Source organism: Streptomyces flavotricini, from assembly GCF_020639365.1.
In the GTDB taxonomy this organism is placed as follows: domain Bacteria; phylum Actinomycetota; class Actinomycetes; order Streptomycetales; family Streptomycetaceae; genus Streptomyces; species Streptomyces flavotricini.
The window spans coordinates 3,995,309-4,051,820 of sequence record NZ_JAINUL010000001.1; the positions used below are offsets into that span (position 1 = coordinate 3,995,309).

Below are 56,512 nucleotides of genomic sequence, written 5' to 3' on the forward strand. Positions count from 1 at the left end.
GAGGCCACCTTCGTGGCCCGGACCGTCGACTCCGACCGCAAGCACCTCACCGAGGTGCTCCGCGCGGCCGCCGACCACCAGGGCACGGCGCTGGTCGAGATCTACCAGAACTGCAACATCTTCAACGACGGCGCCTTCGAGGTCCTCAAGGACAGCACCCAGGCGCAGGAGGCGGTGATCCGGCTGGAGCACGGGCAGCCGATCCGCTTCGGCGCCGACGGCCACAAGGGCGTCGTACGCGACCAGGCCACCGGGGAGCTGGAGGCCGTCACGGTGACCCCCGAGAACGAGTCCCGGATCCTGGTCCACGACGCGCACGCCGCCGGCCCGACCACCGCCTTCGCCCTGTCCCGGCTGGCCGACCCGCACACCCTGCACCAGACGCCCATCGGGGTCTTCCGCAGCGTGGAGCGGCCGGTCTACGACACGCTGATGGCCGAGCAGCTGGAGAGGGCCGTCGACGCCAAGGGGAAGGGCGACCTCAGCACCCTCCTCGCCGGCACCGACACCTGGACGGTCGTCGGCTGACCCGCGCCCGCCGAACGGTCGACGAGGCCCGGAGCCCCTGCCTCAGGAGCTCCGGGCCTCGTCGTACGCGGCCCGCGCCGCCTGCACGTCGGCGGTGCGCCGCTCGGTCCAGCGGGCGAGCGCCCACACCTGCTCGGCGGCCTCGCGCCCCAGCCCGGTCAGGGAGTAGTCCACGCGCGGCGGGATCACGGGCTTGGCGTCGCGCAGCAGGAATCCGTCGCGCTCCAGCGTCTGCAGGGTCTGGGCCAGCATCTTCTCGCTGACGCCGCCCACCTCCCGGCGCAGCTCGCTGAAGCGGTACGGGCGCTCGACGAGCGCGGCCAGCACCAGGACGCCCCAGCGGCTGGTGACGTGCTCCAGCACTCCGCGGGAGGGGCACATCGGGGCCTTCACGCTGACCGAGGGCTGCTCACTTACCTTCATACCAGTACCTTACTTTGAAGTGGGTACTTACGAAAGGTTAGCGCTCTCTCTAGGGTGGTGTCAGACCGCGGAACAGAACACGGTCCCCACGCAAGGAGCGCACCCCATGAGCATCGTCGTCACCGGAGCCACCGGAGCCCTCGGCCGCCTCGTCGTCGAGGAGCTGCTGAAGCAGGTACCCGCCGAGCGCGTCGCCGTCGTCGTCCGCAGCGAGGAGAAGGCCGCCGACCTGGCCGCGCGCGGGGTCGAGGTGCGCGTCGCGGACTACGACCTCCCCGAGACCCTGGCCGGCGCCTTCCACTCCGGCGACCGCGTCCTGCTGATCTCCGGCAACGAGGTCGGCCGCCGGGTTCCGCAGCACCTCGCCGTGATCGCGGCCGCGCAGACCGCCGGCGTCGCCCAGCTCGCGTACACCGGGATCCTCGGCGGCCCCGAGGCCGACTTCGACCTGGCCGCCGAGCACAAGGTCACCGAGCAGGCCATCCTCGACTCCGGCCTGCCCCACACCTTCCTGCGCAACGGCTGGTACCACGAGAACTACACCGGGCACCTGGGCACCGTCCTGGAGCACGGCGCGGTCGTGGGCAGCGCGGGCGCGGGCAGGATCGCCTCCGCCGCACGGGCGGACTACGCCGCCGCCGCGGCCGCCGTACTGACCGGCGAGGGCCACCTGAACCGGGTGTACGAGCTGTCGGGCGACTCCGCGTGGAGCCTGGCGGAGTACGCGGCCGAGGTCGCGGCACAGACCGGCCGGCAGGTCGCGTACAGCGAGGTCCCGGCCGAGGCGCACCTGTCGATCCTCACCGGCGCCGGGGTGCCCGAGGGCTTCGCGGCGATCCTCGTCGACGTGGACGCGGCGATCTCCCGCGGCCGGCTGGCCCACACCGGCGGGGACCTGTCCCGGCTCATCGGCCGCCCGACGACCCCGGTGGCCCACGCGATCGCCTCCGCGCTGGCCTGAGTCCGCCCCGCCGCGGCCGCGCAAGACCCAGGACGTGTCATGAGTATCTCCCGTGAACGGGCATGACATCCGGTTCCCGCGGCGCTACCTTCGTGAAGTTGGCCGAATCACGACTGGAGGGCCCCGTGAAGGCGGAGAACGAGCAACGCACGGGCTTGCTCTACGGATTCGGCGCATACGGGATGTGGGGGCTGGTCCCCCTGTTCTGGCCGCTGCTCAAGCCGTCCGGGGCCATCGAGATCCTCGCCCACCGCATGGTGTGGTCGCTGGGCGTGGTCGGGATCATGCTGCTGGCCATGGGCCGCTGGGCCTGGATACGGGACCTGTTCCGCCGGCCCCGCAAGCTGGCCCTGACGGCGCTGGCCGCCTCGGTGATCTCCGTGAACTGGGGCCTGTACATCTGGGCGGTCAACAACGGCGCGGTCGTCGAGGCCAGCCTCGGCTACTTCATCAACCCGCTCGTCACCATCGCGATCGGCGTGCTGCTCCTCGGCGAGCGGCTGCGCCGGGCGCAGTGGGCGGCGGTCGCCATCGGCGTGGCCGCCGTGCTGGTGCTCGCCGTCGGGTACGGGCGGCCGCCGTGGATCTCGCTGGTCCTGGCCTTCTCCTTCGCCACGTACGGGCTGATCAAGAAGAAGCTCAACATGGGCGGGGTCGAGTCGCTCGCCGCCGAGACCGCGCTGCTGTTCCCGCCCGCCCTCGGCTACCTGCTGTGGCTGGGCGCCCAGGGACGGTCGAGCTTCGCCGCGGAGGGCCTCGGACACGCCTCGCTGCTCGCCGCGACCGGGCTGGTCACCGCGATCCCGCTGGTCTTCTTCGGGGCGGCCGCGATCCGGGTCCCGCTGTCCACGCTCGGGCTGCTGCAGTACCTGGCCCCGGTGTTCCAGTTCGGGCTCGGCGTCGTCTACTTCCACGAGGCGATGCCGCCGGAGCGCTGGGCCGGGTTCTCCCTGGTCTGGGTCGCGCTGGCGCTGCTGACCTGGGACGCGCTGCGCACGGCGCGCAAGAACCGGGCGCGGCTCGAAGCGGCCCGCGCCGCGGCCGGGCCGGTGCCGGCCCCGGCGACCGAGCCGGCGTGACACGCAGGCGCCCCAATACCCCCACGATCCCCGCCACGGAACTTCCGTGGCGGGGATCGTCCGTTTTCCGAACCACCCTGACCGAATCTCGGTCTTGACGGGCAGTCACCCTTCCACTGAACATCAGGCTCGCACTGACGCACGATCGCTCAATTGCGCCACCCCGCACGTTCCGTTCAATCCCCAACGGAATCCCGGAGTCCCCCACATGAGCCTGTCCGTCTCCCGGCGTCTCGCCGCCGTGACCGCGATCGCGGTCGCCGGCCTGTTCGCCTCCACCGCTCCCGCCGCTCTCGCCGCCCCCACGGCGGCGACCGCTGCGCCGACCCCGCCCGACATCCCGGTCGCCAACGTCAAGGCGCACCTGGCGCAGCTGCAGTCCATAGCCACCGCCAACGGCGGCAACCGCGCCCACGGCCGGGCCGGCTACAAGGCCTCGGTCGACTACGTGAAGGCCAAGCTGGACGCGGCCGGTTTCACCACCACCCTGCAGACCTTCACCAGCAGCGGTGCGACCGGCTACAACCTGATCGCCGACTGGCCGGGCGGTGACCCGAACTCGGTGCTGATGGCCGGCTCGCACCTGGACTCGGTGACCGCCGGTCCGGGCATCAACGACAACGGATCCGGCTCGGCCGCCATCCTGGAGACGGCGCTCGCCGTCTCGCGCGCACAGCTCCAGCCCACCAAGCACCTGCGGTTCGGCTGGTGGGGCGCGGAGGAGCTCGGCATGATCGGCTCGAAGTATTACGTGAACAACCTGCCGGCCGCCGAGAAGTCGAAGATCTCCGGCTATCTGAACTTCGACATGATCGGCTCGCCGAACCCGGGCTACTTCGTCTACGACGACGACCCGACCATCGAGCAGACCTTCAAGAACTACTACGCGGGCGTCGGCATCCCGACGGAGATCGAGACCGAGGGCGACGGCCGTTCCGACCACGCCCCGTTCAAGAGCGCGGGCATCCCCGTCGGCGGTCTGTTCTCCGGCGCCGACTACACCAAGACGGCGGCGCAGGCGCAGAAGTGGGGCGGCACCTCCGGGCAGGCCTTCGACCGCTGCTACCACGCCTCGTGCGACACCTCGGCGAACATCAACGACACCGCCCTGGACCGCAACTCGGACGCCATCGCGTACGCGATCTGGAACCTGGGCGCGGCCACCCCGGTCCCGCCGGGCCAGTCCTTCGAGAACACGGCGGACGTGAACATCCCGGACTCCCCCGGCGCCGCGGTGAACTCGCCGATCACGGTCTCCGGCGTCACGGGCAATGCCCCGGCCACCACCAAGGTGGACGTGAACATCGTCCACACCTACCGCGGTGACCTGGTGGTCGACCTGGTGGCCCCCGACGGCACCGTCTACAACCTGCACAACCGCAGTGGCGGCAGTGCCGACAACCTCGTCCAGACGTACACGGTCAACGCGTCGGGCGAGGTGGCCAACGGAGTCTGGAACCTCCGGGTGAAGGACGGGGCGGCGCAGGACACCGGCTACATCAACAGCTGGAAGATCACCTTCTGAGGCGGGAACGGCCTAGGACGGGGCCGTCTGCGGTTCCTGTATGAGGGACCGGAGTTCCTCGGCGACCGCGGCGATGTCGGCGCGGCCCAGCTTGGCCGCCTCGACCAGGTCGCCGAGGTCCTCCGGTGAGGGCAGCTGCTTGGCTCCCGCCACGCGCAGGTACGAGCGCGTGGCGGCGGCCGCGTAGAACTCGTTCATCGGCGATTCCAGCGCCGGGCACACCGCGAGGGTGTGCAGAAACGCGGCGGCCCGCCACGCGGTGTCCGGGGCGGGCTGTTCGGGCACCAGGACGAGGTCGTTCTGGTGCCGGGCGACCGCGGCGGCCACCCCGGAGGGATCCCACACGGCGGGATCTGACGGGAGATGGTGGGCCAGAGCGGTCCAGGCCCACTCCATGGTGATCTTCAATTGCCGAACCGCTCCTGGAAGTAGCTCCAGTGGTCGGCGAATTCCTCGATCCCGGACAGGAAGTTCTTCCGGTCCTCGTCGAGCTCGCGTTCCGTCACCTCGGTGATCAGCGCGGTGACCGTCGTCCCCAGTGCCGCCGCGCGCGCTTTGAGGCGCTCGTGGAACTCTTCGTCCAGGCGGATGGTGACGTGTCTCGACATGCTTTTCACGGTACAGCGGGCCCGCTGTACACAGGGCCGGAACGGCCGAAGGGTGGGCAGGGACACAGTCCCCGCCCACCCTTCGCACAGCTCTACGGCTCCACGGCCCTACCGGGCTTGCGGCCCTACTTGTTGGCGTCGGCCGCCTGCACCAGCGCGTCCTTGGTGACCGCGCCGACGTACACCTTGCCGTCGTCCGTGATCAGGGCGTTGACCAGGCGGGTCTTGAAGACCCGGCCCTCGCCGAACTTGCCGGTGACCTTGCCTCCGAGGGAGTCGAAGAACTGCTTGGCCTCCTTCGGGGCGTCCTTGCCGTTCGCGGACTTCTCAAGGTCCTGCAGGCCCTTGCCGGCACCCGTGTCGATGCGGGCGATGGTCGCCCAGCCCTCGCCGAGCACCTTCGTCTCGCCGCCCTTGCCCGCGCCGCCCATGCCGCCGGTCAGCGCGTCGAGGCCGGGGAAGGAGTCCAGGCCCTTGAACTCCTTGCCGTGGCCGTCCTTGCCGTGGCCCTCCTTGCCGGCCTCGGCAGCGTCCTCGGTCACCTTGGCGCCCTTGGGCGCGGTGAACGCGAACGTGTCGGCGGACGGCTTGGCGAAGTCCACCTTGGTGAACCCGGCGTCGACGATGGGCTTGCCGCCCTCGGCCGCCAGCAGCTGCACCCGCAGCGGCACGCCGTTCTTGGCGTCCACCGCGATCTTGACCGAGCCGACGGTGGATCCGCTCTGCTTCGGCTTCAGCACCAGCTGGTACGCGTCCCGGCCGGCCACCTGCGCGGTCTCGCCCACGCTGACGTCCGTGGTCGGGCCGGCGGCCTTCAGCACGTCCTGGGCCAGCTGCTGCGGTGAGGCGCCGCCGAGTCGCTCGGCCGTCTTCTTCTGGTCCTTGCCGGCTGCCGCCCCGGGGTTCTTCTCGTGCCAGACCTCGTTGGCCTTGCTGTCGTACCCCCAGACGTCGGCGCCGTTGTGGATGAGGCTGTACTCGTCCTTGCCGTCCACGAACGTGAGTTTCTGGCGGTCCGGGCCGTCGGCCGCGACGCGCACGGTGTGCGAGCCGTTGGCCAGCTGCGCGATCTTGTCCTCGGGGTTGGCCGAGCCGCCCGCGACGCCCCCGCCGCCGAGGAGGCCGCTCGCCAGCTTCGGCAGACCCAGGTCGGTGCTGATCTTCGCGCTGCCGGACAGCTGCTGCACATCGGAGGCCGCGACCTTCTCGATGAGCTGCTGCGCGGTCATCTTCGGCAGGTCGGGGCCGCCGGAGTTCGCGAAGGCCGGGACCATCGCCACGGTCGCGGCGGCCACACCCGCCACCGCTACCGGTACGGCGTACCGGGCGGCCTTGCGGGTCTTTGCGTTCGTTGCCATGTCTGCCCTACCTCTGTGTCACCCGTTCTGGTGTGTCTCCATGGGACCAAAGGAGAGGGGGTCGGGGCGTCACTCCCCGGGGCCAACTCGGCGTACGCCCCAGGGATGACACGGCGAGGGCCCGGCATCCCCCACCCGTAGGGGATGCCGGGCCCTCGCCCGGGTCGGACGGCCGTCAGCCGGCGCGGTGCACCACCGCGTCGCACAGCTCCTCGAGCGCCGACTTCGCGAAGCCCTCCGGCAGCGGCGCCAGCGCGGCCCGCGCCTCCTGCGCGTACCGGACGGTGTCGCGGCGGGCCTGCTCGAGCGCGGGGTGCACCCGCAGCCGGGCGAGCACCTGCGCGTGCAGGGCGTCGTCGGTCAGGTCCCCGTCGAGGAGGCGCACGAGCTCCAGGTCGTCGGGGTCGCCGCCCTGGGCGGCCATCTCGCGCAGCCGCAGCACGGGCAGCGTCGGGATGCCCTCGCGCAGGTCCGTCCCCGGGGTCTTCCCGGATTCGTGCGCGTCGGAGGCGATGTCCAGGACGTCGTCGGCGAGCTGGAAGGCGATGCCGAGGCGCTCGCCGTACTGGGTCAGGATGTCGACGACCGACTCGTCGGCGCCGGACATCAGCGCGCCGAACCGGCCGGAGACCGCGATCAGCGAGCCGGTCTTGCCGGCCATGACGTCGAGGTAGTGGGCGACCGGGTCGCGGCCGTCTCGCGGGCCGGCCGTCTCCAGGATCTGGCCGGTGACCAGCCGCTCGAAGGCCTCGGCCTGGATGCGTACGGCCTCCGGCCCGAGGTCGGCCAGGATGTGCGAGGCGCGGGCGAACAGGAAGTCACCCGTCAGGACGGCCACCGAGTTGCCCCAGCGGGCGTTGGCGCTGGCCACGCCCCGGCGCTCGTCCGCCTCGTCCATGATGTCGTCGTGGTAGAGCGTCGCCAGGTGGGTGAGCTCGACGACCACCGCGGCGGGCACGATGCCGGGCGCGTAGGGGTCGCCGAATCGGGAGGCGAGCATCACCAGCAGCGGCCGGAACCGCTTGCCCCCGGCGCGCAGCAGGTGCTGCGCGGCATCGGTGATGAAGGGGACTTCGCTCTTGGTGGCCTCCAGCAGACCCGCCTCGACGGCGGCCAGTCCGGCCTGGACATCGGTCTCAAGAGCCTGGTCCCGCACGCTCAGTCCGAACGGCCCGACGACGGTCACGAGGGGTACTCCTGTCTGCTGACGATCACGGTGACGATCACCTGGATTGTCGATGTGTCGCTGCCATCACTCAAGCCAGCGTATCCGGTCTGTTTTCGATCACCGAGAGCGGCCGTCATGTCGCCACCCGCGCACCGCCCGATGCGCACCGGTATGTTCGTGAGGAGCCGAAACAACCGGAGAATACGTTTTGTCCAGAACTGTCACCGCAACAGAGGAACCGGCGGAGCCGGTGGACCCGGAGGCGGACCAGCCGCCGCCCGGAGACGACCACGCTTTCCTCGGGCACCCCCGGGGCCTCGCCACGCTCTCCGGACTGGAGGTCTGGGAGCGCTTCTCGTTCCTCGGCATGCAGGCCATCCTCGTCCTCTACTTCGCGGACACGGTGGCCAACGGCGGCCTGGGGATGAACCCGGGCACCGCGGCCTCCGTCGCGGCGGCCTACGGGACCATGGTCTACCTCGTCTCCGTCGCCGGCGGGTGGCTCGCCGACAGGATCCTCGGTTCGTACCGCGCCGTGCTCTGGGGCGGCATCCTGATCGCCTGCGGCCACTACGCCATGGCGGTGCCGACGGCCGCCATGACCTGGACGGGCCTCGGCCTGATCAGCGCGGGCACCGGCCTCCTCAAGCCCAACGTGGCCAGCATGGTCGGCAAGCTGTACCGGACGAGCGACGACCGGCGCGACGCCGGCTTCGCCCTCTACTACACGTCCATCAACATCGGCGCCTTCGCCGGACCCCTGATCACCGGCTGGCTCGGCGAGCACCAGGGCTGGCACTGGGGCTTCTCCGCCGCCGCCGTCGGCATGACCGCGGGCCTGGTGCAGTACGTCCTGGGCCGCCGCCATCTGGCCGGGCGAAAGCACTCGGCCGAGTACGCCCTCGCGCCCGACGCGATGCGCCGCGCCGTGCGGTGGATCGTCGCCGGACTCCTCGCCGCGGGCGCGCTCGCCACCCTTCTGGCGGGCCTCGGCGTGCTCACCATGGACCGCTTCGTCGACCTGCTCACGCTCGTCTCGGTGATCGCGCCCGCCGTCTACTTCGCGGTGATGTTCCGCAGCCCGCGGGTGACGCGCGAGGAGCGCGGGCGGCTGCGCCCGTACGTGGTGCTCTTCCTGGCCTCGGTCGCCTTCAACTTCATCCTCTTCCAGGCGTACTCGACGATGATGCTGCTCGCGTCGACGAGCGCCCGGACCGAGATCCTGGGCTTCCACTTCCCCGCGAGCTGGTACGCCTCCGCGCTCGGCGCGTTCGAGGTGGCGCTCGCCCCGGTCGTGGCCGCGCTGTGGGTCCGGATGGGCCGCCGCCAGCCGCACGCCTCGAACAAGATCGCCATCGGCGTGATCCTGGGCGGCCTGTCCTTCCTGCTGATGGTCATCCCCACCTCGGGGCACGGCGGGGAGGCGTACCAGATGGCCGCCTGGTGGATCGTCGGCTCGTACCTGCTGCTCGGACTCGGCGACGTCCTGCTGGAGACCTCCGGCATGTCGGCCACCACGAAGCTCGCCCCGAAGGCCTTCGCCAGCCAGACCATGGCGCTGTGGTTCCTCTCGCTGGCCCTGGCCAACGGCATCCAGGCGCAGGTCGTCAAGGTCTACGGCCAGGTGTCCGCCCCCGCGTACTTCGGCGTCAACGGCGCGATCGCGGTGGTGGCCGGCCTGGCCGTGATCGCGCTCGCGCCGTGGCTGCGGCGCACGATGCACCCCGTCCACTGAGGTGGTTGCCGAATGATCATCCGTACCGAGTTCCCGTACGAGACGGCGCACGAGGACGTCCGGATCCCGATGCCCGACGGTGTCGAGCTGTACGCCCGGATCTGGCGCCCGCTGACCGACGAGCCGGTCCCGGCCCTGCTGGAGTACCTGCCGTACCGGCTGACCGACTGGACCGCGCCCCGCGACTGGCAGCGCCACCCCTGGTACGCGGGCCACGGCTACGCCTCGGTCCGGGTGGACGTACGGGGCCACGGCTGCAGCGGCGGGAACCCGGGCGACGAGTACGACGCGCGGGAACTGGCCGACGGGACGGCGGTGGTGCAGTGGCTGGCGGAGCAGCCGTGGTGCACGGGGTCCGTGGGGATGTTCGGGATCTCGTGGGGCGGGTTCAACTCCCTCCAGATCGCGGCGCTGGCCCCCGAGGCCCTGAAGGCGGTCGTCACGGTCTGCTCGACGGACGACCGGTTCGACAACGACGTCCACTACATGGGCGGCTCGGTGCTGGCCGTGGACATGCACGCCTGGGCCGCGACCATGCTGGCCTTCGCGGCGCGGCCGCCGGACCCGCTCTTCGCCGGGGACGGCTGGCGGGAGCAGTGGCTGGCGCGGCTGGAATCCGTCGAACCCCTGATCCACACCTGGCTCGCCCACCAGACGCGGGACGACTACTGGCGCCACGGCAGCGTCTGCGAGGACTACCCGGCGATCGGCGCCGCCGTGCTGGCGGTGGGCGGCTGGCACGACCCGTACCGGGACACCGTGCTGCGGCTGGTCTCGCACCTGCCCGCCGACCGGGTGCGGGGGCTGATCGGCCCGTGGTCGCACCAGTACCCGGACCGGGGGCTGCCGCCCGGACCGGCGATCGGGTTCCTGCAGGAGACCCTGCGGTGGTGGGACCACTGGCTGAAGGGCGCGGAGAACGGGGTGATGGACGAGCCGCTGCTGCGGTCCTGGATCTCGGAGTCCCACCCTCCGGCGACCACGTACGAGGTGCTGCCGGGGCGCTGGGTCGGGGACGCCGAGTGGCCGTCCCCGGCCGTCACCCCGGTCACGTACGCACTCCAGGGCGCACCGGTGACCGTGGCCTCGCCGCAGCACACGGGGCTGGACGCGGGGCGGTTCTTCCCCTTCGGCAACGAGGCGGACCTGCCGCCGGACCAGCGGGAGGAGGACGCGAAGTCGGCCTGCTTCGAGTTCCCGGTGGGGCGCGAGCCGGTGGAGGTCCTGGGCCGCGCGCAGGTGACGGCCCGGCTGCGGATGGACGTCCCGTACGGGCAGGTGGTGGCGCGGCTGTGCGATGTGGCGCCCGACGGGTCCTCGACTCTGGTGACGCGGGGCGCGCTGAACCTCTCGGCGCGGCTGGGGCGGGACAAGGCGGTCCCGTGGCCGGTGGGCGCGTACGAGGACGTGGTGTTCGAGCTGAACGGCATCGGGCACCGGTTCGCGGCGGGGCACCGGATCCGGCTCGCGCTGTCGTCGGCGTACTGGCCGTGGATCTGGCCGCGGGCCGGCTCGGAGGCGGGGTGGACGCTGGATCCGGCGGGGAGTGCGGTGGTCCTGCCGGTCCGCTCCGCGGGGCCGGAGCCGGAGGTCGGCTTCGAGCCGCCGGAGCAGGCGGAGCCGCTGGGGGTGTCGTACCCGGCCACGCTGGACGAGCCGCGGCCGGAGCGGCTGGTCGTACGGGACGTGGCGCGCGGACGGTGGCGGCTGGAGGTGGACCCCCGGTACGGGGGGACGCGGGTGTATCCGGACGGGCTGGAGTACGGGGAGGACGCGGAGGAGGTCTACGAGATCGACTCGGCGGACGCGCTGTCGGCGCGGACGCGCTCGCGGTGGCGGATCCGGTTGCACCGGCCGGAGTCGGGGTGGGACGTGCGGGTGGAGACCCGGTCGGAGATCTCGTGTGACGCGGGCGGGTTCCTGACCTCGAACGAGGTGGTGTGCCGGGAGGGGGAGGAGATCCTCTTCCACCGGACGTGGGAGAGGCGGCTGCCGAGGGCGGCGGGCTGAGGGCGGCGGGCCGAGGGCCCCGCGGGGCCGGTCCCCCACCCGCCTCCCCCTTTCCCCGGGGCCGCGCCCGGACCCGGGAAGGGCCGGACGCGGGAAGGGCCGGCCCTTCCCGGGTCCGGGCGCGGCCCCGGGGCGGATCAGCCGCGGTAGAGGCGTTCCAGGACCACCGCGATGCCGTCCTCCTCGTTGGAGAGGGTCAGCTCGTCGGCCACCGCCGTCAGTTCGCGGTGGGCGTTGGCCATGGCCACTCCGTGGGCCGCCCACGCGAACATCGGGATGTCGTTCGGCATGTCGCCGAAGGCGATCGTCGAGGACGGGCCGACGCCCAGCTCCTGCGCCGCCAGTTCCAGGCCGCTCGCCTTGCTGACGCCCGGCGGCTGGAGCTCCACCGTGTGCTCCCCCGCCATCGTCACGTTCACCAGGTCCCCGACCACCCCGCGCGCCACCCGCGTCAGCTCGTCGTCGTCGAGCTCCGGGTGCTGGAGCAGCACCTTGTTGATCGGCGCGGCCCACAGGTCGGCGCGCCTGCGCACCCGGACCGTCGGCAGGTGCGGATGCCACATCCGGTAGCCCGGCCCTATCAGCATCTCGGCGTCCAACCCCTCCTGGTTGACCGCCGCGTACACCTCGCCGATCTCCGCCTCGATCTTCCCGAGCGCCACCTCGGCCAGTTCCCGGTCCAGCGCGACGGAGTGCAGCAGGCGCGCGGCCGCCGTGTCGTACACCTGCGCGCCCTGCCCGCACACCGCGAGCCCCGTGTACCCGAGGTCGTCGAGTACGTGACGGACCTGCGGGACGGGGCGTCCGGTGACGATGATGTGCTGGGCGCCCGCGGCGCGCGCCGTCGCGAGCGCCGCGTACGAGCGGGCGGAGACGGTGTCTCCGGCGCGCAGCAGGGTCCCGTCCAGGTCAGTGGCGATCAAGGCGAACGGGAGGGCCGAAAGCGGAGCGGAAGTCACGGCGCAAGGATACGGACCCCTTTGGACAAGTCCTACAAATAGAACCCCAATCCGGCCTCCCACCGGCCCCACTGGCCACGTAACGTATCAACCAGCCCCCGGGACACCCCCCGGTCCGCATCGAAAGCGAGGCAGTACCCCATGCCCCAGCAGAGCCCCCTCGATGTCCCCGAGGGCGACCCGTTCGGGCCGCACAACCTCCCGTACGGCGTCTTCTCGACCGCCGCGGAGCCCGCCCGCCGTCGCATCGGCGTGCGCATCGGCGGACACGTGCTCGACGCGGGGGCGGCCGCGGCCGCGCTCGGTTCCCCGTACGCCGCGCTGCTCGGGCAGGCCTCGCTCAACCCGCTGCTCGCCGCCGGCCGCACCGCCTGGCGCGACGTGCGCCGCGCGCTGACCGCGTGGGTGACCGATCCCGGCCACCGCGGGACGGTCGAGCCGCACCTCCTGCCGCTCGACGCCGTCACCCTGCACCTGCCGTACGAGGTCGCCGACTACGTCGACTTCTACGCGAGCGAGCACCACGCCACCAACGTGGGCCACATCTTCCGCCCGGACGGCGAGGCGCTGACCCCCAACTGGAAGCACCTGCCGATCGGTTACCACGGCCGCTCCGGCACGATCGTGGTCTCGGGGACGGACGTCGTACGGCCCTCCGGGCAGCGCAAGACCCCGGCCGACGCCGCGCCCGTCTTCGGGCCGTCCGTCAAGCTCGACATCGAGGCGGAGGTCGGCTTCGTCGTCGGCACCCCGTCCGAGCAGGGCCGTCCGGTTCCGCTGGCCGACTTCGAGGACCACGTCTTCGGGCTGTTCCTGCTCAACGACTGGTCGGCGCGCGACATCCAGGCCTGGGAGTACGTGCCCCTCGGCCCCTTCCTCGGCAAGTCCTTCGCCACCTCCGTCTCCGCCTGGGTCACCCCGCTGGAGGCCCTGGAGACGGCCCGGGTGGCCCCGCCCGCCCGCGACTTCCCCCTCCTGCCGTACCTCGACGACGCCGAGGCCGACCGGCCCGGCGGCTTCGACCTGCACATCACCGTCTCCATCAACGGGCAGGAGGTGGCGCGGCCGCCGTTCGCGACCATGTACTGGACCGCCGCCCAGCAGCTCGCGCACATGACGGTCAACGGCGCCTCCCTGCGCACCGGCGACGTCTACGGCTCGGGCACCGTCAGCGGCCCCGAGGTCGGGCAGCGCGGCTCGCTGCTGGAGCTGACGTGGAACGGCCGCGACGCCATCGAGCTCGCCGACGGCAAGCGCACGTTCCTCGAGGACGGCGACACCGTCACCCTCACCGCCTGGGCCCCGGGCCCCGAGGGCACCCGCGTCGGTCTCGGCGAGGTCACCGGCCGCATTGTGGGATCCCGCTAGTCCGCCCTGCGGGACGAATGACGGCACCGGGGTGGCGGAACTTTCCGCCACCCCGGCGTCGTAGCCGGTCGCAGACCTGCCGCTGAGCCTCGCGGATCCCCGGCGACACGCTGGAGCGACTCGCGGGACGCCAGTTCGTGGGAGCACTGGTGAACCCGGAAGAGAGCTGGCCGGAGCCACCCGAGGGCGGCTGGAACGCGGACGACCTGGACGCATTTCCCCTCGCCCTCGACCTCACCGAGATCACCTCGAAGCATCGACAGCCCGAGTAGCCGCGCGGGCACGGCGAAGGGCCCGGCCCCCGAGAGGACCGGGCCCGTACCGCGGCGTCAGCGGACGAACGTGCTCGCCTGGCCCGCCAGGTCCAGGAAGTACTGGGGTGCCACACCCAGGACCAGGGTCACCGCCACGCCCACCGCGATCGTCGTCATCGTCAGCGGCGACGGGACGGCCACCGTCGGACCGTCCGCCTTCGGCTCGCTGAAGAACATCAGGACGATCACCCGGATGTAGAAGAACGCGGCGATCGCGGACGAGATCACACCGACCACGACCAGTACCCCGGCGCCGCCCTCCGCCGCCGCCTTGAACACGGCGAACTTCCCGGCGAAGCCGGAGGTCAGCGGGATGCCGGCGAACGCCAGCAGGAACACCGCGAAGACCGCCGCCGTCAGCGGCGAACGGCGGCCCAGACCGGCCCACTTCGACAGGTGCGTCGCCTCGCCGCCGGCGTCGCGCACCAGCGTGACCACCGCGAACGCGCCGATCGTCACGAAGGAGTACGCGCCCAGGTAGAAGAGGACGGACTGGACCCCCTGCGCCGACGTCGCGATCACACCGGCCAGGATGAAGCCCGCGTGCGCGATCGAGGAGTAGGCCAGCAGCCGCTTGACGTCGGTCTGGGTCACCGCGATCACGGCGCCGGCCAGCATCGTCAGGATCGCCACGCCCCACATCACCGGCCGCCAGTCCCACCGCAGTCCGGGCAGGACCACGTACAGCAGGCGGAGCAGCGCGCCGAACGCCGCCACCTTCGTCGCGGCCGCCATGAAGCCGGTGACCGGGGTCGGGGCGCCCTGGTAGACGTCCGGGGTCCACATGTGGAACGGGACCGCGCCGACCTTGAAGAGCAGGCCCGTCAGGATCAGCGCTCCGCCGATCAGCAGCAGCGCGTCGTTGCCCATGGTGTCGGCGAGCGCCGGGTCGATCTTGGTGACGGTGCCGTCGACCACGTCGGCGATCGCCGCGTACGAGACCGAGCCCGCGTACCCGTAGACCAGGGCGATGCCGAAGAGGAGGAAGGCCGAGGAGAAGGCGCCGAGCAGGAAGTACTTGACCGCGGCCTCCTGCGACATCAGCCGCTGGCGGCGGGCGACGGCGCAGAGCAGGTACAGCGGGAGGGAGAAGACCTCCAGGGCCACGAACAGCGTCAGCAGGTCGTCGGCCGCCGGGAAGATCAGCATGCCGGCGACCGCGAACAGGGCCAGCGGGAAGACCTCGGTGGTGGTGAAGCCCGCCTTGACGGCGGCCTTCTCGCTCTCGCTGCCCGGTACGGACGCCGCCTGCGCGGCGAAGGAGTCCACCCGGTTGCCGTGGGCGGCCGGGTCCAGCCGCCGCTCGGCGAAGGTGAAGACGGCGACGATCGCGGACAGCAGGATGATCCCCTGGAGGAACAGCGCCGGGCCGTCCACGGCCACGGCGCCCATCGCCGCGATGTGCGCCTTGTCGCCGCCGTACCCGCCGGCGGCGAGGCCGACGACCGCCGCGAAGGCCGAGGCCAGAGCGGCGACGGCGAGGAACACCTGCACGTAGTAGCGGGACCTGCGCGGTACGAAGGCCTCGACGAGGACTCCGAGGACCGCCGCGCCCACCACGATCAGGGTCGGCGCGAGCTGCGCGTACTCGATGTGCGGGGCCGGGATCCGGTCGATCGGCTCCCCGGCCGCCAGCGTCAGCAGCCCATGGGCCGCAGCCGTGGTGCTCACTTCGCCGCCTCCCCGTTCTTGGCCTCGACGGCCACCTGTGGCTTCGGATCCTTCTCGTGTACGTCGGACAAGGTGTGCTCCACCGCCGGGTTGATGATCTGGGTGAGCGGCTTCGGGTACACGCCCAGCCCGATCAGCAGCACGATCAGCGGGGCGACCACCAGCACCTCGCGCAGGCGCAGGTCCTGCATGGTGCGGACCTCCTCCTTCACGGGGCCGGTCATCGTGCGCTGGTAGAGCACCAGGGTGTAGAGCGCGGCCAGCACGATGCCGATGGTGGCGATGATGCCGATGACGGGGTACCGGGCGAACGTGCCGACCAGGACCAGGAATTCGCTGACGAAGGGCGCGAGCCCCGGCAGCGACAGGGTGGCGAGGCCGCCGATCAGGAAGGTGCCGGCCAGCACCGGGGCCACCTTCTGCACACCGCCGTAGTCGGCGATGAGCCGGGAGCCGCGGCGCGAGATCAGGAAGCCGGCGACCAGCATCAGGGCGGCCGTCGAGATCCCGTGGTTGACCATGTAGAGCGTCGCGCCCGACTGCCCCTGGGAGGTCATCGCGAAGATGCCCATGATGATGAACCCGAAGTGGGAGATCGAGGCGTACGCGACCAGGCGCTTGATGTCCCGCTGTCCGACCGCGACCAGCGCGCCGTAGACGATGCTGATCAGCGCCAGGACGAGGATCGCCGGCGTGGCCCACTTGCTGGCGTCGGGGAACAGCCCGAGGCAGAAGCGGAGCATCGCGAAGGTGCCGACCTTGTCGACGACCGCGGTGATCAGGACGGCGACCGGGGCGGTCGCCTCGCCCATCGCGTTCGGCAGCCAGGTGTGCAGCGGCCACAGCGGGGCCTTCACCGCGAAGGCGAAGAAGAAGCCGAGGAACAGCAGCCGCTCGGTGTTGGTCGCCATGTCGAGCGTGCCCGCGGCGCGGGCGGCGGTGATCTCCTGGAGCGAGAAGTTCCCGGCGACCACGTACAGGCCGATCACGGCGGCCAGCATGATGAGGCCGCCGACCAGGTTGTAGAGGAGGAACTTGACCGCCGCGTACGAGCGCTGCGCGGCCGCGTTCTCGTCGGTGCCCCCCGCCGCGGCAGCGGCTGATCGGGAGGAAGTGGCCCGGTCCCCGAAGCCGCCGATGAGGAAGTACATCGGGATGAGCATGGCTTCGAAGAAGATGTAGAAGAGGAAGACGTCGGTGGCCTCGAAGGAGATGATCACCATCGCCTCGACCATCAGGATCAGGGCGAAGAAGCCCTGGGTGGGACGCCAGCGCTGACTCTTGTTCTCCAACGGGTCGGCATCGTGCCACCCAGCCAGGATGATGAACGGGATCAGCAGCGCGGTGAGCGCGATCAGCGCCACCCCGATGCCGTCGACGCCCAGTTCGTAGCGGACGCCGAAGTCGGCGATCCAGGCGCGCGATTCGGTGAGCTGGTAGCGGGCTCCACCGGGCTCGAAGCGGACCGCGACGAGCACGGCCAACGCCAGTGTCGCCAGCGAGAAGAGCAGCGCCAGCCACTTGGCGGCGGTCCTGCGGGCGGCCGGGACGGCCGCCGTCAGGACGGCGCCGACCGCGGGGAGCGCGGCCGTCACCGTAAGAAGCGGGAAACTCATCTCACACCGCCCTCATCAGCAGGGTCGCGGCGATGAGGATCGCCGTGCCCCCGAACATCGAGACCGCGTAGCTGCGGGCGTAGCCGTTCTGCAGCTTGCGCAGCCGGCCCGAGGCCCCGCCGACCGCGGCGGCCGTCCCGTTGACCGCCCCGTCGACCAGGCTGTGGTCGACGTACACGAGCGAGCGGGTCAGGTGCTCCCCGCCGCGCACCAGCACGACGTGGTTGAAGTCGTCCTGGAGCAGGTCCCGCCGGGCCGCCCGGGTGAGGAGCGAGCCGCGCGGGGCGACCACCGGAACGGGCCGCCGGCCGTACATCGACCAGGCGATGCCGACGCCGACGACCAGGACGACCATGGTGGACGCGGTCACCGTCATGGCGCTGACCGGCGAGTTGCCGTGCTCGTAGCCGGTGACGGGCTCCAGCCACTTCAGGAAGCGCTCGCCGATCTCGAAGAACGCGCCGGCGAACACCGACCCGAACGCCAGGATGACCATCGGGATGGTCATGGACTTCGGGGACTCGTGCGGGTGCGGCTCGTGCCCCGCCGCGTCCGGCTGCCAGCGCTTCTCGCCGAAGAAGGTGAGGAGCATGACCCGAGTCATGTAGAAGGCGGTGATGCCGGCGCCCAGCAGGGCGACCCCGCCGAGGATCCAGCCCTGGGTACCGCCCTTGGCGAAGGCCGCCTCGATGATCATGTCCTTGGAGAAGAAGCCGGACAGACCCGGGAAGCCGATGATCGCCAGGTAGCCGAGGCCGAAGGTGACGAAGGTGACCGGCATGAACTTCCGCAGGGCGCCGTACTTGCGCATGTCCACCTCGTCGTTCATCCCGTGCATCACGGAACCCGCGCCGAGGAAGAGGCCGGCCTTGAAGAAGCCGTGCGTCACCAGGTGCATGATCGCGAAGACGTATCCGACGGGGCCGAGGCCCGCGGCCAGGATCATGTACCCGATCTGCGACATCGTCGACCCGGCGAGGGCCTTCTTGATGTCGTCCTTCGCGCAACCGACGATCGCACCGAAGATGAGCGTGACCGCGCCCACGATGGTGACCACCAGCTGGGCGTCCGGCGCCCCGTTGAAGACGGCGGCCGAGCGGACGATCAGGTACACGCCCGCCGTCACCATCGTCGCCGCGTGGATCAGGGCCGAGACCGGGGTCGGGCCCTCCATCGCGTCCCCGAGCCAGGACTGGAGCGGTACCTGGGCCGACTTGCCGCAGGCGGCGAGCAGCAGCATCAGGGCGATCGCCGTCAGCTTGCCCTCGGTCGCGTTCCCCACGGAGGCGAACACCGGGCCGAAGGCGAAGGTCCCGAAGGTGGTGAACAGCAGCATGATCGCGATCGACAGGCCCATGTCGCCGACCCGGTTGACCAGGAAGGCCTTCTTCGCGGCGGTCGCCGCGCTGGGCTTGTGCTGCCAGAAGCCGATGAGCAGGTACGAGGCGAGGCCGACGCCCTCCCACCCGACGTACAGCAGCAGGTAGTTGTCGGCGAGGACCAGCAGCAGCATCGCCGCGAGGAACAGGTTGAGGTAGCCGAAGAAGCGGCGGCGGCGCTCGTCGTGCTCCATGTACCCGATGGAGTAGATGTGGATGAGCGTGCCGACCCCGGTGATCAGCAGGACGAAGGTCATCGACAGCTGGTCGAGCTGGAAGGCCACGTCCGCCTGGAAGCCCTCGACGGGGATCCAGGTGTACAGCTTCTCGTACAGGGTCCGGTCCTCGGCGCCGCGCCCGAGCAGGTCGGCGAACAGGACCACGCCGATCCCGAAGGAGGCGGCGGCGAACAGGGTGCCGAGCCAGTGCCCGGCCTTGTCGAGGCGCCGGCCGCCGAGAAGCAGCACCACCGCTCCGAGCAGGGGCGCCGCGATCAGCAGCCCAATCAGATTCTCCACTGTGAGCGCCCCTTACAGCTTCATCAGGCTGGCGTCGTCGACCGAGGCCGAGTGTCGGGTCCGGAACAGCGACACGATGATCGCGAGGCCCACCACGACCTCCGCGGCGGCGACGACCATCGTGAAGAAGGCGATGATCTGGCCGTCGAGGTTGCCGTGCATCCGGGAGAAGGCGACGAACGCGAGGTTGCAGGCGTTGAGCATCAGCTCGACGCACATGAACAGCACGATCGCGTTCTTCCGGATGAGCACGCCGGCCGCGCCGATGGTGAACAGCAGAGCGGCCAGGTAGAGGTAGTTGACCGGATTCACTTCGATGCCTCCTCGCGGCCGAGGCGCTCCGCCGACGCCTGCTCCAGCGCCTTCAGGTCGTTCAGCGCCTCGCTCGACACGTCCCGGATCTGGCCGCGGGCGCGCAGCGTCTTGTTGACGGTCAGCTCGGACGGGGTGCCGTCCGGCAGCAGGCCGGCGACGTCCACCGCGTTGTGCCGGGCGTAGACGCCGGGCGCGGGCAGCGGCGGGAGCTGGACGCCCTCGCGCACGCGCCGCTCGGCGAGCTCGCGCTGGGTGGCGGCCCGCTCGGTGCGTTCGCGGTGGGTGAGGACCATCGCGCCGACGGCGGCCGTGATCAGCAGCGCGCCGGTGATCTCGAAGGCGAACACGTACTTGGTGAAGATCAGCGTGGCCAGCCCCTCCACGTGCCCGGCGGAGTTGACCCGGCCGAGCCCGTTGAAGTGGGTGAGCTTGGCGTTGGCGATGCCGGCGATCAGCAGGACGCCGAAGCCGAGCCCGCACAGGACGGCCAGCCAGCGCTGTCCCTTGAGGGTCTCCTTCAGCGAGTCGGCGGCGGTGACGCCGACGAGCATGACCACGAAGAGGAAGAGCATCATGATCGCGCCGGTGTAGACGATGACCTGGACCACGCCCAGGAAGTACGCCCCGTTGGCGAGGTAGAAGACCGCCAGGATGATCATCGTCCCGGCCAGGCTCAGCGCGCTGTGCACGGCCTTCTTCATCAGGATCGTGGACAGCGCGCCGATGACGGCGACGGTGCCGAGGACCCAGAACTGGACCGCCTCGCCGGTGGAGGTCGAGGTGGCCGCTGCGAGGGCGCTCATGCCTGCACCTCCTCGGCATCGGCCGCGGTCTCGCCCTTGGAGACGGCCACCTGCCGCACCGTCCCGGGGGCCGCCCCCGTCACCAGCCCGCGGTAGTAGTCCTGCTCGTCAGTGCCCGGGAAGATCGAGTGCGGAGACTCCACCATTCCCTCGGTCAGACCCGCGAGCAGCTGCTCCTTGGTGTAGATGAGCGATTCGCGGCTCGCGTCGGCCAGTTCGAACTCGTTCGTCATCGTCAGCGCCCGCGTCGGGCAGGCCTCGATGCACAGCCCGCACAGGATGCAGCGGGCGTAGTTGATCTGGTAGACCCGCCCGTACCGCTCACCCGGGGAGTAGCGCTCCTCCTCGGTGTTGTCCGCGCCCTCCACGTAGATGGCGTCGGCGGGGCAGGCCCAGGCGCACAGCTCGCAGCCGATGCACTTCTCCAGGCCGTCCGGGTGCCGGTTCAGCTGGTGCCGTCCGTGGAAGCGCGGAGCGGTGGTCTTCTGCTGCTCCGGGTACTGCTCGGTGAGGCGCTTCTTGAACATGGCCTTGAAGGTCACGCCGAAGCCGGCCACCGGGTTCTGCCACTTCTCGCCCTGCTCGGCATCAGACTTGTCAGACATTCTCAGCACCCTCCTCTCGGTCACTGTCCGTATTCGTCCCGCCACTGGCAATCAGCTCCCGCTCACTGCGAGGCCGCCTGCGCGGTACGGGTGCCAGGTGCTGGCCGGGCTTGGGCGGTACGGGGAACCCGCCCGCCAGCGGGTCGAAGGGCTCGGCCCCGGCGGCCTCGTCGGCCCGCCCGGCGGAGGCCTTCTCCTTCCGGTCGCGGAAGAGGTCCGCGACGAAGGACAGCAGCAGGATCGCGACGACCGCGCCACCGACGTACAGGACGATCTCCGAGAAGTCGTAGCTCTCGTTGCGCAGCGCCCGGACGGTCGCGACCAGCATCAGCCAGACCACGGAGACCGGGATCAGGACCTTCCAGCCGAGCTTCATCAGCTGGTCGTAGCGGACGCGCGGCAGCGTGCCGCGCAGCCAGATGAAGAAGAACAGCAGCAGCTGGACCTTGATGACGAACCAGAGCATCGGCCACCAGCCGTGGTTCGCGCCCTCCCAGAAGTGGCTGATCGGGTACGGGGCGCGCCAGCCGCCCAGGAAGAGGGTGACCGAGACCGCCGAGACGGTGACCATGTTGACGTACTCGGCCAGCATGAACAGCGCGAACTTGATGGAGGAGTACTCGGTGTTGAAACCGCCGACGAGGTCGCCCTCGGACTCCGGCATGTCGAACGGCGCGCGGTTCGTCTCGCCGACCATCGTGATGACGTAGATGATGAACGAGACGGGCAGCAGCACGATGTACCAGCGGTCCGCCTGCGCCTCCACGATCGCCGAGGTCGACATCGATCCGGAGTAGAGGAAGACGGAGGCGAAGGCCGCGCCCATCGCGATCTCGTACGAGATCATCTGCGCGCAGGAGCGCAGGCCGCCGAGCAGCGGGTACGTGGAGCCCGAGGACCAGCCGGCCAGGACGATGCCGTAGATGCCGACCGAGGCGACCGCGAGGATGTAGAGCATCGCGATCGGCAGGTCGGTCAGCTGCATCGTGGTGCGCTGGCCGAAGATCGAGACCTCGTCGTCCGCCGGGCCGAACGGGATCACCGCGATGGCCATGAAGGCCGGGATCGCCGCGATGATCGGGGCCAGGACGTACACCACCTTGTCGGCCCGCTTGACGATGATGTCTTCCTTGAGCATCAGCTTCACGCCGTCGGCGAGCGACTGGAGCATGCCCCAGGGACCGTGCCGGTTGGGGCCGATGCGCAGCTGCATCCAGGCGACGACCTTGCGCTCCCACACGATGGAGAAGAGCACGGTCACCATCAGGAAGGCGAAGCAGAACACCGCCTTGACGACGACCAGCCACCAGACGTCCCTGCCGAACAGGGAGAGGTCCTCGGCCGCGAGCTGTACCGCGTTCACGCGCCCACCTCCGCGGGGGTGCCGCTGCCGTCGGCCGGGGTCGCCGGGCCGATCCGTACGAGGGTGCCCGGGTGGGCCCCGGTGTCGGCGAGGACGCCGTGCCCGGTGGAGTTCAGCGGGAGCCAGACCACCCGGTCGGGCATCTCGGTGATCCGCAGGGGGAGTTCCACGGAGCCGGCCGGGCCGGTCACCGCGAGGACGTCGCCGTCCTTGACGCCGGTCTCGGCGGCCGTGGCGGCCGAGAGCCGGGCGCTCGCCTCGTGCCGGGTGCCGGCCAGGGCGTCGTCGCCCTCCTGGAGCCGGCCCAGGTCGAGCAGGAGCCGGTGGCCCGCGAGGACCGCCTCGCCCGCTGCGGGGCGGGGCAGCGGCGCGGTGTCCGCGGAGTGCTCGGCGGCACGCCCTCCGGACCACGGGCCGAGCGCGTCGAGCTCGCGGCGTACGGCGTGTACGTCGGGCAACGCGATCGGCCGGTCGGCCGCGTCGGCCAGCATGTGCAGCACGCGGGCGTCGGCGGGGGCGAGCCGACGGGTCATCTGGTCGGGCTTGAGCGCGGCCTCGAACGGCCGGACCCTGCCCTCCCAGTTGATGAACGCGCCGGCCTTCTCGGCGACGGCGGCTACGGGCAGGACCACGTCCGCGTGGTCCGTGACCTGGCCGGGCCGCAGTTCCAGCGAGACCACGAAGGCCTCCTGGAGGGCGACCAGCGCCCGCTCCGGGTCCGGCAGGTCGGCGATCTCGACGCCCGCGATCAGCAGGGCGGAGAGCTCGCGCCCGGCGGCGGCCTCGACGATCTGGCCGGTGTCGCGGCCGTAGCGGTGCGGGAGTTCGTCCAGCCCCCAGGCGGTGGCGACCTCGTCGCGGGCCCGCGGGTCGGTGGCCGGACGGGCCCCCGGCAGCAGCGAGGGCAGCGCGCCCGCCTCGACGGCGGCCCGCTCCCCGGCCCGGCGCGGGATCCACACGAGCTGCGCGCCGGTCGCGGCGGCGGCCCGCACGGCGGCGGTCAGCGCGCCGGGCACGCCGGCCAGCCGCTCGCCGACGACGATCACCGCGCCGGAGCGGCGCAGCGCCTCGCCGGCCTCGGCCCCGCCGGCCTCCAGGCCGGTACCGGTGGCCAGCGCGGCCAGCCACTCGGGCTCGGTTCCGGGGGCGGCGGCCAGCAGGGTGCCGCCCGCCTTCTCCAGGCCGCGGGTGGCGAACGGGGCGAGGGCGAAGGTCCGCTGCCCCCGCTTGCGGTGGGCCTTGCGCAGCCGCAGGAAGACGCCGGGGGCCTCCTCCTCGGACTCGATGCCGACGAGCAGGACGGCGGGGGCCGCCTCCAGCTTCGCGTACGTGACACCGCTGCCGTCGAGGTCCTTGCCGGTGCCGGCCACGGTGGCGGCCAGGAACTCGGCCTCCTCCGCGCTGTGGATCCGGGCCCGGAAGTCGATGTCGTTGGTGTCGAGGACGACCCGGGCGAACTTGGCGTACGCGTACGCGTCCTCCACCGTGAGCCGTCCGCCGGTCAGGACGCCGGCCCGGCCGCGCGCGGCGGCGAGCCCGGCGGCCGCGGCCTCCAGGGCCTCGGGCCAGCTCGCCGGGGCGAGGACCCCGTCCGCGCCGCGCACCAGCGGGGTGGTGAGCCGGTCGGGGCGCTGCGCGTAGCGGAACCCGAAGCGGCCCTTGTCGCAGATCCACTCCTCGTTGACCTCGGGGTCCTCCGCGGCCATCCGGCGCAGCACCTTGCCGCGGCGGTGGTCGGTCCGGGTCGCGCAGCCGCCCGCGCAGTGCTCGCACACGCTCGGGGAGGAGACGAGGTCGAACGGGCGGGAGCGGAACCGGTAGGCGGCCGAGGTGAGGGCGCCGACGGGGCAGATCTGGATGGTGTTGCCGGAGAAGTACGACTCGAAGGGGTCGCCCTCTCCGATGCCGACCTGCTGGAGCGCGCCGCGCTCCAGGAGCTCGATCATCGGGTCGCCCGCGACCTGCGTGGAGAAGCGGGTGCAGCGCGCGCACAGCACGCACCGCTCGCGGTCCAGCAGCACCTGCGTGGAGATCGGGACGGGCTTCTCGTACGTGCGCTTCCTGCCCTCGAAACGCGAGTCGCTCTGCCCGTGGGACATCGCCTGGTTCTGCAGCGGGCACTCGCCGCCCTTGTCGCAGACCGGGCAGTCCAGCGGGTGGTTGATGAGCAGCAGCTCCATCACCCCGCGCTGGGACTTCTCGGCGACCGGGGAGGTCAGCTGCGTCTTGACGACCATGCCGTCGGTGCAGGTGATGGTGCAGGAGGCCATCGGCTTGCGCTGGCCCTCGACCTCGACGATGCACTGGCGGCAGGCACCGACCGGGTCGAGGAGGGGGTGGTCGCAGAACCGGGGGATCTCGATGCCGATCTGCTCGGCGGCCCGGATGACCAGGGTCCCCTTGGGCACCGACAGTTCGACGCCGTCGATGGTCAGGGAGATCAGGTCTTCGGGCGGTACGGCGGCCTCTCCGCCACCGGTCGGAGCATTAGTGGTGACGGTCATGCGTTCACCTCCGTGTCAGCCCAGAGGGTCGACTTCTTGGGGTCGAAGGGGCAGCCCCTGCCCGTGATGTGCTGCTCGTACTCCTCGCGGAAGTACTTGAGCGAGGAGAAGATCGGGCTGGCGGCGCCGTCGCCGAGCGCGCAGAACGACTTGCCGTTGATGTTGTCGGCGATGTCGTTCAGCTTGTCGAGGTCCGACATGACCCCCTTGCCCGCCTCGATGTCGCGCAGCAACTGGACCAGCCAATAAGTGCCTTCGCGGCAGGGGGTGCACTTGCCGCAGGACTCGTGGGCGTAGAACTCGGTCCAGCGGGTGACGGCGCGCACCACGCAGGTCGTCTCGTCGAAGCACTGCAGCGCCTTGGTGCCGAGCATGGAGCCGGCCGCGCCGACGCCCTCGTAGTCCAGCGGCACGTCCAGGTGTTCGGCCGTGAACATGGGGGTGGAGGAGCCGCCCGGGGTCCAGAACTTCAGCCGGTGCCCGGGGCGCATCCCGCCGCTCATGTCGAGGAGCTGGCGCAGGGTGATGCCGAGCGGGGCCTCGTACTGGCCGGGTCCGGCGACGTGCCCGGAGAGCGAGTACAGGGTGAATCCGGGGGACTTCTCCGTGCCCATCGACTTGAACCAGTCCTTGCCCCGGTTCAGGATCGCGGGAACCGAGGCGATCGACTCCACGTTGTTGACGACGGTGGGGCACGCGTAGAGCCCCTCGACGGCGGGGAAGGGGGGACGCAGCCGGGGCTGACCGCGCCGGCCTTCGAGGGAGTCGAGGAGTGCCGTCTCCTCGCCGCAGATGTAGGCGCCCGCGCCCGCGTGCACCGTGATGTCGAGCTTCAGTCCGCTCCCGAGGACGTCCTCCCCGAGGTATCCGGCCTCGTACGCCTCGCGCACCGCCTCGTGCAGGCGCCGCAGTACCGGCACGACCTCGCCGCGCAGGTAGATGAAGGCGTGCTCCGACCGGATCGCGTAGCAGGCGATGATCATTCCCTCGATGAGGGAGTGCGGGTTGGCGAAGAGGAGGGGGATGTCCTTGCAGGTTCCCGGCTCCGACTCGTCCGCGTTCACGACGAGGTAGTGCGGCTTTCCGTCGCCCTGCGGAATGAACTGCCACTTCATTCCGGTGGGGAAGCCCGCGCCTCCGCGGCCGCGCAGACCGGAGTCCTTCACGTATGCGATGAGGTCGTCCGGGGTCATCGCGAGCGCCTTGCGCAGGCCCTCGTAGCCCTCGTGGCGCCGGTAGGTCTCCAGCGTCCACGACTGCGGCTCGTCCCAGAAGGCCGACAGCACGGGCGCCAGCAGCTTCTCCGGGGCGCCGTTCTCATGCATTTCGGCAGTCACCGTCATCACTCCCCCTCCTCTGTGGCAGCAGAAGCCTCACCACGCGGGTGCACGACCTTGCCGAGCTGCGGGGTCTCGCCGCGCGCGATGCGCAGCCCGATCAGGGAGGCGGGACCGGCGCCGCCGCTCGCCTCGACCGCGCCCTCGCGCTCGTCCGGGAAGCCGGCCAGGATCCGGGCCGTCTCCTTGTACGTGCACAGCGGCGCGCCCCGGGTCGGCGCGACGGGCCGGCCGGCGATCAGGTCGTCGACCATGGCCTTGGCGGACTCGGGGGTCTGGTTGTCGAAGAACTCCCAGTTGACCATCACCACGGGGGCGTAGTCGCAGGCCGCGTTGCACTCGATGTGCTCCAGCGTGACCTTGCCGTCGGGGGTGGTCTCGTTGTTGCCGACCCCGAGGTGCTCCTTGAGCTCGTCGAAGATCGCGTCGCCGCCCATGACCGCGCACAGGGTGTTCGTGCAGACCCCGACCTGGTAGTCGCCGGAGGCCTTGCGCCGGTACATCGTGTAGAAGGTGGCCACGGCGGTGACCTCGGCCGTGGTGAGGCCCAGCACCTCGGCGCAGAACCGGATGCCGGTGCGCGAGACGTGGCCCTCCTCGGCCTGGGTCAGGTGCAGCAGCGGCAGCAGCGCGGACCGGCTGTCGGGGTAGCGGGCGATGACCTCCTTCGCGTCCGCTTCGAGCCGGGCGCGTACGTCGGCCGGGAAATCGGGGGCCGGAAGCCGGGGCATGCCCAGACTCACCCCTTGACCGGTCGGATTGGCTGTCATCGGTCGACGCCTCCCATCACGGGGTCGATGGAGGCGACGGCGACGATGACGTCGGCGACCTGGCCGCCCTCGCACATCGCGGCCATGGCCTGCAGGTTGGTGAAGGACGGGTCGCGGAAGTGGACCCGGTAGGGGCGGGTGCCGCCGTCGGAGACGACGTGGACCCCGAGCTCGCCCTTGGGCGACTCGACGGCCGCGTAGGCCTGCCCGGCCGGCACCCGGAAGCCCTCGGTCACCAGCTTGAAGTGGTGGATGAGGGCCTCCATGGAGGTGCCCATGATGTTCTTGATGTGGTCGAGCGAGTTGCCGAGGCCGTCCGGGCCCATCGCGAGCTGCGCGGGCCAGGCGATCTTCTTGTCGGCGACCATGACCGGGCCCGGCTCCAGCCGTTCGAGGCACTGCTCGACGATCCGCAGGGACTGGCGCATCTCCTCCAGGCGGATCAGGAACCGCCCGTACGAGTCGCAGCTCTCGGTGGTCGGCACGTCGAACTCGTACGTCTCGTACCCGCAGTACGGGTCCGACTTGCGCAGGTCGTGCGGCAGGCCGGCCGAGCGCAGGATCGGGCCGGTGGCGCCGAGCGCCATGCAGCCGGTGAGGTCGAGGTAGCCGACGTCCTGCATGCGGGCCTTGAAGATGGGGTTGCCGGTGGCGAGCTTGTCGTACTCGGGCAGGTTCTTCTTCATGGTCTTGAGGAAGTCGCGCAGCTGGTCCACGGCGCCCGGGGGCAGGTCCTGGGCGAGCCCGCCGGGGCGGACGAACGCGTGGTTCATGCGCAGGCCCGTGATGAGCTCGAAGATGTCGAGGATCAGCTCGCGGTCCCGGAACCCGTAGATCATGATCGTGGTCGCGCCCAGCTCCATGCCGCCGGTGGCGATGCACACCAGGTGGGAGGAGAGCCGGTTGAGCTCCATCAGCAGGACGCGGATGACGGTGGCGCGGTCCGGGATCTGGTCGGTGATGCCGAGGAGCTTCTCGACGCCGAGGCAGTAGGCCGTCTCGTTGAAGAACGGCGTCAGGTAGTCCATGCGCGTCACGAAGGTGGTGCCCTGGGTCCAGTTCCGGAATTCGAGGTTCTTCTCGATGCCGGTGTGCAGGTAGCCGATGCCGCAGCGGGCCTCGGTGACGGTCTCGCCGTCGATCTCCAGGATCAGCCGGAGCACGCCGTGGGTGGACGGGTGCTGCGGGCCCATGTTGACGACGATCCGCTCGTCGTCGGCCTTCGCCGCGGACCGGACGATCTCGTCCCAGTCGCCGCCGGTGACGGTGTAGACGGTGCCTTCGGTCGTCTCCCGGGAGGCCGCGGGGTTCGAGGAGGCGCCGTTCGATGCGTTCTGGGCGTTCATCAGCTGTACGACCTCCGCTGGTCGGGAGCCGGGATCTGGGCGCCCTTGTACTCGATGGGGATGCCGCCGAGCGGGTAGTCCTTGCGCTGCGGGAAGCCCTGCCAGTCGTCCGGCATCATGATCCGCGTGAGCGCCGGGTGCCCGTCGAAGACCAGGCCGAAGAAGTCGTACGCCTCGCGCTCGTGCCAGTCGTTCGTCGGATAGACGGAGACGAGCGACGGGACGTGCGGGTCGGCGTCCGGGGCGGTGACCTCCAGGCGCACCACCCGGCCGTGGGTGATCGAGCGCAGGTGGTAGACGGCGTGCAGCTCGCGGCTCCTGTCCTCGGGGAAGTGGACCCCGCTGACGCCGGTGCAGAGCTCGAAGCGCAGGGCCGGGTCGTCGCGCAGGGTCTTCGCGACGCGGACGAGGTGCTCGCGGGCGATGTGGAGCGTCAGCTCGCCCCGGTCGACGACGACCTTCTCGATCGCGTTCTCCGGGAGCAGGTCCTGCTCCTCCAGCGCCCCTTCGAGCTCGTCGACGACCTCGTCGAAGTAGGAGCCGTAGGGGCGGTGGCTCTCGCCCGGCATGGCCACGGTGCGGACGAGGCCGCCGTAGCCGCTGGTGTCGCCGCCGTTCCGGGCGCCGAACATGCCCTTGCGGACACCGATCACCTCGGGGCCGCCGGCGGAACCCCGCGGGGCAGGAACGTTGTTCCCGTTGCCGTTGCCGTCGGTGGCCGGGGAGGTCTCGCTCGCGTCGCTCACCGGAGCAGCCCCTTCATCTCGATCGTGGGGAGGGCCTTGAGGGCCGCCGCCTCCGCCTCGCGCGCCGCCTCTTCCCGGTTCACGCCGAGCTTTCCGCCCTGGATCTTCTGATGGAGCTTGAGGATCGCGTCGATCAGCATCTCGGGGCGCGGCGGGCAGCCGGGGAGATAGATGTCCACCGGGACGATGTGGTCGACGCCCTGGACAATCGCGTAGTTGTTGAACATTCCGCCTGAAGATGCACAAACCCCCATGGAGATGACCCATTTGGGAGCGGGCATCTGGTCGTACACCTGCCGCAGCACCGGTGCCATCTTCTGACTGACCCGTCCGGCCACGATCATCAGATCGGCCTGGCGCGGGGACCCGCGGAAGACCTCCATGCCGAAGCGGGCCAGGTCGTACCGGCCCGCTCCGGTGGTCATCATCTCGATGGCGCAGCAGGCCAGGCCGAAGGTCGCGGGGAACACGGATGACTTGCGCACCCAGCCCGCGGCCTGTTCGACGGTGGTCAGCAGAAAGCCGCTCGGCAGCTTCTCTTCCAGTCCCATGGGAAATTCAGCCCCTCAGTCCCATTCCAGACCGCCGCGGCGCCACACGTAGGCGTAGGCGACGAAGACGGTGAGCACGAAGAGCAGCATCTCGACGAGCCCGAAGATCCCCAGGGAGTCGAAGGTGACCGCCCAGGGGTAGAGGAAGACAACTTCGATGTCGAAGACGATGAAGAGCATCGCCGTCAGGTAGTACTTGATGGGGAAGCGACCGCCGCCGGCCGGCGTGGGCGTCGGCTCGATGCCGCACTCGTACGCCTCGAGCTTCGCCCGGTTGTACCGTTTTGGGCCGATCAGCGTGGCCATGACCACGGAGAAGATCGCAAACCCTGCGCCGAGGGCGCCGAGCACGAGGATGGGCGCGTACGCATTCACGCTCCTCGCTCCTTCCAGTCGTCCTTGACCGTTGGACCGCCGTGCCGGCCGCCTCGCGAAGATCGTCCAACTCGACGGGATCTCATGTGAGGCAGTTCACAAGCCGGACTGGTGCGCATCTTATGCCCGCTCCTCTGTGATCTGCGACACGGGTAACAACACCGAGTTTGTGATCTCCACCACCTGACGAACGATCACCAAGACCGATAGGTGGTGATCTTCATACGCGAAGCATCCACATGATCACCAAAGGTGACATCCGACCGCGTTACCGCAGGTAGAAGGCCGATGTCCCTATCAAATGATGTCGAGTGCAGGCAAATTTGCGAGATCAAGCCTTGCACGGTAAAGGAAATCGCCGTCGCCCGGCCGGGGGAGCCCCGGGGACGGGAGTGGACGGCCGCCCGGCGCGTGCGCGCGTTCACGAGCGCCGACGCCACCGCACGGGAAGTTCACGGTCAGATCACGGACGGACCACAGCGCCCCCACAGTGAGACGAATCTGTGACCTGCACCACACCGGATTCTCGGCCCCGAAAGGGGGCTTGGCCATCTGTCCGCAGTGATGGTAGGTCGTGGATCAATTCGGACTTATTGCGGAAACCCCTTGATCACAGCCTTGTGACGGCGTGTCCGATACGTCCGTTACGGCGTCAATAAGACGCGCGACGCGCCCGGTTAGCCCGGTTCGCGGACAACTGTGGCGCAGACCACGTTTCTTGATGGGAACCCGGACCCCCTGATAGCGGTTGTCCTCATGTCCCACACCGCTCACATACCCAGCCACCGGAAGCCCCGTCGCAGCGCCTCGAAGCTCGCGGTCCGTGCCGGAGTTGCCGGTGGCGTCCTCAGCACCCTGGCGATGGCCGGCACGGCGAGCGCGTCCCCGTCCGAGCCCGTGACCGAGACGACGCTCGAAATGCCGGTCCTGAACCTGGACCTGGCCGCCGACGTCTCCTCCGCCGTCACCACCGCCGCCGAGAACACGGCCGCCGCCGCCGTCACCGGTGAGCTGCGCACGCAGGAGGAGCAGGCCCGCACCGGCGCCGCCGCCGAGGCCAAGAAGGCCAAGGAGGACGCCCAGAAGGCCGACGCCGAGAAGAAGGCGAAGGAGGAGGCGGACCGCAAGGCCGACGCCGAGCGCGCCACCCGCAGCTCCTCCCGCAGCACGCTCCAGAACGCCTCCGCGTCGGACTCGGGCTCCGAGCTGGGCTCGGGCACCGTCACCGCCCCGGCGACCGGCTCCGCCGCCGCGATCGTCAACTACGTCCGCGCGCAGGTCGGCAAGGCGTACATCAGCGGCGGCACCGGCGCGAACGGCTCGTTCGACTGCTCCGGCCTCGTCCAGGCCGCCTACCGCCAGGTCGGCGTCACCCTGCCGCGCGTGTCGCAGGACCAGTCCACGAAGGGCCGTTCGGTCTCCCTGAGCGCCCTCCAGCCCGGCGACATCCTGTACTGGGGCCCCAGCGGCAGCGCCTACCACGTCGCCATCTACGTCGGCGGCGGCAAGTTCGTGGGCGCCCAGAACTCCGGCACGGGCGTCGTCGAGCGCTCCCTGAGCTACGACCCGCCGACGGGCGCCCGCCGCGTCCTCTGAGCCCCTTGAGGTCCCGGAGGCCCGCCGAAGCTCCCTGAGGCTCCCCAGGGGCTCCTGAGCCCCTCTCAGCGCGACACGGCACGCCTCGGCACGTCCACAGCACGGCCCGAGGGCCGGCACTCCCCCGCTCGGGGGCGGAGTGCCGGCCCTTTCCGCGTCCGCCGGCGCCCTGAGAGGATGGTGGTGCGCAGCACCCGATTCAGGCCAGGAGGTGGCGGACGCGTGATGACCGACGCGTACGAGGAACAGGGCGACCCCGCCGACCCCACCCCCGTACCCGCCGCCACCGGGCTCTTCCTGCTCGCCGTCGGCGGCTGGCTCCTGAACACCACCCGCCCCTGGCACAAACCCGGACATCCCGTCATTCTGGGACTCGGCTGGGCCGTTGCCTTCACGCTGCTGCTCTGGGGCGTCGTACTGGTCGCCCGCTGCGTACGGACGGTCCACGCCCCGCGGCAGTGGCCCGCGTACGGGAACGGAAGCGACGAAGCGGGCCGAACCGGTGGAACCCCGGCCCGACCCGCTCCCTAGGACCCCGGGACATCAGGCCTTGGGGGCCACCTTCGAGAGGCCGTTGATGATGCGGTCCATCGCGTCGCCGCCCGCCGGGTCGGTCAGGTTGGCCAGCATCTTCAGCGTGAACCGCATGAGCACCGGGTGCGTCAGGCCGCGCTGCGCGGCGACCTTCATGACCTTCGGGTTGCCGATCAGCTTCACGAAGGCGCGGCCCAGCGAGTAGTAGCCCCCGTACGTCTCCTTGAGCACCTTCGGGTAGCTGTGCAGCGCCAGCTCGCGCTGGGCCGGGGTGGCCCGGGCGTGCGCCTGCACGATGACGTCGGCCGCGATCTGCCCCGATTCCATCGCATACGCGATGCCCTCGCCGTTGAACGGGTTGACGAGCCCGCCCGCGTCACCGACCAGCAGCAGGCCCTTGGTGTAGTGCGGCTGCCGGTTGAAGGCCATCGGCAGGGCCGCGCCGCGGATCGGCTGCGTCATGTTCTCGGGGGTGTAGCCCCAGTCCTCCGGCATGGAGGCGCACCAGGCCTTGAGGACCTCGCGCCAGTCCAGCTCCCGGAAGGCGGAGGAGGAGTTGAGGATGCCGAGGCCGACGTTGGACGTGCCGTCGCCCATGCCGAAGATCCAGCCGTAGCCGGGCAGCAGCCGGTCCTGCGCGCCGCGCCGGTCCCACAGCTCCAGCCAGGACTCCAGGTAGTCGTCGTCGTGCCGGGGCGAGGTGAAGTACGTACGGACGGCGACGCCCATCGGACGGTCCTCGCGCCGGTGCAGGCCCATCGCGAGCGAGAGCCGCGAGGAGTTGCCGTCGGCTGCGACCACGAGCGGGGCGCTGAAGGTGACCGGGGTCTTCTCCTCGCCCAGCTTGGCCTGCACGCCGGTGATGTGGCCGGTGCGCGGGTCGCGGACGGGCTCGCCGACGTTGCAGCGCTCGTACAGGCGGGCGCCGGCCTTCTGGGCCTGGCGGGCCAGGGTCTCGTCGAAGTCGTCGCGCTTGCGGACGAGTCCGTAGTCGGGGAAGGAGGCGAGTTCCGGCCAGTCCAGCTGGAGGCGCTGGCCTCCGCCGATGATCCGCAGGCCCTTGTTGCGGAGCCAGCCGGCCTCTTCGGAGACGTCGATGCCCATCGCCACCAGCTGCTTGGTGGCGCGCGGGGTCAGTCCGTCGCCGCAGACCTTCTCGCGCGGGAACGCCGTCTTCTCCAGGAGCAGGACGTCGAGTCCGGCCTTGGCGAGGTAGTAGGCGGTGGTCGAGCCGGCGGGCCCGGCCCCGACGACGATCACATCCGCGGAGTGTTCGGAGAGGGGCTCGGTCACTGCGGGGTCTCCCGAAGGCTCGATAAGGGGTGCCCAACGGCACGGGACATGTGCAGTCTATGCAGCGAGAGAGATCACGAACCGAAGGGCTGCCCCGATGACCGCTTCGCCCACCTCGCCCGCCTCGCTCCCGACCGTCCGGCTGCGCGTGCCGACCGACGAGGACGCCCGGGCCTGGCACGAGGTCTTCGACGACCCCGACGTCATGGAGTTCCTCGGCGGCCCCGCCGAGCTGTCCCTGTACGAGGAGTTCACGGCGCGCCAGCGGATGCACGACGCGCAGCTCGGCTTCTGCCTGTGGACGCTGCTGGACGCGGACGGCGCCGTCATCGGCTTCACGGGCGCCCAGCCGTGGCCGCAGGAGAAGGCCTGGGGGCCGGTCGGCGAGATCGAGATCGGCTGGCGCCTGGGCCGCACCGCGTGGGGCAAGGGCTACGCGTACGCCGCTGCCCTGGCGACGCTGGAGCGCGTGCGCGCGGCGGGGCTCGATCAGGTGGTGGCGATGATCAACGACGAGAACCGCCGCTCGATCGCGGTCGCGGAACGCCTGGGCATGACCCTGGCGGAGCGCTTCCTCCTCCCCAACGGCCGCAGTTACGGCCGCCGCTACGAACTCGCACTGGCCTAAGGGCTGTCCCGCAATCCGCGGTGGGTCAGCGCGCGGCGTCGGATGCGGTGCATCGCAAGGCGGAGGGTCGTCCTCATACTGGGCGTATTCGGGCGATCCCGACTACGCAGCGAGGTGCCGTAGCCGGCGCCGCGCGCCCGCCGGGGATTACGGGACAGCCCTCAGGGGCGGGGAGCCGGCTCAGAAGACGGAAAGGCCCGTGAGCGTCGTGAAGCGGTCCAGGGCGGCCACGCCCGCAACGGAGTTGCCGTGCGGGTCGAGGCCCGGTGACCAGACGGCCAGCGTGCACACGCCCGGGACCACCGCCACGATCCCGCCGCCCACGCCGCTCTTGCCGGGAAGTCCGACGCGGTACGCGAACTCGCCTGCCGCGTCGTACGTCCCACAGGTCAGCATCACCGCGTTGACCTGCTTCGCCTCGCTCCGCGTCAGCAGCCGCGATCCGTCCGTCCGCAGGCCGTGCCGGGCCAGGAACCGTGCCGCGCGCGCCAGATCGGCGCAGCTCATCTCGATCGAGCACTGCCAGAAGTAGTGGTCCAGCAGCGCCGGCACCGGGTTGTCGATGTTCCCGTACGAGGCCATGAAGTGCGCCAGCGCGGCGTTGCGGTCACCGTGCTCGTGCTCCGAGGCCGCCACCTCCGCGTCGAATCCCAGCTCCGGGTTCCCGCTCTCCTCCTGGAGGAACTTCAGCAGCTCGCTGCTCGCGTCGCCCGTCAGCGTCTGCAGCCGGTCCGTGACCACCAGTGCGCCCGCGTTGATGAACGGATTGCGTGGAATGCCGTTCTCGTACTCCAGCTGCACCAGCGAGTTGAACGGGTTGCCCGACGGCTCCCGGCCGACCCGCTCCCACAGGCTGTCGCCGCCCTCGGCCAGCGCCAGGGCCAGCGCGAAGACCTTCGTGATCGACTGGGCCGAGAACGGAACCCGCCAGTCCCCCACCCCGTACACGTTCCCGTCGAGATCGGCGACGGCCATCCCGAACTGCCCCGGGTCCACCGACGCGAGCGCGGGGATGTACTCGGCCGGCGTGCCCCCGCCCACCAGGGGGGCGACGTCCGCCGCTATCTGCTCCAGGAGCGGCTGGTAGTCCACGGCCCGCTACGCCGTCTTGACGCCGCGGTGCAGCGCCACGATGCCGCCGCTCAGGTTCCGCCAGGCCACCTTCGACCAGCCGGCCTTCTGCAGCAGCCCGGCCAGCGCCGGCTGGTCCGGCCACTCCCGGATCGACTCGGCGAGGTACACGTACGCGTCGGGGTTGGAGGAGACCGCGCGGGCCACCGGCGGCAGGGCGCGCATCAGGTATTCCATGTACACCGTCCGGAAGGGGCCCCAGGTGGGCTGCGAGAACTCGCAGATCACGACCTGCCCGCCCGGCTTGGTCACCCGGTACAGCTCCCGCAGTGCCGCGTCCGTGTCCTGCACGTTGCGCAGCCCGAAGGAGATCGTCACCGTGTCGAAGACGTCGTCCTTGAAGGGCAGCTTCGTCGCGTCGCCCGCGGTCAGCGGCAGCCAGGCGTGCCGCTTCTTGCCCTCGCGGAGCATCCCGAGCGAGAAGTCGCAGGGGACGACGTACGCGCCCGTCGCGGCGAACGGCAGCGAGGAGGTCGCGGTCCCGGCGGCCAGGTCCAGCACCTTGTGGCCGGGGCGCGCACCGACCGCCTTGGCGACCTCCTTGCGCCACAGACGGGCCTGCCCGAGGGAGAGGACGTCGTTGGTGAGATCGTAGTTCGCCGCCACACCGTCGAACATGGAGGCGACTTCGTGCGGCTGCTTGTCCAGGGAAGCGCGGGTCACTGGCGTTGGCCCCTCAGGTGCGGTGCGGTACGGGTGGGCGGATACCGGGCCATTCTCGCAGGCGGCGCCGGGCACCACCGCCGGGGGCACAACTGGCCCGATGGACAGTTACGCGGGGCACGCACGTCCGCGTTGACTGTCGACCATGGCCTGAACAAGGCCTACCGAAACACGATATTCACGAACAAAGGGCTCCACGATGCCGGCAGGCCATCCCACCGGTCACGGTCGAAGTACGCGTCTCGGCCCCCGCGCGCAGCGGCGGGCCGAGCGGCGCAGGCGGCTCCACCGCACGCTCCTCGGATCGGCCGCGGTGGTCGCCCTCGCGGCGACCGCGTACGCGGTCGTGCCCCTGGACGACGCCTCCTCCGCCTCCGACTCGGTGGCCGCGCCGCCCGCGGGTACCCCCGGTGCCGCCTCCGGCACGCCCGGCCCGGATCCCGCCGCCTCGACCGCTCCCCCTTCGGCCTCCGCCGGGTCCGCCGCACCCGGGGGACCCTCCGCCGACGCCTCCAAGCCCGGCGGCGCCGGCGGCGGACCGGCCGCGGGCAAGACCCCCCAGTCCGGCCCGGGCACCTTCGCGGTCTCCTCCCGCTCGGGGCAGCCGCAGGGCAAGGGGGCCGCCCGCAAGTGGCGGATCGAGGTCGAGGAGGGCAGCGGGGTCGACGCGGACACCGCCGCGCAGTCCGTGGAGAAGATCCTCGGGGACCCCCGCGGGTGGATCAAGGACCCGGCGTACGGCTTCCAGCTCGTCGGGGCCGGCCAGCCGGTGGACTTCACCGTGAAGATCGCCACACCCACGACCACCGACCGGCTGTGCGAGGTGGTCACCCCGGAGCTCATCGGCGAGACGAACTGCCGGGCCGGTCACACCGTCGTGGTGAACCTCAAGCGCTGGCTCGAGGGATCTCCGCAGTTCAAGGGGGCTGTCGAGGAGTACCGGGCGCTGATCGTCAACCACGAGGTGGGCCACGAACTGGGCCGCGACCACGAGACCTGCCCGGGCCCCGGAAAGCCCGCTCCGGCGATGATGCAGCAGATCAAGGGGCTGCTCGGCTGCACGGCGAATGCCTGGCCGTTCGACGGAAATGGAACCTACCTGTCAGGACCACCCGTCCCATAGGGCAGAGAGATCCGACGGGCCGGACGAGTTGACCACTCGGTCCCCGGCCGGGGGCGAGGAGTGGAAACCGTGCGAGTCGTCAGCTACAGCGTCCCGGTCTGGTTCCCGCCCCGAACGGGGGAGGACGTACGGCCGCAGGCCCAGCTCACCGAGCAGGAGTCGGCCGTGTTCCTGTGCCTGGCGACCGGCGCCTCGAACGCGGAGCTGGCGGGCGAGCTCCAACTGTCCGTCAGCACGGTCAAGTTCCACGTCCACAACATACGGTCGAAGCTGGGCGGCATCAGCCGCCTCCAGGCCTGCCTCCTGGCCGCCCTGGCCCGGGAGTCCGCGAGACCCAAGCCGCTCAGCGGCGGCGGTGGAGCAGGCGGCCGCCCGTGACCGTGGCCACGCAGGTGGTCGCGCCCTGTGCGAGGAGCTCCGCCGGACCGGCCACGGCGAACACCGCGAAGCGGGCCGGGGCGCCCTCGTCGAGCGACCCGTGGAAGGCCTCCTCGGCCGACTCGCGGCCGGCGAAGGGGTCGAGGGACGGGGTCCCGCCGGCGGGCGCCGGCGGCAGGAGCGTCAGCCCCGAGCGGACCACCGCCGTGCGCACCGCCGGGACCGTGAGCTTCCCGGCCACCGCCACCACCCCGCGGGCCAGCAGCTTCTGCGTGGCCCGGCGGGCGCTGTTGCCGCGGCGGGACTCGGTCAGTTCGAGGGCGTCGAGCGCCTCGGCGCCGCTGATCGGGTCGGCCCCGAGCTCGGCGGTCTCGTACGGGTCGTCGGGGTAGTACGTCCGCTCCAGCAGCACGTCCGCGCCGCGCACCAGCAGCCCCGGGGTGAGCACCCCGGGCCAGCGCCGGACCCGCGCGTGCGGCCAGGCCGCGGCGAGCTCCTCGTACGGGCCCACCCGGGCGAGCCGGTCGCCCTCGACCAGGACCGCCCCGGCGGGCAGCGGCGCGCGGCCGGGCCCGGACAGGAGGAGGCCGGCGGTGTGAAGCGTCAGCACGGGTGCGTCAGTTCGTGGAGATGAGCTTCAGCTCGGGGTGCGCCGTACCGCCCTCGATCGCCGTCGACGAGATGTGCGAGACCACGCGGTCGTCGACCGGGTCGTTCGCCGGGTCGTCGTGCACGAGGAGGTGCTCGTACGTCGTCGCGCGCTGCGCCGGGACGCGGCCCGCCTTGCGGATCAGGTCGATGATCTCCTGGCGGTTAGAGCGGTGCTTCGCGCCCGCCGAGGAGACGACGTTCTCCTCCAGCATGATCGAGCCGAGGTCGTCCGCCCCGTAGTGCAGCGAGAGCTGGCCCGCCTCCTTGCCCACGGTCAGCCAGGAGCCCTGGATGTGGGCGATGTTGTCGAGGAAGAGCCGCGCGATCGCGATCATGCGCAGGTACTCGAAGACCGTCGCCTGGGTCCGGCCCTTGAGGTGGTTGTTCTCGGGCTGGTACGTGTACGGGATGAAGGCGCGGAAGCCGCCCGTCCGGTCCTGGGTGTCCCGGATCATCGCGATGTGCTCGATGCGCTCGGCGTTGGTCTCGCCGGTGCCCATCAGCATCGTGGAGGTGGACTCCACGCCCAGCTCGTGGGCGATCTCCATGATCTCCAGCCAGCGCTCGCCGGACTCCTTCAGCGGGGCGATCGCCTTGCGCGGCCGCGCCGGCAGGAGTTCGGCGCCGGCGCCCGCGAAGGAGTCGAGGCCCGCCGCGTGGATCCGCTTGATGGCCTCCTCCGCCGAGACGCCGGAGATGCGGGCCATGTGGTCGACCTCGGAGGCGCCGAGGGAGTGGATGACCAGCTGCGGGAACGCCTTCTTGATCGCGGAGAAGTGCTCCTCGTAGTACTCCACGCCGTAGTCCGGGTGGTGTCCGCCCTGGAACATGATCTGCGTGCCGCCGAGCTCGACGGTCTCCGCGCAGCGGCGCAGGATGTCGTCGAGGTCGCGGGACCAGCCCTTCTTGGTGTCCTTCGGGGCCGCGTAGAAGGCGCAGAACTTGCACGCCGTGACACACACGTTCGTGTAGTTGATGTTGCGCTCGATGATGTACGTCGCGATGTGCTCGGTGCCGGCGTAGCGGCGGCGGCGCGCCGCGTCGGCGGCCTGTCCGAGCGCGTGCAGCGGGGCGTTCCGGTAGAGGTCGAGCGCCTCTTCCTTGGTGATCCGGCCCCCTGCGGCGGCGCGGTCGAGGACAGACTGGAGAGCGGCCTGGTCGGTCACCGGTGCGTCACCTTTCGGCGGTGTCAAGAGGTACGGACCGATCCAGCCTACGCCAGGGCCCGTCGGCGGCTTTCAGGGGATGCGGGTCAGGTCGCCTTCGGGGTTTCCGGCCGGACCGTCGCCCGACTTGTAGTGGAGCGTCCCGTCGGCGTTGAGGGTGAAGCGCTCGTCGGCGGACCCGTTGGAGCAGATGCCGGGTGCCGGGTTGGGACCGCCGGCGGTGTCCAGGACGAGGGAGCGGTCGGTGGCGGAGGCCAGCTTCCAGTCGCCGCTGCAGTCGGTGCCGAAGACCGGGAGGATCGACTTGTCCCGGGCGACGACCTCGCCGACCTTGCCGGCCCTGATGGTGATCTCGAACTCGCTGGAGACCCCCGCGCGGGCGGTGGTGACCGTCCCCTTCCAGGTGCCGGTGAGCTCCTTGGGGACGTCACCCCGGGTGCCGGTGGGCCCCGTCGAGGGCTTGGTCGTCGAGGGCGTGCCGGACGGGGTGCCCGAGGGGGTGGCCGATCCCTTCGGGGCCGGGGTGCCGGAGGCCGTCGTGGACGGGGGCCGGGCGGCGGTGTCGCCCGACGCGTGTTCGCCGGCGTCGCCGCCGGTGCCGGGGAGCAGCCCCAGCCCGTACAGGCCGCCGCCGGACAGCACGGCCAGGACGGCCGTCGCCGCGAGCACCAGCGAGCAGCTGAAGCGCCGCCCGGCCGCGCTGAAGCTGACGTGGCGCGCCTGGTCGGGGGAGGTCCGCGGCTGCGGCACCCCGCCCCCGCCGGTCTCGGTGGGGCGGTGTGCCGCATCCGTCGGCGGCGGCCCGTAGGGCCCGTACGAGGGACCCGCCCCGCCGGCGCCGGAGAGGGCGCCGCTCCCGTACGAGGGGTCCGGCGCTCCGAAACCGACCGCGGGGCCCCCGTACGAGGAGGCCGTGAACGGCACCGGCCCCGAAGCGGATTCGGAGAAGGGCACCGGCCCGGATCCCTGCGCGGGTCCCGGCGGAGCGGCCTCCAGGTCCAGCAGGGCCGTCGCCGCGCGGCTGGCCTCCTCCACGACCGGCGCGGGGAGCCAGCCGGGGGCGCTCAGCGCGCCGGCGAGCGCCCCCGCGATCGCCGCCGGGGCGGGCCGGTCGGCGGGCGCCTTGGCCAGGCAGGCGGCGATCAGCTCGCGCAGCGGGCCGGCCGGGACCGCTTCGAGGTCCGGCGGCTCGTGGACCACCTTGTAGAGGAGGGTCGCCGAGTTGTCCCCGGTGAACGGCGGCTGCCCGGTCGCGGCGAAGGCGAGCACGGCGCCGAGCGAGAAGACGTCGGCCGCCCCCGTGATCCCCTTGCCCAGGATCTGCTCGGGGGACATGTAGCCGGGGGAGCCGACGGAGACGCCGGTGGAGGTCAGCGAGGCCGTACCGTCCGTGGCCCGGGCGATCCCGAAGTCGATGAGCCGGGGGCCGTCGAGGGTCAGCATCACGTTCGACGGCTTCACGTCCCGGTGGACGAGGCCGAGCCCGTGCACGACCGCCAACGCCCGGGCCAGGCCCTCTCCGACGGCCCGTACGGAGGCGTGCGGGAGGGGCCCGTGCGCGGCCACGGCGCCGCCGAGCGAGGGGCCCGCCACGTACCCGGTGGCCACCCAGGGCACGGCCGCCTCGGGGTCGGCGTCCAGTACGGGCGCGGTCCACTCGCCGCCGACGCGGCGCGCGGCCTCGACCTCGCGGCGGAAGCGGGCGCGGAACTCCTCGTCGGAGGCGAAATGCGGGTGCACGATCTTGACGGCGACGGTCCGGCCGCCCGCGCTGCGGCCGAGGTAGACCCGCCCCATGCCACCCGAGCCGAGCCGGCCGAGCAGCCGGTACGCGCCGATGGTCCGCGGTTCGCCGGCTTCGAGCGGCTGCATCGCGTCCCCCTCCCCCGTCGGTCCCCTGAGCACTGCGCACTGAGCACTGCGCACTGATCGCCGGTCGCGGACCGGCCAACAGAACCTTAGGGGCCCCATCCTCCCCCGCCGGGCGGGGCTCCACCCTCTCCGTCCCTATTTCCCGCCCTCTGACGGGAAAGCGAAAAGAGCGGGAATTCCCGGGAAACGGCATTTCCGCCCGGCGGGGTCCTGTGCGGAACCCCGGCTACCGGCCGCTAAAACGATCACCCGAAGTAATCAACAGCGCGCGGCGTCCCCGTTCAGCAGCTCCACCGCGACATCCGCGGCATAGCCCGTACCGGGTCCCGTCAGACGGGCGAATTCCCTTACACCGGCCAACTGTTCGGGCCCGAAGCGGAAGTCGAGCGTCGTGAAGTACCGCTCCAGGAGATCGGCGTCGAAGGCCTCCCAGCGCGCCGCCTGCTCGGCGACCTTGGTGACCTCCTCCAGGGAGAGGTCACGCGAGTCGAGGAAGGCCTCGTGCACCTTCCGTACGACGGCGGGCTCGCGGGCGAGGTAGTCCTTGCGGGCGGCCCAGACGGCGAAGACGAACGGCAGTCCGGTCCACTCCTTCCACATCAGCCCCAGATCGTGGACGTGGAGGCCGAGCCGGGGCGCGTCGTGCAGCGAGGCGCGCAGCGCGGCGTCCCCGATCAGCACCGCCGCTTCCGCCTCCTGCATCATCAGGCCCAGGTCGGGCGGGCAGGTGTAGTAGTCCGGCCGGACGCCGTACCGCTCGGAAAGCAGCAGCTGGGCGAGGCGTACGGACGTACGGGAGGTCGAACCGAGGGCGACCCGCGCACCGTCCAGCTGCTCCAGCGGCACCTGCGAGACGATCACGCAGGACATGACCGGGCCGTCGCAGCCGACCGCGAGATCGGGGAACGCGACGAGCTGGTCGGCGTTGCGGAGGAACTCCACGAGGGTGATCGGACCCATGTCGAGCTCCCCCTGGACGAGCCGCTCACTGAGCTTCTCGGGGGTGTCCTTGGTCAGCTCCAGGTCCAGCAGCGTGCCGGTTCTGGCCAGTCCCCAGTAGAGCGGGAGGCAGTTCAGGAACTGAATGTGGCCGACGCGGGGCCGGCTGCGATAGACGTCCACATCGCGAGACTAGCCCCCGGGTCTGCGTCAGCCTTCGGGCGGGCCTCAAACGTCCGGGTGACGTGATCTTTCCCTCTGGTCTCCGCCACAGGGTGCGTGCTAGGCTCGTCGCAAGTTGCAGTTTGGTTTCCCTTGCAGTACGAGGCCTGCGGAGAATGTGACCCGCAGGCTTTTGTAGTTTTCAGACTTCTTAGCAGGTTCTGGAGCAGGGCGACCCTTTGGCCCATAGGAGGGCTCATGGCTACCGGAACCGTGAAGTGGTTCAACGCTGAAAAGGGCTTCGGCTTCATCGCCCAGGACGGCGGCGGCCCGGATGTCTTCGTCCACTACTCCGCGATCAACGCCTCTGGCTTCCGCTCCCTCGAGGAGAACCAGATGGTGAACTTCGACGTCACGCAGGGTCCGAAGGGCCCGCAGGCGGAGAACGTCACCCCGGCCTAGTCGCCTGGGCCAACCTAATCGCGGTTGGATAAGCAGTACCCAAGGAGCCCTGCCTCCTCCGTGCGAGCGGAGGTCGCGGGGCTCCTGCCTTTTCCCTCCCGGGTGGGGGGGCGGGGCACACGCGGACCGCCCCCGGTCGCCGTCTCGACGGTGACCGGGGGCGGTCCGTGTGCGTGTGCGGACCGGACCGCTTACGCGGAGGGCGCCGGGGTCGGGGCCGGGGCCGCCGTGATCTTCAGGTCCAGGACCAGGACCACGTTGTCCTTCGTGATCAGGCGCAGGTGGTACGTGCCCGGGGCGACGTCCGTGGTGAACAGCTCCGGCACCGCGATCTTGCCGTCGGCGCCGGTCGGGGCCAGGAGCAGGCTCGTCACCTTGGCGCCGTCCTTGTCCTTGAACCAGGGTCCCTTGGACTTGGCCGGGTCCACGGGGACCCACGCGCCGCCCTCGTTCTTCTCGACGAGTGCGGCCGTGACCTGCGTGCCCTCCGCGGCCTTGCCCTGGGCCGTGGCCGTGACCTCCAGGCCCTTGAGGCTCTTGCCCGCCTCGACCTCCAGCGGCTTGTCCGCACCGGCGTCGGTCCGGGCCAGCTTGTCCGCGACCGGGGCCGGCTTCGCCGTGACCGTGCCGGTGAAGTTCACCGTCAGCTGCGCCTCGGTGTTGTACGCCGCCACCCGCAGCGTGAAGCCGCCCGACTTGGCACCGGCCTTCAGGCCGGGCAGGGCGGCGATGCCCTCGGAGTCCGTCTCGACCACGAGGAAGGTCTTGCCCTCGGTGCCGATGAAGGAGCCCGTGCTGTCGTCCTTGAGCTCGAACAGGATGGGCTTCGCGGCGGCCGGCTTGCCGTCGCTGAGCACCGCCTTGATCCTCGGGACCGCCGTGAACGCGGACCCGGCCTCGGCCTTGAGCTCCGCGCTGCCCAGCAGTTCCAGCTTGGCCAGGGTCGGCGTCGGCGTGGGCTTCTGCGGCTCCTGCGGCTTCGACGGCGTGGGAGTCGGGGTCGGGGTGGGGGTCGGCTTCGGCGTGGGCTTCGGCGTCGGGGTCGGGGTCGGCCTCGGCGTGGGAAGCGTCGTCGTGGGCGGCGTCGGGAAGTTCCCGGCCGGCGGGTTCGGCACCCCTGCGACACCGCTCTGGTACTGGTGCATGTACCCGACCACGGTGTTCACGTACTCGCGCGAGTTGTTGTAGCTGAGGATCGCCCGGTCGAGCTGCGCCTGGTCCGAGAGGTTCCGGTCACCCGCGCACAGGTAGAGGCCCGCGCCCAGCGCAGCGTCGTAGATGTTGTTCGGGTCGCGCTTGGAGTCACCGTTGCCGTCGGCGCCCCAGGTCGCCCAGGTGGACGGGATGAACTGCATCGGCCCGACGGCGCGGTCGTAGACGGCGTCCCCGTCGAACTCGCCCTTGTCGGTGTCCTTGACCTCGGCGAAGCCGTTGCCGTCGAGGCGCGGACCGCGGATCGGCTTCTCCGTGTAGCCGTCGTTCTTGAGCCCGTAACCGGAGGCGTGGACGGACTCGACGCGGCCGATGCCGGCGAGCAGCTGCCAGGGCAGCTTGCAGCCGGGCAGCGCGGCGGCCACGGAGATCTCGGCACGCTTGTACGCGTCGAGGGCGGTCGCGGGTATCCCGCTGGCCCCCTCGCCGGCGCCGGCACCCGCGGTGGGCGGCACGGCCGGGTCGGCGAGCGGGTCGGGCAGATCGAGGCGGGCATCGCCGCGGTCGGTGGCCTGGGGGCTGTCCGGAGTGGGCTCGGACTCTCCCGCGTCGGCGGTGGACGTGTTGGTCACCACCGCGGCGGTCGTCAGGCTGGCCGCGAGCGCGGCCGTGCACAGGACCTTGCGCGAGGTGTTGACTAGGTGACGGTGAAGCGGCTTCACAGTTCGGCGATCCCCCCAAGGCGGCCGACAAGGTATACGACGGCGGGTCGAGCCGTGGATATCCACTGTCTATCAGGTATTCGGACACGACTCACCGGCGCCCCGGCAGATATGACACACCATTCGTCTCGGCTTCACCGGCTCCTCACAGCCGTTCGCACAAAGGACGTTGACCCATACCGGAAAGGCCCCAAAGGCATACCGTATGACCCCTCTTGCCTCCTTAGGGTGGTTTCATGGCGCCCAGTACCAGGACGAGAAGGGGACGCCGGACGTCTCCATCGACGGCAAGCAGAGGGGACGGGCGGTGTGCCACGGACGGATCCGGCCCGACCGGTCCTACGGTGGGATGCCATGACCACCATCGAGCCGGTCCGCGTCCCCGATCTGTCGGACCGCCCCCATCAACTGACCGTCGAGCGGTCGATGATCGCCACCGAGCACACCCTGTACGCGGGGTGGACCGAGGAGTTCGACCGCTGGTTCGCCGCTCCGGGCTCGGTCCTGATGCGGGCCGAGGTGAACGCGCCGTTCTTCTTCGAGACCGAGTTCGCGCCGGAGCCGGAGGGCCCGCGGACCAGGTACCCCCACTACGGGCGCTTCCTGCGCCTGGTCCCGAACCGGCTGGTGGAGCTGACCTGGGTGACGGGCCGGGGCGGCACGGAGGGCGCCGAGACGGTGGTCACGGTCGAGCTCCTCCCGCACCCGATCGGCACCCACGTACGGCTCACGCACGCGGGGTTCCACGACGAAGCGGCCCGGGACCGGCACGCGGTGGCCTGGGAGCAGGTACTGGTGCAGCAGGACGAGGCGCTCACCGGGGAGGAGTGAGGGCCGGGAGGCGCGGGCCGCGTTCGAGCTGTCAGCGGAGGGGCTCAGCCGTGCTCGGGCTCGACCGGGAGCCAGAGTTCGGCCTCGACCTCGGTCTCGTCCGACGGGCGGACGCGGAGGATCTCCGGGCCCGAGCGGCTGCGGTACCCGTTCGACGGGAACCATTCGGTGAACACGTCGCGCCACAGCTCCTGGACGGCCTGCGGCATCGGACCGGTGGTGGTGAAGACCGCCCAGGTGCCGGGCGGGACGGCCAAGGACGTCGTGCCCTCCGGGGCCGCGGACGTGACCACGGCCTGGTAGTAGTCGAGTTCGGTGCCCTCGGCCCGGCTGGGGTCCAGGTCGTCGCAGACGGCGACGATGCCGTACGGCTCCTGGTCCGAGAGCTTCTCCAGGCTCTCCAGTGTCCGCGGGTCGATCCGGCGGACGAAGTCCATGATCGCCTGGTTCGGGCCGGCGTGCACCAGGGGTACCCGGGCCTTGGGCCCGGCGACGGTGAAGGCCTGCTTGTCCACGATGCGGTAGCGCATGCTGCTGCTCCCTTCGATGGTGAGGCGGAAGGCCATCCGGGACTGGGAGCTGAGCTCGGCGCCGGTGCGCCGGGCCTCGCCGGGGCCGATGCCGTGCATGGCACGGAACGCCCGCGCGAACGCCTCGCCCGAGCCGTATCCGTAGCGCACGGCGATGTCCAGCAACGTCGCGCGCCCCGCGAGCACTTCGGCGCCCGCGAGGGTCAGCCGGCGGCGCCGTACGTACTGCGACAGCGGCATGCCCGCCAGCGCGGAGAACATCCGGCGCAGGTGGTACTCCGAGGTGGCCGCGATGCGGGCCAGCTCGTCCGCTTCGATCGCCTGGTCGAGATGGCGCTCGATGTGCTCCATGGCCTGGTTCAGCCGGTCCAGCATGTCCGGTGTCCTTCCTCTTTGCGATCACCACGCTAGGCAGCGCCCACCCTGCCGGACCCGACATCCTGTGCCCGATCCGGTCGGGTGCCGTCATCCGAGGAAGGGCTGCCGCCGGCGTTCGTCGATCCGGCGAGCGGCTAGGGGCGGGCGAGGCCGCCTCGTTCCCGCAGATCCTCGGCGCGTGGACCGGGACGCCGGACCACCCGGACGACCGCCCGGAGATCGCCCGGCCGATCGACGAGCCCGCCGGCGGCAGGTCCGAGCGCCGGGTCCCGCCGCCCACGGCCCCCCTCGGCCGAACGGGTGAGACCCGTACGCCGTCCGGCCGTGTCGGCGGGACGGCGCGTGCGTCGGGGCTGTTGCGTCGGGCTGTTGCGTCGGAGCGGTGCAACGGCCCACCCGGCAAGGAGATCAGGACGATGGACGCTCGGCTCGACTTCTTCGGCAACGCCCTCGCCGCCAAGTTCGCGCGGTACATCAACTCGGCGAACAAGGTCATCGCCGACTCCACCCTGCCGCACGCCACGCAGGAGCTGGTGAAGCTGCGGGCCAGCCAGATCAACGGCTGCGGCTTCTGTACCGACATGCACTACAAGGACGCCGTGCACGCCGGGGAGGACGCGGTGCGGCTCAATCTGGTCGCGGCCTGGCGTGAGGCCACGGTGTTCACCGACGCCGAGCGGGCGGCCCTCGAACTCGCGGAGCAGGGTACGCGCATCGCCGACGCGGCCGGCGGGGTCACGGACGAAGCCTGGGCCGAAGCCTCCGAGCACTACGACGAGGACCAGCTGGCGGCCCTCGTCTCCCTCATCGCCCTGATCAACACCTACAACCGGATGAACGTGATCGTCCAGCAGCCGGCCGGCGGCTACCAGCCGGGCCAGTTCGGCTGATCCGTACCGATCCCCGGCCGCTCTCCCGGCGGAACGGCTGCGTCCCACGTCCTGTGCGCTGCACACTCGACGAGGGTCCGTCACGTCGCTTTCCCCACCCCGTGGAGCAGCCGTGGAGTCTTCGGAAACACCGGTCACGATCACCCCGCAGCAGGCCGCCCACGGGGTGATCCTGAGCGTGCCGCTGCCGACCGGCCATGCCCGGCTGCGCATTCCGCCCTCCCGGGACGGGGACCTCGTACGGGCCCGGGTCGGGCAGGACGAGGTGCTCGTACGGATCCGGGTCGCCGGGGCGCCTGCGCCGCAGGCGACCGTGTCGAACGCGCGGGGGTGTCTGGTCGCGCTGGGCGTCTCCCTCGCCGTCGTGGTGGGGGTGGTCCTGCTGAACGGCGGGGGCGACGACGGCGACGGCGCTGCCTCCCCGGCCCCCGCCCCCTCGTACGCCTCCCCCACCCGCTCTCCGATCCCCGTCCCGCCGCCCGTGAGCACGGAGACCGACGCCCTCGCCCCGCCCTCCGAGGAGCCGGCCCCCACGCCGTTCGACCGGGGGACCTGCCTGAACGGGCAGCTCCCCGACTCGACCACCGCGCAGCGGGTCGACGGGGTGAAGGAGGTCTCCTGCTCGGCCTCCGACGCGCACTACAAGGTGATCGAGCGCATCCCGCTGACGTCAGAGCTGGACCGCTGCAACGGGAATCCGAAGACCCAGTACGCGTTCTCGTACCGGTACAGCCGCGGCGGGGTCACCATCAACGAGTACGTGTACTGCCTCGTCGGCCTCGGCTCGTACGCCCGCGACTGAGGCGCGGCCTACCCGGCCGCGCCCGCCGCGCCCGCCGCCCCCGCCGCCCCCGCCAGGATCAGCGCCAGCTCCGCCGGCTGCGAGAACATCGGCCAGTGGCCGGTGTCCATGCGGACCAGGGTCCAGTGCCCGCTCTCCACCAGCCCGTTCACGACCGGGCCCGGGTCCTCTCCGTCCAGCAGGCATTTGACGTACGTCGCCGGGAGCTCGCGGAGCGGGGCCTTCAGCTCGGCCGGTTCCGTCAGGGTGGCGCCCGGGTGGGGGGTCACGCCCTTGACGAAGCGGGTGACCTGCTCCTCGGTGAGGCCCTGGCCCGCGCAGTCGGCGGGGGTCAGGGGCGGCCAGAAACCCTCGTGGGCGGCGATCTCGGCCTCCACCGGCCAGGCGTCCGAGAACGACTTCCCGTCCACCGGGACGTTGGCGTCCACGAACACCGCCCGCGTCAGCCGGTCGCCGATGCGCTCGGCGGCCTGGCCGACCGGGATGCCCGAGTAGCTGTGGCCGACCAGGACCACGTCCCGCAGGTCGAGGCGCTCCACCTCGGCCACGATGTCCCGGACGTGCGTCCGCTGTCCGGCCGGTGCGCCGCTGCGCTCGGCGAGGCCGGACAGCGTCAGCGGGTGGACTTCGTGCCCCGCCGCGCGCAGCGGCGCGGCCACCTCCTCCCACGCCCACGCGCCGAGCCATGTGCCTGCCACCAGTACGTAGTTCGCCATGGCGGCACCGTAGCCCGACCCACTGACAGCGCCCGCGGTCTCAGTCCCCGTACAGCGCGCCGATCTCCGCCGCGTAGCGCTGCGCCACCGCCGTGCGGCGGAGCTTGAGGGTCGGGGTCAGGGTGCCGGCCTCGACCGTGAGGTCCTCGAGGAGGATGTGGAAGGCGCGGATGCGGGCCGGGCGGGAGACCGTGGCGTTGGCCGCCGCGACCGCCTCCTCGACCAGGGCGCGGACCGCGGGGTGGGCGGCCGCGGCCGGCAGGGCCGGGTCGAGGTCCTCGCGCCGCGCCCAGGCCGCGATCTCCTCCGCGTCCAGGGTGATCAGGGCGACCGGGTGGGGCCGGCGGTCGCCGATGAGGACCGCCCGCGAGACGTACCGGGAGCGCTGGACGGCGAACTCGACCTCCGTCGGCGTGATGTTCTTGCCCGCCGAGGTGATGATCAGCTCCTTCTTGCGCCCGATGATCGACAGGAACCCGTCGTCGTCCAGTTCCCCCAGGTCCCCGGTGCGCAGCCAGCCCTGCGCGTCCAGCACCTGCGCCGTAGCGGCCGGGTTCGCGTGGTAGCCGGGGAAGACCATAGGCCCCCGGACCAGGATCTCGCCGTCCTGCGCGATGCGGACCTCGCAGCCCGCGACGGGCTTGCCGACCGTGCCGTGGCGGGTGGCCTCTGCGTGGTTCATGCTGATCAGCCCGGCGGTCTCGGTCATGCCGTAGCCCTCGTAGATCGTGATCCCGCAAGCCCGCAGGAAGTCCATGGTCGCCGGGGCGATCGGCGCCGCGCCGGTCACCGCCTGGTTCAGCCGGCCCCCGAAGGCGCCCCTGACCAGCGAATACAGGTTCTTCTCCGCCTCCTCCCAGGCCGGCCGGTCGGACTCGGGCAGCCGCCCTTCCGCCGCGAGCACCCCGATCCGCACCGCCTCCCGGAAGCGCTGCGCGCCGCCCTCCTGGGATTCGGCCATCGACAGCACCACCGAATGCACCTTCTCGAACAGCCGGGGTACGGAGGGCAGATGGGTGGGCCGCGCCTCGGCCAGCTCGGACAGCACGTCCTCGATCCGGCCGCCGAAGTAGCACAGCTCCCCGCCCTCCAGCAGGGTCGTGAACTGGATCAGCTGGGCCAGCACGTGCGCCAGCGGCAGGTACAGGTACGTGGAGTCGCCCGGTCCTCCGTGGACCAGCGGGCGCGTCGCGTCCTGGACGGCGCCCATGTTCCCGTGCGTGAGGCGGCAGCCCTTCGGCAGGCCCGTCGTCCCCGAGGTGTAGATGATCGACGCGTCGGCGGCCGGGGTCACCCGCCGGGCCCGCTCCAGGAGTTCCGCCTCCGGGGCGGCTTCGAGGCCCGGCAGCGCGTCCATCCGTACGACCGCCCGCAGCCCCGGGAGCTTCGCCCGCAGTGCCTCCACCCGCTCCGCCTGCGCCGCGTCGTCGCAGACGACGGCCACCGCCTCCGCGTCCGAGAGGACCCAGGCCAGCTCTTCCTCCCCCGCCGTCGGATAGACCGGGACGAGCACGGCGCCCGCCGCCAGGATCCCGAAGTGGGTGTACGTCCACGCCGGTCGGGTCTCGGCCAGGACCGCCACCCGCTCGCCGGGCCCGACCCCCAGCCCGATGAGCGCCCGGCCGGTCCGCCGTACGCGCTCGCGCAGTTCGGCGTAGGTGACGGTGGCCCACCCGCCGTCCGGGTCCCGGTGGCGCAGGGCGCTCTCGGCGCCGTACCGCTCCCCCGTCCACTCCGTGAACACCGCCAGCGTCTCCGGTCGCACAGCGTCCATCGCGTTCGCCTCCCTGGGGTACGTACGACGTACGTCGGACCGACGCTAGAGCGCCAACCCTTCCGCGCGACATGACCGGAAGCGTCACGCCCCCTGACCGCAGCGCTCATCCGGGCTACCGTCGGAGCCATGGGGAGGCGGACGATCACCGTGCACCATGTGCGTGCCCTGCTCGCGGGGGCGGCGCGCGGCGGCATCGACACCGTGCCGCTGCTCCAGGAGGCGCAGATCCCGCCGCTGCTGCTCGGCGACGACCGGGCGCGGATCACTCCGGCGCAGTTCGCCCGGCTCTTCCGGGCGCTGTACCGGACCACGCAGGACGAGTTCCTCGGTCTGTCGGGGGTGCCGAGCCGCCCGGGCACGTTCGCGATGATGTGTCACGCCTCGCTCGGCTGCCGGGACCTCGGGGCGGCGGTGGAGCGTGCCGCGACCTTCTACGGCCTGTTTCCGGGCGGCCCGGAACTGCTGTTGGAGGTCGTCGGCGCGGAGGCCCGTTTCACGGTGCGCAACGATTTCGCGCGGGACGATGAGCGGTTCCTGACCGAGTGCGTGCTCGCCATCTGGCACCGGCTGAGCAGCTGGCTGATCGGGCGGCGCATCCCGCTGGCGTACGCGGCGTTCGCGTACCCCGCGCCGCCGCACGAGGCGGAGTACCAGATCCTGTTCGACTGCCCGGTCCGCTTCGGGGCGGACCGTACGGGGGCGGCCTTCGACGCGCACTGGCTGGCCGCACCGCTCGTACGGGACGAGGCGGCGCTGGACGCGATGCTGCGGCGGGCCCCCTTCGACCTGCTGTCGCGGCCGGAGTACGGGACGACGGTCGCGGAGCAGGTCCACCGGGCCCTGGCCGGGCAGTTGCGGACTTCGCCGCGGCTGCCGGCGCTGGGGGAGGTGGCGGCGCGCCTCGCCGTGTCGCCGGCGACGCTGCGGCGCCGGCTGCAGCAGGAGGGCACGTCGTTCCAGCAGCTGAAGGACCACGTGCGGCGGGACGCGGCGATCGCGGGGCTGGCGGAGAGCGGCGAGCCGATCGCGGAACTCGCGGCCCGGCTCGGCTTCTCGGAGGACACGGCCTTCCACCGCGCGTTCCGCCGCTGGACGGGCACGACGCCGGGGGCGTACAGGATCGCGTCGGGCACCCCTTGACCCCTTCGGCTAGGGGATGTTGACGGTCGCCGGCTGCCGCACGCCCCTCGCCCGGGGGCCACAGCGCGGCATCGGGTTCGGAAGCAGTGCCACCGGGTGGGAGGAGGCGCCGACGGCCCGCGTTTGGTGAACGACTGCCAGAGCGTGGCCAGCGCCACGAGCGTGCGCGAAGGAACGCCACCGACGCGAACGGGCGGCGCGGCGCAGTGGGGTCAGGTTCACCTCGTCGGGCGAGTCCGCGGCCTACCGGGTGTGAGGGCGGGTCAGGAAAGGTGAGCTGCGCGGTCAGCGACGTTCCGACCGGTCGGTCACTACGTTCTCCTCACCCGTTCCCCGCACGAAACGCTCGTTGGGAGAGCCGCCCATGCGTTTTCGAACCCCCGCAGCCGTGGCCGCGATCGTGGCCGCGCTGGCCGTCCCGGTCTCGTCCCCCGTCGCCGCGTCCGCAGCCGAAGGCCGGGCCGGGGACATCGTCGATGTCTCGCCGTCCGCCTTCCACCCGCTGCCCGGGCAGCCGACCGGCACCAAGGCGTGGAAGATCCACTACCGGTCCACCACCGCCGACGGTGCCCCCGACACCGTCTCCGGCACCGTGATCGTCCCCCAGGACGGCCGGACCGGCCCGCGGCCGCTCGTCACGTACGCCGTCGGCACCGTCGGCATGGGCGACTCCTGCGCGCCGAGCAACAACCTGCCGTACGGCACCGCCATGGAGGCCAACCTCATCCAGCAGCTCACCCTGCGCGGCTGGGCCGTGGTCGTCACCGACTACGAGGGGCTCGGCACGCCGGGGGTTCACACGTACACGGTGGGCCCGTCGGCCGGGCGGGCCGTGCTCGATGCCGCCCGGGCGGCCACCCGGCTTCCAGGAGCGGGGCTGTCGGCGGACACCCCGGTCGGGATCATGGGCTACTCCCAGGGCGGCCAGGCCAGCAGCTGGGCCGCCGAGCTGCAGGGTTCGTACGCCCCCGAGCTGAACGTGAAGGGCACGGCGACGGGTGGGGTCCCGGCCGACCTGCTGGAGGTGGCCGACTTCAACAACGGCTCCTACGGCTCGGGGCTCGTCTTCATGGCGGCGGCCGGGCAGGACGCGGCCTTCCCGGAACTGCGGCTCGACTCGTACCTCAACCCGGCGGGCAAGGCGCTCGTCGCCGGGATGAAGGAGAAGTGCGTGGCCGTCGACGCCATCGCGGGCTCCTTCAAGCGGATCTCCGACCTGACGACCCGCAACCCGCTCGAACAGCCCGACTGGCAGGCCCGGTTGAACCAGAGCCGGCTGGGGCGGACCGCCCCGGCGGCGCCGGTGTACCAGTACCACGCGCTCGGCGACGAGCTCATCCCGTACGCGGTCGGGCGGCAGCTGCGCTCGGAGTGGTGCGCGAAGGGCGCGGACGTGGAGTGGCGGACCATCTGGGTCGGTGAGCACGTCAGCGGCGTGATCACCCACTCCCTGGCGGCCGGGAACTGGCTCGCCGACCGCTTCGCGAACCGCCCGACGCACGCCGACTGCTGACGAGTCCCGCCAGGCCCGGGCGTCAGAGACCCGGGGCCTCGGCGTTGTGGACGATGCGGGCGAGGAGGTCGCGTACGGCTGCCACCTCGTCCGCGGAGAGGCCCTCGGCGAGGCGGGCGTCGAGCTTCGCGACCAGCGCGTCGGCCTGGGCGAAGACCTCGGCGCCGCGTTCGGTCAGCCGGATCTCGATGAGCGTGCCGTGGACCGGGTGCGGGGTGCGGGCGATCAGACCGCGGGTCTCCATCCGGCCGAGCAGGCTGTTCATCGTCTGCGGGGTCACCGAGAGCCTGCGCGCGAGCTCGGCGGCATTGATGCCGGGGTTGTCGCTGAGCACGGCGAGGGCCGCCTGCTGAGCAGCGGTGATCCCGGCCTCGCGCACCGCGGCCTCCTTGGCGGCCTGCGTGATGCGCTCGGCCTGCTTGATGTGGATCAGCAGCCGCTCGGAGTAGTGCATGCGCCGAGTGTAGGAGACGGTCACCAGTTCTCGCCGAGATGACAGGCAGCTTGCGTGCAGCTATCAGCATGCTGTTAGCTGCATGCGTACGAATAAGCCACCTTTCCGCAAGGAGCTCGCCATGACCGCTGTCCGCACCCGCCCCGCCCTCAGCAACGACCTCGCACGCGCCATCGTCGACGCCGCCCTCGCCGCGGCCCGGGAGACGGAGCTGCGCTTCGCCGTCGCGGTGGTGGACGAGTCCGGTCACCTCAGCGCCTTCGCGCGGATGGACGGCTCGGGCCTGATGACGATCCAGATCGCCCAGGACAAGGCCTACACGGCCGCCGCCTTCGGCCTGAGCACCACCGACTGGCACGAGTTCGTCGAGAACGACGCGCAGCTGGCGCCGGGGGCCCGCACCGGCATCGACCGGCTGGTCACGTTCGGTGGCGGCCTGCCGATCGTCGTCGACGGCCAGCTCGTCGGCGGCGTCGGCGTCTCGGGGGGCCACTGGTCGGACGACGTCAAGATCGCCGAAGCCGGCCTCGCCGCGATCGCGGCATAGCCTCGCCGATGGGGGCGGGGGCCTCCCCGCCGATGGGGGGCGGGGGCCTGCCCGCCCTCCCCCCCACCCCGGGGTCACGCCCTGCGGTACAGGTCGTCCGTCTCGCGCTCGAAGTCGCGGGCTATCCTGGCGCGCTTCAGCTTCAGGGACGGGGTCAGGTGGCCGCCCGCTTCCGTGAACTCCACCGGCAGCACCGTGAAGCGGCGGATCGACTCCGCTCGCGAGACCAGCCGGTTCGCCTCGTCCACCGCGCGCTGCAGGTCCGCCCGCAGGTCCTCGTCCCGTACGAGCTCCCGCAACGGCACGCCCGTCTTCTTGTGCATCTGCCGCCAGTGCGCCAGCCCCTCCGGCTCCAGCGTGATCAGCGCCGTGATGTAGGGCCGGTTGTCGCCGATCACCATGCACTGGCCGACCAGCGGGTGGGCGCGCAGCCAGTCCTCCAGCGGGGCCGGGGCCACGTTCTTGCCGCCGGAGGTGATGATCAGGTCCTTCTTCCGGCCGGTGATGGTCAGGTAGCCCTCGGCGTCCAGCTCCCCGATGTCCCCCGTCGGGAACCAGCCGCCGACCGCCTCCCCCGAGTTCCAGTACCCCGCGAACACGTGCCGCCCCCGCAGCAGTACCTCCCCGTCCTCCGCGATCCGCACCGCGGTGCCCGGCAGCGGCCAGCCCACCGTCCCGAGCCGCGGTTTCAGCGGCGGGGTGACGGTGCTGGCGCCGGTGGTCTCCGTGAGCCCGTACCCCTCGAAGACGTCGATCCCGGCGCCCGTGTAGAACGCCGCGAGCCGGCGCCCCAGCGGCGAGCCCCCGCTCAGGACGTACCGGACGCGCCCGCCCAGCGCCGCCCGGATCCGCCGGTAGACGAGCGGGTCGTACAGCGCCCGCGCCGTCCGCAGGCCCACCCCCGCGTTGCGGCCCTCCGCGATCTCCCCGTACCGCTGGGCGATCCGCGCGGCGCGGTCGAACGACGAGGCCCGGCCCATCCGTTCGGCGGTCGCGCGCGCGGTGTTGTAGACCTTCTCCAGTACGTACGGGATGGCCAGCAGGAACGTCGGCCGGAACCCGGCGAGGTCGGCGAGCAGCTCCTCGGTCTTGATGCTCGGCGCGTGTCCGAGCTTGACCCGCGCGCGCATGCACCCGACGGCCACCATCCGCCCGAACACGTGCGAGAGCGGCAGGAAGAGCAGCGTCGAGGCCGCGTCCGTGGTCGCGGACTTGAAGACGGGGTGCAGGAGCTCGACCGCGTTGTCGGCCTCGGCGAAGAAGTTGGCGTGCGTGATCACGCAGCCCTTGGGCCGTCCCGTCGTACCGGACGTGTAGATGAGCGTGGCCACGGAGTCCGGGGTACGGACGGACCGGCGCGCGTGCACGACGGCGTCCGGCAGGTCCTCACCCGCCTTGACCAGCCGCGCGATCGCGCCCGTGTCGAACTCCCACAGGTGCGCCAGCCAGGGCAGGTTGGCCCGCTCGGCGCTGATGATGCGGGCCTGTGCGGTGTCCTCGACGGCGCAGGCCACTGCGCCGGAGTCCTGGATGATCCAGCGGGCCTGCAGCGCGGACGAGGTCGGGTAGATCGGTACGGTGACCAGCCCGGCGGCCCACCCCGCGAAGTCCAGCAGGGTCCACTCGTACGTGGTCCTGGCCATGATCGCGAGCCGGTCCCCCTCGCGCAGCCCCTCCGCGATCAGGCCCTTGGCGACGGCCGTCACCTCGGCCGCGAACTCGGCGGCGGTGACGTCGCGCCAGCTGCCGTCCCGCTCCTTGCGGGCGAGCACCGCCTCGCCGGGGGCCTCCCGGGCGTTCTGGAAGGGGATGTCCCCGAGCGATCCGCTCCCCGGCACCCCGGCCAGCGCGGGCACCTCGGCCTCCCGCACCACCCCGTCGACGACGGTCAACAGGGGCGGTACCAGCTGGGGTACGGCTTCCACGGCGATCTCCTCGACTAGACTCCGGAGTTACCGCCGGTAATTTACCTACGGGTAACCCACCTGACCAGCCCCCGCGCGCCCCGTGGACGAACCCACCCCACTCCTCCACACCCCCCGCACCGCTCCCGCCGGGCACGCCGAAAACGCGTTGTGCGCCCGCCGTACGGCGGGCAGGGTTGCTGAGCATGGGACATCTCGAAGCCTCGCACCTGGAGTACTACCTGCCCGATGGGCGCGTGCTGCTCGGTGATGCCTCGTTCAGAGTCGGTGAAGGTTCGGTGGCGGCCCTCGTCGGCGCCAACGGCGCGGGCAAGACGACGCTGCTGCGGCTGATCTCGGGCGAGCTGCGCCCGCACGGCGGAACGGTCACCTCCAGCGGCGGCGTCGGCGTCATGCACCAGTTCGTCGGCTCGGTACGGGACGAGCGCACGGTCCGCGACCTGCTGGTGTCGGTGTCGCAGCCGCGGATCCGGGCCGCCGCGGCGGCCGTGGACGCGGCCGAGCACCTGATCATGACGGTGGACGACGAGGCCGCGCAGCTGAAGTACGCGCAGGCGCTGAGCGATTGGGCCGAGGCCCGCGGGTACGAGGCCGAGACCGTC

General features: G+C 71.4%; 53 protein-coding genes and 1 pseudogene (1 of these 54 only partly in view). 21 read left to right on the plus strand and 33 right to left on the minus strand.

Going from position 1 to position 56,512, the window contains the following annotated elements; genetic code table 11:
• A pseudogene (locus K7B10_RS17975) lies at positions 1 to 528 on the plus strand (2-oxoacid:ferredoxin oxidoreductase subunit beta); the annotation flags it as partial.
• A 42-nt stretch (positions 529 to 570) separates the two neighbouring features.
• Here the strand turns inward: K7B10_RS17975 and K7B10_RS17980 are convergent.
• Positions 571 to 951, minus strand: coding sequence for a winged helix-turn-helix transcriptional regulator (locus tag K7B10_RS17980; protein ID WP_229337065.1), 381 nt, complete (start codon positions 949 to 951; stop codon positions 571 to 573).
• 106 nt (positions 952 to 1,057) lie between these two features.
• Here K7B10_RS17980 and K7B10_RS17985 point away from each other — a divergent pair, with 106 nt between their 5' ends.
• The 3 genes from K7B10_RS17985 (at position 1,058) to K7B10_RS17995 (ending at position 4,516) form a co-directional block, all read left to right on the plus strand.
• Entirely contained in the window at positions 1,058 to 1,912 is an 855-nt protein-coding gene (locus tag K7B10_RS17985; protein ID WP_229337067.1) for an SDR family oxidoreductase, read from the plus strand.
• Between the two features lie 125 nt (positions 1,913 to 2,037).
• Positions 2,038 to 2,991: an EamA family transporter RarD gene (gene rarD, locus K7B10_RS17990; protein ID WP_229345177.1), complete on the plus strand. Its 954-nt coding sequence runs from the start codon at positions 2,038 to 2,040 to the stop codon at positions 2,989 to 2,991.
• Positions 2,992 to 3,199: 208 nt separating this feature from the next.
• Positions 3,200 to 4,516, plus strand: coding sequence for a M28 family metallopeptidase (locus K7B10_RS17995; protein WP_229337069.1), 1,317 nt, complete (start codon positions 3,200 to 3,202; stop codon positions 4,514 to 4,516).
• Positions 4,517 to 4,528: 12 nt separating this feature from the next.
• Here the strand turns inward: K7B10_RS17995 and K7B10_RS18000 are convergent, their stop codons facing one another.
• The 4 genes from K7B10_RS18000 to K7B10_RS18015 all read right to left on the minus strand — a co-directional run bounded on the left by K7B10_RS18000 (position 4,529) and on the right by K7B10_RS18015 (position 7,668).
• Positions 4,529 to 4,924 carry a hypothetical protein gene (locus K7B10_RS18000; protein ID WP_229337071.1) on the minus strand — a complete coding sequence of 132 codons (396 nt, stop codon included), beginning with the start codon at positions 4,922 to 4,924 and terminating at the stop codon, positions 4,529 to 4,531.
• Complete coding sequence (locus K7B10_RS18005) at positions 4,921 to 5,124, minus strand: YlcI/YnfO family protein (RefSeq protein ID WP_229337077.1); 204 nt, start codon at positions 5,122 to 5,124, stop codon at positions 4,921 to 4,923. Before K7B10_RS18005 ends, K7B10_RS18000 begins: the two co-directional genes overlap by 4 nt.
• Before the next feature lie 125 nt (positions 5,125 to 5,249).
• Positions 5,250 to 6,482, minus strand: a complete 1,233-nt coding sequence (locus tag K7B10_RS18010; protein ID WP_229337079.1) for a LolA family protein — start codon at positions 6,480 to 6,482, stop codon at positions 5,250 to 5,252.
• A 175-nt stretch (positions 6,483 to 6,657) separates the two neighbouring features.
• Positions 6,658 to 7,668: a polyprenyl synthetase family protein gene (locus K7B10_RS18015; protein ID WP_229337081.1), complete on the minus strand. Its 1,011-nt coding sequence runs from the start codon at positions 7,666 to 7,668 to the stop codon at positions 6,658 to 6,660.
• Positions 7,669 to 7,900: 232 nt separating this feature from the next.
• On the opposite strand from K7B10_RS18015, the gene K7B10_RS18020 reads away from it, so the two are divergent.
• Positions 7,901 to 9,385: a peptide MFS transporter gene (locus K7B10_RS18020; protein ID WP_229337083.1), complete on the plus strand. Its 1,485-nt coding sequence runs from the start codon at positions 7,901 to 7,903 to the stop codon at positions 9,383 to 9,385.
• A 12-nt stretch (positions 9,386 to 9,397) separates the two neighbouring features.
• Positions 9,398 to 11,395, plus strand: a complete 1,998-nt coding sequence (locus K7B10_RS18025) for a CocE/NonD family hydrolase (protein ID WP_229337085.1) — start codon at positions 9,398 to 9,400, stop codon at positions 11,393 to 11,395.
• Positions 11,396 to 11,532: 137 nt separating this feature from the next.
• On the opposite strand, the gene K7B10_RS18030 is transcribed toward K7B10_RS18025, so the two are convergent.
• Positions 11,533 to 12,354, minus strand: coding sequence for an HAD family hydrolase (locus K7B10_RS18030; protein ID WP_229337087.1), 822 nt, complete (start codon positions 12,352 to 12,354; stop codon positions 11,533 to 11,535).
• Positions 12,355 to 12,495: 141 nt separating this feature from the next.
• On the opposite strand from K7B10_RS18030, the gene fahA reads away from it, so the two are divergent.
• Positions 12,496 to 13,722 (plus strand): fumarylacetoacetase, encoded by a 1,227-nt coding sequence (fahA, locus tag K7B10_RS18035; protein ID WP_229337089.1) that lies wholly within the window; start codon positions 12,496 to 12,498, stop codon positions 13,720 to 13,722.
• A gap of 149 nt (positions 13,723 to 13,871) precedes the next feature.
• Positions 13,872 to 13,994 (plus strand): hypothetical protein, encoded by a 123-nt coding sequence (locus K7B10_RS40855; protein ID WP_267501418.1) that lies wholly within the window; start codon positions 13,872 to 13,874, stop codon positions 13,992 to 13,994.
• A gap of 57 nt (positions 13,995 to 14,051) precedes the next feature.
• Here K7B10_RS40855 and nuoN read toward each other — a convergent pair whose 3' ends face one another.
• Genes nuoN through K7B10_RS18105 form a run of 14 tightly spaced genes read right to left on the minus strand, consistent with a single transcriptional unit; the run spans position 14,052 to position 29,935 of the window.
• Entirely contained in the window at positions 14,052 to 15,671 is a 1,620-nt protein-coding gene (nuoN, locus tag K7B10_RS18040; RefSeq protein ID WP_229345179.1) for an NADH-quinone oxidoreductase subunit NuoN, read from the minus strand.
• A 32-nt stretch (positions 15,672 to 15,703) separates the two neighbouring features.
• Positions 15,704 to 17,323, minus strand: coding sequence for an NADH-quinone oxidoreductase subunit M (locus K7B10_RS18045; protein WP_229337092.1), 1,620 nt, complete (start codon positions 17,321 to 17,323; stop codon positions 15,704 to 15,706).
• Between the two features lies 1 nt (position 17,324).
• Positions 17,325 to 19,220, minus strand: a complete 1,896-nt coding sequence (gene nuoL / locus K7B10_RS18050; protein WP_229337094.1) for an NADH-quinone oxidoreductase subunit L — start codon at positions 19,218 to 19,220, stop codon at positions 17,325 to 17,327.
• A 12-nt stretch (positions 19,221 to 19,232) separates the two neighbouring features.
• Positions 19,233 to 19,532: an NADH-quinone oxidoreductase subunit NuoK gene (nuoK, locus tag K7B10_RS18055; RefSeq protein ID WP_030864698.1), complete on the minus strand. Its 300-nt coding sequence runs from the start codon at positions 19,530 to 19,532 to the stop codon at positions 19,233 to 19,235.
• Positions 19,529 to 20,338, minus strand: coding sequence for an NADH-quinone oxidoreductase subunit J (locus K7B10_RS18060; RefSeq protein ID WP_030864695.1), 810 nt, complete (start codon positions 20,336 to 20,338; stop codon positions 19,529 to 19,531). The genes nuoK and K7B10_RS18060 overlap by 4 nt, the downstream gene beginning before the upstream one ends.
• A complete protein-coding gene (gene nuoI / locus K7B10_RS18065; protein ID WP_229337095.1) occupies positions 20,335 to 20,943 on the minus strand; it encodes an NADH-quinone oxidoreductase subunit NuoI in 609 nt (202 codons plus the stop codon). The genes K7B10_RS18060 and nuoI overlap by 4 nt, the downstream gene beginning before the upstream one ends.
• Positions 20,936 to 22,306, minus strand: a complete 1,371-nt coding sequence (nuoH, locus tag K7B10_RS18070; RefSeq protein WP_229337097.1) for an NADH-quinone oxidoreductase subunit NuoH — start codon at positions 22,304 to 22,306, stop codon at positions 20,936 to 20,938. Before nuoH ends, nuoI begins: the two co-directional genes overlap by 8 nt.
• The gene (locus tag K7B10_RS18075) at positions 22,303 to 24,810 is read right to left on the minus strand and encodes an NADH-quinone oxidoreductase subunit G (RefSeq protein WP_229337099.1); all 2,508 of its coding nucleotides are present in this window, start codon (positions 24,808 to 24,810) and stop codon (positions 22,303 to 22,305) included. Before K7B10_RS18075 ends, nuoH begins: the two co-directional genes overlap by 4 nt.
• A complete protein-coding gene (gene nuoF, locus K7B10_RS18080) occupies positions 24,807 to 26,153 on the minus strand; it encodes an NADH-quinone oxidoreductase subunit NuoF (RefSeq protein ID WP_229337100.1) in 1,347 nt (448 codons plus the stop codon). Before nuoF ends, K7B10_RS18075 begins: the two co-directional genes overlap by 4 nt.
• The gene (gene nuoE / locus K7B10_RS18085) at positions 26,153 to 26,917 is read right to left on the minus strand and encodes an NADH-quinone oxidoreductase subunit NuoE (RefSeq protein ID WP_229337102.1); all 765 of its coding nucleotides are present in this window, start codon (positions 26,915 to 26,917) and stop codon (positions 26,153 to 26,155) included. Before nuoE ends, nuoF begins: the two co-directional genes overlap by 1 nt.
• Entirely contained in the window at positions 26,914 to 28,263 is a 1,350-nt protein-coding gene (locus K7B10_RS18090; protein WP_229337104.1) for an NADH-quinone oxidoreductase subunit D, read from the minus strand. Before K7B10_RS18090 ends, nuoE begins: the two co-directional genes overlap by 4 nt.
• Entirely contained in the window at positions 28,263 to 29,009 is a 747-nt protein-coding gene (locus K7B10_RS18095; protein ID WP_229337106.1) for an NADH-quinone oxidoreductase subunit C, read from the minus strand. Before K7B10_RS18095 ends, K7B10_RS18090 begins: the two co-directional genes overlap by 1 nt.
• Positions 29,006 to 29,560 carry a NuoB/complex I 20 kDa subunit family protein gene (locus tag K7B10_RS18100; protein ID WP_030298030.1) on the minus strand — a complete coding sequence of 185 codons (555 nt, stop codon included), beginning with the start codon at positions 29,558 to 29,560 and terminating at the stop codon, positions 29,006 to 29,008. The genes K7B10_RS18095 and K7B10_RS18100 overlap by 4 nt, the downstream gene beginning before the upstream one ends.
• Positions 29,561 to 29,575: 15 nt before the next feature.
• On the minus strand, positions 29,576 to 29,935 hold the full coding sequence (locus tag K7B10_RS18105; protein ID WP_030028256.1) for an NADH-quinone oxidoreductase subunit A: 360 nt from the start codon (positions 29,933 to 29,935) through the stop codon (positions 29,576 to 29,578).
• Between the two features lie 756 nt (positions 29,936 to 30,691).
• Between K7B10_RS18105 and K7B10_RS18110 the strand changes: the two genes are divergently transcribed.
• Entirely contained in the window at positions 30,692 to 31,531 is an 840-nt protein-coding gene (locus tag K7B10_RS18110; RefSeq protein ID WP_229337108.1) for a C40 family peptidase, read from the plus strand.
• Between the two features lie 225 nt (positions 31,532 to 31,756).
• A complete protein-coding gene (locus K7B10_RS18115; protein ID WP_229337110.1) occupies positions 31,757 to 32,062 on the plus strand; it encodes a hypothetical protein in 306 nt (101 codons plus the stop codon).
• A gap of 12 nt (positions 32,063 to 32,074) precedes the next feature.
• Here K7B10_RS18115 and K7B10_RS18120 read toward each other — a convergent pair whose 3' ends face one another.
• Complete coding sequence (locus K7B10_RS18120) at positions 32,075 to 33,358, minus strand: geranylgeranyl reductase family protein (RefSeq protein WP_030162011.1); 1,284 nt, start codon at positions 33,356 to 33,358, stop codon at positions 32,075 to 32,077.
• Between the two features lie 97 nt (positions 33,359 to 33,455).
• On the opposite strand from K7B10_RS18120, the gene K7B10_RS18125 reads away from it, so the two are divergent.
• Positions 33,456 to 33,986 (plus strand): GNAT family N-acetyltransferase, encoded by a 531-nt coding sequence (locus K7B10_RS18125; RefSeq protein ID WP_229337112.1) that lies wholly within the window; start codon positions 33,456 to 33,458, stop codon positions 33,984 to 33,986.
• Between the two features lie 180 nt (positions 33,987 to 34,166).
• Here K7B10_RS18125 and K7B10_RS18130 read toward each other — a convergent pair whose 3' ends face one another.
• Together K7B10_RS18130 and K7B10_RS18135 are read right to left on the minus strand one after the other, a co-directional pair.
• Entirely contained in the window at positions 34,167 to 35,078 is a 912-nt protein-coding gene (locus K7B10_RS18130; protein ID WP_229337113.1) for a glutaminase, read from the minus strand.
• A 6-nt stretch (positions 35,079 to 35,084) separates the two neighbouring features.
• Positions 35,085 to 35,780, minus strand: coding sequence for a demethylmenaquinone methyltransferase (locus K7B10_RS18135; RefSeq protein WP_229337115.1), 696 nt, complete (start codon positions 35,778 to 35,780; stop codon positions 35,085 to 35,087).
• A gap of 199 nt (positions 35,781 to 35,979) precedes the next feature.
• On the opposite strand from K7B10_RS18135, the gene K7B10_RS18140 reads away from it, so the two are divergent.
• Together K7B10_RS18140 and K7B10_RS18145 are read left to right on the plus strand one after the other, a co-directional pair.
• On the plus strand, positions 35,980 to 36,903 hold the full coding sequence (locus K7B10_RS18140) for a DUF3152 domain-containing protein (protein WP_229337117.1): 924 nt from the start codon (positions 35,980 to 35,982) through the stop codon (positions 36,901 to 36,903).
• A gap of 69 nt (positions 36,904 to 36,972) precedes the next feature.
• Positions 36,973 to 37,281 (plus strand): response regulator transcription factor, encoded by a 309-nt coding sequence (locus K7B10_RS18145; protein WP_229337119.1) that lies wholly within the window; start codon positions 36,973 to 36,975, stop codon positions 37,279 to 37,281.
• On the opposite strand, the gene K7B10_RS18150 is transcribed toward K7B10_RS18145, so the two are convergent.
• From K7B10_RS18150 to K7B10_RS18165, 4 genes are all read right to left on the minus strand, one after another.
• Complete coding sequence (locus tag K7B10_RS18150) at positions 37,247 to 37,891, minus strand: imidazolonepropionase-like domain-containing protein (protein ID WP_229337121.1); 645 nt, start codon at positions 37,889 to 37,891, stop codon at positions 37,247 to 37,249. The genes K7B10_RS18145 and K7B10_RS18150 overlap by 35 nt on opposite strands.
• A 7-nt stretch (positions 37,892 to 37,898) precedes the next feature.
• Positions 37,899 to 39,098 carry a cyclic dehypoxanthinyl futalosine synthase gene (mqnC, locus tag K7B10_RS18155; RefSeq protein WP_229337123.1) on the minus strand — a complete coding sequence of 400 codons (1,200 nt, stop codon included), beginning with the start codon at positions 39,096 to 39,098 and terminating at the stop codon, positions 37,899 to 37,901.
• Positions 39,099 to 39,170: 72 nt separating this feature from the next.
• Positions 39,171 to 40,970: a serine/threonine-protein kinase gene (locus K7B10_RS18160; RefSeq protein ID WP_229337125.1), complete on the minus strand. Its 1,800-nt coding sequence runs from the start codon at positions 40,968 to 40,970 to the stop codon at positions 39,171 to 39,173.
• 258 nt (positions 40,971 to 41,228) lie between these two features.
• Entirely contained in the window at positions 41,229 to 42,092 is an 864-nt protein-coding gene (locus K7B10_RS18165) for a menaquinone biosynthetic enzyme MqnA/MqnD family protein (RefSeq protein ID WP_229337127.1), read from the minus strand.
• A 237-nt stretch (positions 42,093 to 42,329) separates the two neighbouring features.
• Here K7B10_RS18165 and K7B10_RS18170 point away from each other — a divergent pair, with 237 nt between their 5' ends.
• Entirely contained in the window at positions 42,330 to 42,533 is a 204-nt protein-coding gene (locus tag K7B10_RS18170; RefSeq protein ID WP_030162033.1) for a cold-shock protein, read from the plus strand.
• A 191-nt stretch (positions 42,534 to 42,724) separates the two neighbouring features.
• Here K7B10_RS18170 and K7B10_RS18175 read toward each other — a convergent pair whose 3' ends face one another.
• Positions 42,725 to 44,407 (minus strand): lytic transglycosylase domain-containing protein, encoded by a 1,683-nt coding sequence (locus K7B10_RS18175; protein ID WP_229337129.1) that lies wholly within the window; start codon positions 44,405 to 44,407, stop codon positions 42,725 to 42,727.
• A 354-nt stretch (positions 44,408 to 44,761) separates the two neighbouring features.
• Here K7B10_RS18175 and K7B10_RS18180 point away from each other — a divergent pair, with 354 nt between their 5' ends.
• Positions 44,762 to 45,238 carry an SRPBCC family protein gene (locus K7B10_RS18180; protein WP_229337131.1) on the plus strand — a complete coding sequence of 159 codons (477 nt, stop codon included), beginning with the start codon at positions 44,762 to 44,764 and terminating at the stop codon, positions 45,236 to 45,238.
• A gap of 44 nt (positions 45,239 to 45,282) precedes the next feature.
• Here the strand turns inward: K7B10_RS18180 and K7B10_RS18185 are convergent, their stop codons facing one another.
• Positions 45,283 to 46,143 (minus strand): AraC family transcriptional regulator, encoded by an 861-nt coding sequence (locus K7B10_RS18185; protein ID WP_229337134.1) that lies wholly within the window; start codon positions 46,141 to 46,143, stop codon positions 45,283 to 45,285.
• Positions 46,144 to 46,562: 419 nt separating this feature from the next.
• Here K7B10_RS18185 and K7B10_RS18190 point away from each other — a divergent pair, with 419 nt between their 5' ends.
• Together K7B10_RS18190 and K7B10_RS18195 are read left to right on the plus strand one after the other, a co-directional pair.
• Positions 46,563 to 47,036 carry a carboxymuconolactone decarboxylase family protein gene (locus K7B10_RS18190; protein WP_229337136.1) on the plus strand — a complete coding sequence of 158 codons (474 nt, stop codon included), beginning with the start codon at positions 46,563 to 46,565 and terminating at the stop codon, positions 47,034 to 47,036.
• Between the two features lie 112 nt (positions 47,037 to 47,148).
• Positions 47,149 to 47,838 (plus strand): LppU/SCO3897 family protein, encoded by a 690-nt coding sequence (locus K7B10_RS18195; RefSeq protein ID WP_229337138.1) that lies wholly within the window; start codon positions 47,149 to 47,151, stop codon positions 47,836 to 47,838.
• An 8-nt stretch (positions 47,839 to 47,846) separates the two neighbouring features.
• Here the strand turns inward: K7B10_RS18195 and K7B10_RS18200 are convergent, their stop codons facing one another.
• Together K7B10_RS18200 and K7B10_RS18205 are read right to left on the minus strand one after the other, a co-directional pair.
• Entirely contained in the window at positions 47,847 to 48,554 is a 708-nt protein-coding gene (locus K7B10_RS18200; RefSeq protein WP_229337139.1) for an alpha/beta hydrolase, read from the minus strand.
• Between the two features lie 40 nt (positions 48,555 to 48,594).
• On the minus strand, positions 48,595 to 50,328 hold the full coding sequence (locus tag K7B10_RS18205) for an AMP-dependent synthetase/ligase (protein WP_229337140.1): 1,734 nt from the start codon (positions 50,326 to 50,328) through the stop codon (positions 48,595 to 48,597).
• 129 nt (positions 50,329 to 50,457) lie between these two features.
• On the opposite strand from K7B10_RS18205, the gene K7B10_RS18210 reads away from it, so the two are divergent.
• Entirely contained in the window at positions 50,458 to 51,471 is a 1,014-nt protein-coding gene (locus K7B10_RS18210) for an AraC family transcriptional regulator (RefSeq protein ID WP_229337141.1), read from the plus strand.
• 364 nt (positions 51,472 to 51,835) lie between these two features.
• Complete coding sequence (locus tag K7B10_RS18215) at positions 51,836 to 52,984, plus strand: lipase family protein (protein WP_229337142.1); 1,149 nt, start codon at positions 51,836 to 51,838, stop codon at positions 52,982 to 52,984.
• A 22-nt stretch (positions 52,985 to 53,006) separates the two neighbouring features.
• Here K7B10_RS18215 and K7B10_RS18220 read toward each other — a convergent pair whose 3' ends face one another.
• Complete coding sequence (locus K7B10_RS18220) at positions 53,007 to 53,438, minus strand: MarR family winged helix-turn-helix transcriptional regulator (RefSeq protein WP_229337143.1); 432 nt, start codon at positions 53,436 to 53,438, stop codon at positions 53,007 to 53,009.
• 121 nt (positions 53,439 to 53,559) lie between these two features.
• On the opposite strand from K7B10_RS18220, the gene K7B10_RS18225 reads away from it, so the two are divergent.
• Positions 53,560 to 53,985 carry a GlcG/HbpS family heme-binding protein gene (locus K7B10_RS18225; protein ID WP_229337144.1) on the plus strand — a complete coding sequence of 142 codons (426 nt, stop codon included), beginning with the start codon at positions 53,560 to 53,562 and terminating at the stop codon, positions 53,983 to 53,985.
• A 74-nt stretch (positions 53,986 to 54,059) separates the two neighbouring features.
• On the opposite strand, the gene K7B10_RS18230 is transcribed toward K7B10_RS18225, so the two are convergent.
• The gene (locus K7B10_RS18230; RefSeq protein ID WP_372481556.1) at positions 54,060 to 55,916 is read right to left on the minus strand and encodes an AMP-dependent synthetase/ligase; all 1,857 of its coding nucleotides are present in this window, start codon (positions 55,914 to 55,916) and stop codon (positions 54,060 to 54,062) included.
• A 179-nt stretch (positions 55,917 to 56,095) separates the two neighbouring features.
• Here K7B10_RS18230 and K7B10_RS18235 point away from each other — a divergent pair, with 179 nt between their 5' ends.
• Positions 56,096 to 56,512 carry the start of an ABC-F family ATP-binding cassette domain-containing protein gene (locus K7B10_RS18235; protein ID WP_229337145.1) on the plus strand. 1,203 nt of this gene lie beyond the right edge of the window, so the window shows 417 of its 1,620 coding nt (coding positions 1-417); it begins with the start codon at positions 56,096 to 56,098; the stop codon falls past the right edge of the window.

Coding starts and splice junctions, on each gene's coding strand:
- K7B10_RS17980 (WP_229337065.1), bottom strand. CDS start 951: ATGAAGGTAAGTGAGCAGCCCTCGGTCAGCGTGAAGGCCCCGATGTGC.
- K7B10_RS17985 (WP_229337067.1), top strand. CDS start 1,058: ATGAGCATCGTCGTCACCGGAGCCACCGGAGCCCTCGGCCGCCTCGTC.
- K7B10_RS17995 (WP_229337069.1), top strand. CDS start 3,200: ATGAGCCTGTCCGTCTCCCGGCGTCTCGCCGCCGTGACCGCGATCGCG.
- K7B10_RS18005 (WP_229337077.1), bottom strand. CDS start 5,124: ATGTCGAGACACGTCACCATCCGCCTGGACGAAGAGTTCCACGAGCGC.
- K7B10_RS18010 (WP_229337079.1), bottom strand. CDS start 6,482: ATGGCAACGAACGCAAAGACCCGCAAGGCCGCCCGGTACGCCGTACCG.
- K7B10_RS18025 (WP_229337085.1), top strand. CDS start 9,398: ATGATCATCCGTACCGAGTTCCCGTACGAGACGGCGCACGAGGACGTC.
- fahA (WP_229337089.1), top strand. CDS start 12,496: ATGCCCCAGCAGAGCCCCCTCGATGTCCCCGAGGGCGACCCGTTCGGG.
- K7B10_RS18045 (WP_229337092.1), bottom strand. CDS start 17,323: ATGAGTTTCCCGCTTCTTACGGTGACGGCCGCGCTCCCCGCGGTCGGC.
- K7B10_RS18060 (WP_030864695.1), bottom strand. CDS start 20,338: ATGAGCGCCCTCGCAGCGGCCACCTCGACCTCCACCGGCGAGGCGGTC.
- nuoI (WP_229337095.1), bottom strand. CDS start 20,943: ATGTCTGACAAGTCTGATGCCGAGCAGGGCGAGAAGTGGCAGAACCCG.
- K7B10_RS18075 (WP_229337099.1), bottom strand. CDS start 24,810: ATGACCGTCACCACTAATGCTCCGACCGGTGGCGGAGAGGCCGCCGTA.
- nuoF (WP_229337100.1), bottom strand. CDS start 26,153: ATGACGGTGACTGCCGAAATGCATGAGAACGGCGCCCCGGAGAAGCTG.
- nuoE (WP_229337102.1), bottom strand. CDS start 26,917: ATGACAGCCAATCCGACCGGTCAAGGGGTGAGTCTGGGCATGCCCCGG.
- K7B10_RS18090 (WP_229337104.1), bottom strand. CDS start 28,263: ATGAACGCCCAGAACGCATCGAACGGCGCCTCCTCGAACCCCGCGGCC.
- K7B10_RS18100 (WP_030298030.1), bottom strand. CDS start 29,560: ATGGGACTGGAAGAGAAGCTGCCGAGCGGCTTTCTGCTGACCACCGTC.
- K7B10_RS18110 (WP_229337108.1), top strand. CDS start 30,692: ATGTCCCACACCGCTCACATACCCAGCCACCGGAAGCCCCGTCGCAGC.
- K7B10_RS18115 (WP_229337110.1), top strand. CDS start 31,757: ATGACCGACGCGTACGAGGAACAGGGCGACCCCGCCGACCCCACCCCC.
- K7B10_RS18125 (WP_229337112.1), top strand. CDS start 33,456: ATGACCGCTTCGCCCACCTCGCCCGCCTCGCTCCCGACCGTCCGGCTG.
- K7B10_RS18140 (WP_229337117.1), top strand. CDS start 35,980: ATGCCGGCAGGCCATCCCACCGGTCACGGTCGAAGTACGCGTCTCGGC.
- K7B10_RS18160 (WP_229337125.1), bottom strand. CDS start 40,970: ATGCAGCCGCTCGAAGCCGGCGAACCGCGGACCATCGGCGCGTACCGG.
- K7B10_RS18170 (WP_030162033.1), top strand. CDS start 42,330: ATGGCTACCGGAACCGTGAAGTGGTTCAACGCTGAAAAGGGCTTCGGC.
- K7B10_RS18180 (WP_229337131.1), top strand. CDS start 44,762: ATGACCACCATCGAGCCGGTCCGCGTCCCCGATCTGTCGGACCGCCCC.
- K7B10_RS18185 (WP_229337134.1), bottom strand. CDS start 46,143: ATGCTGGACCGGCTGAACCAGGCCATGGAGCACATCGAGCGCCATCTC.
- K7B10_RS18190 (WP_229337136.1), top strand. CDS start 46,563: ATGGACGCTCGGCTCGACTTCTTCGGCAACGCCCTCGCCGCCAAGTTC.
- K7B10_RS18200 (WP_229337139.1), bottom strand. CDS start 48,554: ATGGCGAACTACGTACTGGTGGCAGGCACATGGCTCGGCGCGTGGGCG.
- K7B10_RS18205 (WP_229337140.1), bottom strand. CDS start 50,328: ATGGACGCTGTGCGACCGGAGACGCTGGCGGTGTTCACGGAGTGGACG.
- K7B10_RS18210 (WP_229337141.1), top strand. CDS start 50,458: ATGGGGAGGCGGACGATCACCGTGCACCATGTGCGTGCCCTGCTCGCG.
- K7B10_RS18215 (WP_229337142.1), top strand. CDS start 51,836: ATGCGTTTTCGAACCCCCGCAGCCGTGGCCGCGATCGTGGCCGCGCTG.
- K7B10_RS18220 (WP_229337143.1), bottom strand. CDS start 53,438: ATGCACTACTCCGAGCGGCTGCTGATCCACATCAAGCAGGCCGAGCGC.
- K7B10_RS18225 (WP_229337144.1), top strand. CDS start 53,560: ATGACCGCTGTCCGCACCCGCCCCGCCCTCAGCAACGACCTCGCACGC.